44 protein-coding genes (1 of these 44 cut by a window edge) are annotated in these 57,671 nt (G+C 35.9%); 16 read left to right on the forward strand and 28 right to left on the reverse strand.

The genetic code is table 11. The features are described from left to right. The first annotated feature begins 72 nt into the window (after positions 1-72). Both AC07N0_RS02545 and AC07N0_RS02550 read left to right on the forward strand, forming a co-directional pair. Positions 73-972 carry a helix-turn-helix domain-containing protein gene (locus AC07N0_RS02545; protein WP_494587989.1) on the forward strand — a complete coding sequence of 300 codons (900 nt, stop codon included), beginning with the start codon at positions 73-75 and terminating at the stop codon, positions 970-972. Between the two features lie 128 nt (positions 973-1,100). Then, the gene (locus AC07N0_RS02550) at positions 1,101-2,120 is read left to right on the forward strand and encodes an aldo/keto reductase (RefSeq protein WP_492800673.1); all 1,020 of its coding nucleotides are present in this window, start codon (positions 1,101-1,103) and stop codon (positions 2,118-2,120) included. Between the two features lie 275 nt (positions 2,121-2,395). Here the strand turns inward: AC07N0_RS02550 and AC07N0_RS02555 are convergent, their stop codons facing one another. From AC07N0_RS02555 to AC07N0_RS02600, 10 genes are all read right to left on the reverse strand, one after another. Further along, entirely contained in the window at positions 2,396-4,786 is a 2,391-nt protein-coding gene (locus AC07N0_RS02555) for a glycoside hydrolase family 31 protein (protein WP_494587990.1), read from the reverse strand. Positions 4,787-4,826: 40 nt separating this feature from the next. Further along, a complete protein-coding gene (locus AC07N0_RS02560; RefSeq protein WP_494587991.1) occupies positions 4,827-6,218 on the reverse strand; it encodes a glycoside hydrolase family 5 protein in 1,392 nt (463 codons plus the stop codon). Between the two features lie 7 nt (positions 6,219-6,225). Then, positions 6,226-7,989: a glycoside hydrolase family 9 protein gene (locus tag AC07N0_RS02565; RefSeq protein ID WP_494587992.1), complete on the reverse strand. Its 1,764-nt coding sequence runs from the start codon at positions 7,987-7,989 to the stop codon at positions 6,226-6,228. A gap of 89 nt (positions 7,990-8,078) precedes the next feature. Beyond that, positions 8,079-9,278, reverse strand: coding sequence for a PQQ-dependent sugar dehydrogenase (locus tag AC07N0_RS02570; protein ID WP_494587993.1), 1,200 nt, complete (start codon positions 9,276-9,278; stop codon positions 8,079-8,081). 84 nt (positions 9,279-9,362) lie between these two features. After that, positions 9,363-12,164, reverse strand: a complete 2,802-nt coding sequence (locus AC07N0_RS02575; RefSeq protein ID WP_494587994.1) for a glycoside hydrolase family 2 protein — start codon at positions 12,162-12,164, stop codon at positions 9,363-9,365. Between the two features lie 106 nt (positions 12,165-12,270). Further along, complete coding sequence (locus tag AC07N0_RS02580) at positions 12,271-14,139, reverse strand: glycoside hydrolase family 44 protein (protein ID WP_494587995.1); 1,869 nt, start codon at positions 14,137-14,139, stop codon at positions 12,271-12,273. A 122-nt stretch (positions 14,140-14,261) separates the two neighbouring features. Continuing rightward, positions 14,262-16,043: a hypothetical protein gene (locus AC07N0_RS02585; RefSeq protein WP_494587996.1), complete on the reverse strand. Its 1,782-nt coding sequence runs from the start codon at positions 16,041-16,043 to the stop codon at positions 14,262-14,264. 175 nt (positions 16,044-16,218) lie between these two features. Then, positions 16,219-17,385, reverse strand: a complete 1,167-nt coding sequence (locus AC07N0_RS02590) for a hypothetical protein (RefSeq protein WP_494587997.1) — start codon at positions 17,383-17,385, stop codon at positions 16,219-16,221. Positions 17,386-17,452: 67 nt separating this feature from the next. Further along, complete coding sequence (locus AC07N0_RS02595) at positions 17,453-19,090, reverse strand: RagB/SusD family nutrient uptake outer membrane protein (protein ID WP_494587998.1); 1,638 nt, start codon at positions 19,088-19,090, stop codon at positions 17,453-17,455. A gap of 36 nt (positions 19,091-19,126) precedes the next feature. Next, a complete protein-coding gene (locus AC07N0_RS02600) occupies positions 19,127-22,312 on the reverse strand; it encodes a SusC/RagA family TonB-linked outer membrane protein (protein ID WP_494587999.1) in 3,186 nt (1,061 codons plus the stop codon). 690 nt (positions 22,313-23,002) lie between these two features. Here AC07N0_RS02600 and AC07N0_RS02605 point away from each other — a divergent pair. The 3 genes from AC07N0_RS02605 to AC07N0_RS02615 all read left to right on the forward strand — a co-directional run bounded on the left by AC07N0_RS02605 (position 23,003) and on the right by AC07N0_RS02615 (position 24,989). Continuing rightward, a complete protein-coding gene (locus AC07N0_RS02605; RefSeq protein ID WP_494588000.1) occupies positions 23,003-23,401 on the forward strand; it encodes a T9SS type A sorting domain-containing protein in 399 nt (132 codons plus the stop codon). Between the two features lie 211 nt (positions 23,402-23,612). Continuing rightward, positions 23,613-24,407, forward strand: coding sequence for a hypothetical protein (locus AC07N0_RS02610; RefSeq protein WP_494588001.1), 795 nt, complete (start codon positions 23,613-23,615; stop codon positions 24,405-24,407). A 168-nt stretch (positions 24,408-24,575) separates the two neighbouring features. Next, on the forward strand, positions 24,576-24,989 hold the full coding sequence (locus AC07N0_RS02615; protein WP_494588002.1) for a tetratricopeptide repeat protein: 414 nt from the start codon (positions 24,576-24,578) through the stop codon (positions 24,987-24,989). Between the two features lie 108 nt (positions 24,990-25,097). Here the strand turns inward: AC07N0_RS02615 and AC07N0_RS02620 are convergent, their stop codons facing one another. Then, positions 25,098-26,837: a sensor histidine kinase gene (locus AC07N0_RS02620; protein ID WP_494588003.1), complete on the reverse strand. Its 1,740-nt coding sequence runs from the start codon at positions 26,835-26,837 to the stop codon at positions 25,098-25,100. Between the two features lie 38 nt (positions 26,838-26,875). Here AC07N0_RS02620 and AC07N0_RS02625 point away from each other — a divergent pair, with 38 nt between their 5' ends. Beyond that, complete coding sequence (locus tag AC07N0_RS02625; RefSeq protein WP_492800687.1) at positions 26,876-27,517, forward strand: response regulator transcription factor; 642 nt, start codon at positions 26,876-26,878, stop codon at positions 27,515-27,517. Between the two features lie 154 nt (positions 27,518-27,671). Here AC07N0_RS02625 and AC07N0_RS02630 read toward each other — a convergent pair whose 3' ends face one another. Next, on the reverse strand, positions 27,672-28,607 hold the full coding sequence (locus AC07N0_RS02630) for a metallophosphoesterase family protein (protein WP_494588004.1): 936 nt from the start codon (positions 28,605-28,607) through the stop codon (positions 27,672-27,674). Between the two features lie 107 nt (positions 28,608-28,714). Continuing rightward, positions 28,715-29,650: an ATP-grasp domain-containing protein gene (locus AC07N0_RS02635; protein WP_494588005.1), complete on the reverse strand. Its 936-nt coding sequence runs from the start codon at positions 29,648-29,650 to the stop codon at positions 28,715-28,717. A 361-nt stretch (positions 29,651-30,011) separates the two neighbouring features. Between AC07N0_RS02635 and AC07N0_RS02640 the strand changes: the two genes are divergently transcribed. From AC07N0_RS02640 to AC07N0_RS02650, 3 genes are all read left to right on the forward strand, one after another. After that, positions 30,012-30,698: a response regulator transcription factor gene (locus AC07N0_RS02640; protein WP_309915847.1), complete on the forward strand. Its 687-nt coding sequence runs from the start codon at positions 30,012-30,014 to the stop codon at positions 30,696-30,698. 64 nt (positions 30,699-30,762) lie between these two features. Next, entirely contained in the window at positions 30,763-31,596 is an 834-nt protein-coding gene (locus tag AC07N0_RS02645; protein ID WP_492800690.1) for a UDP-2,3-diacylglucosamine diphosphatase, read from the forward strand. A 12-nt stretch (positions 31,597-31,608) separates the two neighbouring features. Further along, complete coding sequence (locus tag AC07N0_RS02650) at positions 31,609-32,772, forward strand: glycosyltransferase family protein (RefSeq protein ID WP_494588007.1); 1,164 nt, start codon at positions 31,609-31,611, stop codon at positions 32,770-32,772. A 137-nt stretch (positions 32,773-32,909) separates the two neighbouring features. Here AC07N0_RS02650 and AC07N0_RS02655 read toward each other — a convergent pair whose 3' ends face one another. The 5 genes from AC07N0_RS02655 to AC07N0_RS02675 form a co-directional block, all read right to left on the reverse strand. Then, on the reverse strand, positions 32,910-33,899 hold the full coding sequence (locus AC07N0_RS02655; RefSeq protein WP_494588008.1) for an alpha/beta hydrolase: 990 nt from the start codon (positions 33,897-33,899) through the stop codon (positions 32,910-32,912). A gap of 81 nt (positions 33,900-33,980) precedes the next feature. Continuing rightward, a complete protein-coding gene (locus tag AC07N0_RS02660; RefSeq protein ID WP_494588009.1) occupies positions 33,981-34,778 on the reverse strand; it encodes an alpha/beta hydrolase in 798 nt (265 codons plus the stop codon). Positions 34,779-34,807: 29 nt separating this feature from the next. Continuing rightward, on the reverse strand, positions 34,808-35,302 hold the full coding sequence (locus AC07N0_RS02665) for a DinB family protein (RefSeq protein WP_494588010.1): 495 nt from the start codon (positions 35,300-35,302) through the stop codon (positions 34,808-34,810). Positions 35,303-35,443: 141 nt separating this feature from the next. Beyond that, entirely contained in the window at positions 35,444-36,028 is a 585-nt protein-coding gene (locus AC07N0_RS02670; RefSeq protein ID WP_494588011.1) for a Crp/Fnr family transcriptional regulator, read from the reverse strand. A 175-nt stretch (positions 36,029-36,203) separates the two neighbouring features. Beyond that, on the reverse strand, positions 36,204-37,478 hold the full coding sequence (locus AC07N0_RS02675) for a ComEC/Rec2 family competence protein (RefSeq protein WP_494588012.1): 1,275 nt from the start codon (positions 37,476-37,478) through the stop codon (positions 36,204-36,206). A 278-nt stretch (positions 37,479-37,756) separates the two neighbouring features. Between AC07N0_RS02675 and AC07N0_RS02680 the strand changes: the two genes are divergently transcribed. Next, a complete protein-coding gene (locus tag AC07N0_RS02680; RefSeq protein WP_494588013.1) occupies positions 37,757-38,632 on the forward strand; it encodes a pirin family protein in 876 nt (291 codons plus the stop codon). Next, positions 38,629-38,934, forward strand: coding sequence for a hypothetical protein (locus AC07N0_RS02685; protein ID WP_494588014.1), 306 nt, complete (start codon positions 38,629-38,631; stop codon positions 38,932-38,934). Before AC07N0_RS02680 ends, AC07N0_RS02685 begins: the two co-directional genes overlap by 4 nt. A gap of 52 nt (positions 38,935-38,986) precedes the next feature. Here the strand turns inward: AC07N0_RS02685 and AC07N0_RS02690 are convergent, their stop codons facing one another. After that, positions 38,987-39,514, reverse strand: a complete 528-nt coding sequence (locus AC07N0_RS02690; RefSeq protein WP_492800699.1) for a C40 family peptidase — start codon at positions 39,512-39,514, stop codon at positions 38,987-38,989. A gap of 359 nt (positions 39,515-39,873) precedes the next feature. On the opposite strand from AC07N0_RS02690, the gene AC07N0_RS02695 reads away from it, so the two are divergent. Next, positions 39,874-40,236: a DUF4180 domain-containing protein gene (locus AC07N0_RS02695; RefSeq protein ID WP_494588015.1), complete on the forward strand. Its 363-nt coding sequence runs from the start codon at positions 39,874-39,876 to the stop codon at positions 40,234-40,236. A 707-nt stretch (positions 40,237-40,943) separates the two neighbouring features. On the opposite strand, the gene AC07N0_RS02700 is transcribed toward AC07N0_RS02695, so the two are convergent. Both AC07N0_RS02700 and AC07N0_RS02705 read right to left on the reverse strand, forming a co-directional pair. Beyond that, a complete protein-coding gene (locus AC07N0_RS02700) occupies positions 40,944-41,873 on the reverse strand; it encodes a sugar phosphate isomerase/epimerase family protein (protein WP_494588016.1) in 930 nt (309 codons plus the stop codon). A 140-nt stretch (positions 41,874-42,013) separates the two neighbouring features. Next, positions 42,014-42,808: a carboxylesterase family protein gene (locus tag AC07N0_RS02705; protein ID WP_494588017.1), complete on the reverse strand. Its 795-nt coding sequence runs from the start codon at positions 42,806-42,808 to the stop codon at positions 42,014-42,016. Between the two features lie 134 nt (positions 42,809-42,942). Between AC07N0_RS02705 and AC07N0_RS02710 the strand changes: the two genes are divergently transcribed. Continuing rightward, positions 42,943-43,665, forward strand: coding sequence for an NUDIX hydrolase (locus AC07N0_RS02710; protein ID WP_309915566.1), 723 nt, complete (start codon positions 42,943-42,945; stop codon positions 43,663-43,665). A 139-nt stretch (positions 43,666-43,804) separates the two neighbouring features. Here AC07N0_RS02710 and AC07N0_RS02715 read toward each other — a convergent pair whose 3' ends face one another. Beyond that, entirely contained in the window at positions 43,805-44,374 is a 570-nt protein-coding gene (locus tag AC07N0_RS02715; protein WP_494588018.1) for a YceI family protein, read from the reverse strand. Positions 44,375-44,426: 52 nt separating this feature from the next. After that, positions 44,427-46,958, reverse strand: a complete 2,532-nt coding sequence (locus AC07N0_RS02720; RefSeq protein ID WP_494588019.1) for a TonB-dependent receptor — start codon at positions 46,956-46,958, stop codon at positions 44,427-44,429. A gap of 310 nt (positions 46,959-47,268) precedes the next feature. Here AC07N0_RS02720 and AC07N0_RS02725 point away from each other — a divergent pair, with 310 nt between their 5' ends. Continuing rightward, the gene (locus AC07N0_RS02725; protein WP_494588020.1) at positions 47,269-48,300 is read left to right on the forward strand and encodes a sensor histidine kinase; all 1,032 of its coding nucleotides are present in this window, start codon (positions 47,269-47,271) and stop codon (positions 48,298-48,300) included. Between the two features lie 102 nt (positions 48,301-48,402). After that, complete coding sequence (locus AC07N0_RS02730; RefSeq protein WP_494588021.1) at positions 48,403-49,140, forward strand: LytR/AlgR family response regulator transcription factor; 738 nt, start codon at positions 48,403-48,405, stop codon at positions 49,138-49,140. 138 nt (positions 49,141-49,278) lie between these two features. On the opposite strand, the gene AC07N0_RS02735 is transcribed toward AC07N0_RS02730, so the two are convergent. Beyond that, positions 49,279-50,670, reverse strand: a complete 1,392-nt coding sequence (locus AC07N0_RS02735) for a GH1 family beta-glucosidase (protein WP_494588022.1) — start codon at positions 50,668-50,670, stop codon at positions 49,279-49,281. Positions 50,671-51,033: 363 nt separating this feature from the next. Here AC07N0_RS02735 and AC07N0_RS02740 point away from each other — a divergent pair, with 363 nt between their 5' ends. Then, positions 51,034-51,432: a T9SS type A sorting domain-containing protein gene (locus tag AC07N0_RS02740; protein WP_494588023.1), complete on the forward strand. Its 399-nt coding sequence runs from the start codon at positions 51,034-51,036 to the stop codon at positions 51,430-51,432. 296 nt (positions 51,433-51,728) lie between these two features. On the opposite strand, the gene AC07N0_RS02745 is transcribed toward AC07N0_RS02740, so the two are convergent. The 4 genes from AC07N0_RS02745 to AC07N0_RS02760 all read right to left on the reverse strand — a co-directional run. Then, positions 51,729-52,304, reverse strand: a complete 576-nt coding sequence (locus AC07N0_RS02745; RefSeq protein WP_494588024.1) for an HD domain-containing protein — start codon at positions 52,302-52,304, stop codon at positions 51,729-51,731. 15 nt (positions 52,305-52,319) lie between these two features. Beyond that, entirely contained in the window at positions 52,320-53,789 is a 1,470-nt protein-coding gene (locus tag AC07N0_RS02750; RefSeq protein ID WP_494588025.1) for a SusD/RagB family nutrient-binding outer membrane lipoprotein, read from the reverse strand. Between the two features lie 73 nt (positions 53,790-53,862). Then, positions 53,863-57,156 carry a SusC/RagA family TonB-linked outer membrane protein gene (locus tag AC07N0_RS02755; protein WP_494588026.1) on the reverse strand — a complete coding sequence of 1,098 codons (3,294 nt, stop codon included), beginning with the start codon at positions 57,154-57,156 and terminating at the stop codon, positions 53,863-53,865. 286 nt (positions 57,157-57,442) lie between these two features. Further along, a protein-coding gene (locus tag AC07N0_RS02760; protein WP_309915534.1) for a carboxymuconolactone decarboxylase family protein crosses the window boundary here: on the reverse strand, positions 57,443-57,671 show its end. The gene runs 314 nt beyond the window's last position; only the last 229 of its 543 coding nucleotides appear in the window; its start codon lies off the right edge, out of view — the gene reads right to left on this strand; its stop codon occupies positions 57,443-57,445.

Consider the following 57,671-nt stretch of genomic DNA (forward strand, 5'->3'; position numbering starts at 1 on the left):
AATTAAAAAATATGCGTTGTCTATCAAAACTAAATCATAATTTAGTATGTTTGATTTTTATAATTATGCAAGATGGAACAAATTCATACTTTAGAAGATTTATATAAAAATCGTTTAAACTTTGTACCCGAAAACCTTAAAAATGACATAGGACATTTTAATGTTTTTCGGGTTGAAGATTTTATCGGAAATTCACAAAAACCGATTCCGTACAGTCGAAAGGATTATTATAAAATTTCACTGGTGATTGGCAAAAACCATTATCATTATGCGGATAAAATCGTGGAAGTACAAGAAGCGGGCATTTCTTTTGCCAACCCGATGATTCCCTACAAATTAGAAAGAATCGGCGAAAAGCAGTCGGGATACTTTTGTGTATTTACTGAATCTTTTCTTCAACAAATTCCCAATATCAAAGAATATCCCATTTTCAAAGTTGGCTCTTTTCCTATTTATGAGTTGGAAACTGAAAATATCACAGCATTCCGCCATATTTTCGAGCAAATGCTTACTGAAATCAACCTAGAGTACGTCTATAAGTACGATTTACTCCGTACTTTGGTACAGCAACTCATTCACAAAGCCATGCGTTTGAAACCCAACGAAACAGTGATTTCATCGCAAAATCATTCGGCAAACAATCGTATCACCTCTCTTTTTATTGAATTACTCGAACGCCAATTCCCCATTGAATCGCCATTTCAAACGATGAAATTACGAAACCCGATAGATTTTGCTACGCATCTTTCGGTACATATCAACCACTTAAACAGAGCTTTAAAAATTGTTACAGGCAAAACTACTTCTCAATTAATTGCTGAACGGATTTTACAAGAATCAAAAACTTTATTGAAACATACCGATTGGAACATTGCTGAAATCGGTTTTTGCTTGGGTTTTGAAGACCCTTCGCATTTTACTTCATTTTTTCGGCGTGCTTCACAAATCACGCCCAAATTGTTTCGTAACTGACAGGCAGATATACAATTGTTTGATTTTTTATATTTCCTGTTTCTTATGGGCTATTTATAGATGAGTATTTGTAAGGAATTTTGCAACAGATAAATATATTAATTAACATTCAAAAATAATCAACTACTATGAAGTATAATTATGTAGGCGAAACGGGTTTATTAGTCTCGGAGCTATGTTTGGGAACAATGACTTTCGGCGGACAAAATGCTGGAATGTGGGAAAATATTGGCAAACTACAACAGCAAGAAGTAAATGAATTGATTAAAGTAGCGGTAGAGGCAGGCATCAATTTTATTGATACCGCCAATATTTATTCTTTTGGACAATCGGAACAATTATTGGGGCAAGCTTTAAAAGATTTGAATATTCAGCGTGACCGAGTGGTGATTGCCACAAAAGTATTAGCCAAAATGGACGAATACCCTAACAGCACTGGACTATCAAGATACCACATTTTCAATTCAGTTGAAGCAAGTTTGAAGCGTTTGCAAATGGATTATGTTGATATTTTGTATGTGCATGGCGTTGACCCCAAAACTTCTATCGAGCAAATTGTGCGTACCCTCAACGACATTGTAAACACAGGAAAAGTACGTTATATTGCCATTTGTAACTGGCCAGCTTGGATGGTCGCTGAGGCTCAAACCTTTGCTAAATACAATGGTTTTCATCAATTCATTGGCTTGCAATATTATTATTCTGCTGTAAGCCGTGATATTGAGCATGAACTTGTACCTATGGCGACTCATCACAAATTAGCAATATTTCCGTGGAGTCCATTAGCAGGTGGATTTTTGAGTGGTAAATATACTCGGGAACAAGCAGAAGCAGGTTCGAGAAGAGTAAATTTTGATTTCCCTCCTATCGACAAAGAAAAAGGTTATGATTTAGTAGAAGTGCTAAGTAGTATAGCCAACGCCCATCAAGCTACGGTAGCACAAGTAGCTTTGGCGTGGGTCAGGCAGCAAAGTGGCGTAACAAGTACCATTATCGGAGCAAAAACTGTTGCTCAGTTGAATGATAATCTTCGCTCCGTCGAGATTCAATTAACGCCTGAAGACTTAGCCAAAATCAATGAAGTAAGTCCATTACCATTACAATATCCGGGGTGGATGGTGAACAGACAAAGTACTTATAGAAGTTAAAGATAAGCTTTTTAGAAGGTCGAATCACCTAGTAAGCAACGGTTAGTGGTATATGAGGACTCAACTTGGAAAAAATTATAAAATGCGTTATATTTTTGCAATGTAACATTGCAGTATACAGTGGCGTAGTGTAGTAACAGTACGCCAAGCAAGTGGGAAAGTCTATTTTCAAGTTTTTAGGCAATAAAATAATTCGACTTACTGATATTAGTTAATGTATATAAATTCATTAACCAAAAGAGGTCGTAGCAAATGAATGCTACGACCTCTTTTGGTTATTTTATAAACTTTACTTTTCCTACAAAAGGGTCTGTATCCAATGCAAATGCTTTCCCTTTTTTGCTCATTGAAATATCATGTAAAACATTATCAGATGGTAAACATATTTTACCTTTTACCTTATTAGCACTTACTGAGAAAGGTACTAGTTCCAACTGCAACCAGTCTAAATCATTGGTTGATTGTGCCAATTTGATATGTGGCAATATTGCACCGTCACGTACCAACATTACTACCGACAATTCTCCACCGTCAATCTTATGCCACCCACCAGCATAAACTTTCTTGGTTTGATAATCTATCCAATTTCCTTTGGGTAAATATACTTCTCTGCTTCTGGCATCTTGTTCAAAGAGCGGAGCAACCAGAATATCTGAGCCAAACATATATTCATTTTCAATTTGCCAAGAACCAGCATCTTCTGGAAACTCTACAAACAAAGCACGCATCATTGGTAAACCGTTTTCAGAAGCGTGTTTAGACTGTGCATAAATATAGGGTAACAGTTTATATTTCATTTCGATTACCTTTCGGAAATCGTTCATAAAATCTACACCATAATCCCACGGTTCTTTTGGTGGCTGTCCATGACAACGAGTATGCGATGACAAAGCTCCAAATGGCAACCAACGTCGGTATAAATCTTGTTGGGTTCTTTGTGTAAACCCTCCAATATCATGACTCCAGAATGAAAATCCAGAAACGCCTAGCGATAAACCTCCACGCAATTCGGCTTCCATACCCATATTGGTAGATTCGGCATCGCCACCCCAATGCAGAGGGTAACGTTGCGAGCCGGCCCATGTGCTTCTAGCCCAAATGATATTTTCTCCGTTGATTTCCTTGGTTAGTTCAGACACAATTTTGTTATAACGTAAGGGATACAAATTATGCTCATAAAAGCCTGTACGACCATTGGCATAAATTCCCTTGTATGGTGCAGCCTCGCCAAAATCTACCTTGATGGCAGCTACACCCATTTTCAATAAATTACCAATTTTTTCACGATACCATTGGATGGTATTGACATTGGTAAAATCTAAGACAGCATCCTCGTAGGGAATATTACCTTTGTCATTTTTTATGAATAATCCTTTATCCACAATTTCTTGAAAAAGGTCATTTTTAGGTACGAAATAAGGCAATTGCCACAAACAAGTACGAAAACCTTGTTCCTTTAAATCCGAAATCATTTTGACAGGGTCTTTAAAACGATTCTTAGAGAATTGATAATCACAACGCCAATCGGTTTCAAACCATCCTGTATCGAAATGGAGTACATCCGTCGGGATTTTGTTAGCCCTTAGCTTAATCGCCACATTGCGTCCGTCTTCTTCTGAAAAATACGTAATACGACTCATCCACAACCCAAAAGACCAAAGCGGAGGCATAGAAGCCTTACCCGTTACATTCGTGTATTCATCCAGAATTTCTTTGGGTTCACCCAAGAAAACGAATAAATCTAACGATTCGTCCCCAATCATTAATGCATTAGCAGCACCGTAGGTAGCACCAAAATCGCAAGTAATGGGCGTAGAAGTGTGCATAAACATGCCGTAGCCTCTTGAACTCATAAAAAATGGAATAGGCTTATACATGCCAGCCGTTTCGATACCATTAGGGTCTGAGGTATACAAATTTACTTTTTGACCATACTTGTTCAATTTGGTAAATGATTCGCCACAACCAAAGATTTTCTCATCGGGCGATAGCGTAAATACGGGCGCAATACTGCGTGAATAGTCTGCCGCACGGCGTACAAAACAGAATGGCATCGAGGCAGTATAGGAAGTTTTATTATCTACAAATCCACGGGTTTTGGTTAATAATTTACCCGCCTTATCTCTGAATTCTATTCCCCAAGGACTTTCGGTAATCGTCACTGTTCCGAAGGCACTTTTGTATTGATGACCTTTTGCAATTTTGGTATATTGCCAAGAATTATCACGAGTAGGTTCTTTTACTAACATCAACGATGGTTCGTCTGCCCTTGTAATCGTACCAGTATTCGCACGGATTCTTACCGATTTTGGCGAAATAAATTCTATTGAAAAAGGTAGAACAGGGTTCTCTGCATACTCTGGTCCAGGGAATTCATTCCCCGGCACTTTATGCAAAGCCGACTGTGTATAATTAAACGCATGAGCAGGAAAATACTGATTTCTTTTCCATTTGATACTACCCGAGCCTGTAGTAGGATTAAAACTAGCTAAACTATCTGCTACAAAATAGGTATTGGTAAAATCTTTAAAATCTTTGCTAAGGTCAACAGGTTCGTTGAGCATTGTTTGAGTATTTTGAGCAAATGTGTATTGACCTAGGAAAAGTCCCAAACACAATGCAAACAAAACACCTCTTTTGGCATGCGAATAAATATTTATTTTCATATAGAATAAAATGATTAATGGTTAACAATGCATCAACTTGCTACGGCTTTTCTACTTTTTTATACCCTACGATTCTATTTTTAGCATCAAAAAACTTTAAAATATAAGTACCTGATTGCTGTTTATTTACAGTCAGTTTTTTCTTACTTAATTTTTTCTTTGCAATAGATTTTCCTTGAAGATTTATTAATTGAGCGGAATAAACGGCATTACCTGTACTTTTTATCGTAAAAACATCTTGACGAGCATTGGAAAGAATAGCTACATCTGTTAATTCGGGCGTTTTACTTAACCCTAAAGTTTTTAGGACATAATTTCCAATATCACTCTTTATACAAGGTGATAGTGCTGTAGTTCCTTTTTGAAACATATTGAATCCTCCATTCCATTCCCACCAAGCAGATGGAATATCTAAGGCAGTCAATGCATCGTAAACAGCATTGGCATGTCGGCAACGACTATCAGCATCTGCGAAATTACTATAAGAGCCAAACTCTCCTAAGAAGATAGGTACATTTTTCTGAATAGACCATTCTTTTGCCTTGGCAAGTGCATTATAAATTGCTTCGGGGGTTCCATATCTTGCATAGTGGGTAACGTTGTATTCCACCCAAGTTCCTTTTGCTGAAGGGGGTACTACTAAGTTTGCATTATCTGTACTCGGAAAAGGAATATTTCTTAAGTCTCTTACTTCTGGGCTTGTCCATGTAGCTCCTTGATGGGTAAAAATAAAAGGGTCGTAATAATGAAAACTATAAATAATATTGGGGTCTGAAAAAGGCTCGGATTTTAATAAACCTTCTCTACTATTCCAGTCATGAAAACCCACCACAAGTGTATGACGAGGAGCAATGGCTCTGACTGCACTGATTAATTGATTGGCCTCTGCTCTCCATTCGTCTGCGGTGATGTCATGAGGTTCATTTTGTAGTTCAAAAAATACTTTTTCAGGGTCTGTATTTTTGTACCTTTCTGCTACGCTTTTCCACAAAAATAATTTTCTATCGATGGTATTTGCTTCTGGTATCGAGCCGTTGTACTCAGGATGATGCAAATCAATCACTACTTTTAATCCATTGTTTATACACCATTTAATGAGAGAATCTGTAGCAGTTAATCCAATCGGATAATCCCATTGATAAGGTGCTTGTATAGAAGCAAAGGCACTAAAACAAACGGGCATTCTGATAGTTTTAAAGCCTTCTTTAGCAATATCCGTAATCATGCTTTTGCGTTTCATTACTTCTGACATCTTTATAAAATCACCATAATGGTTTGCCTTTGTCCCTAACCAATAGTTTTCTAAATAAGAAAGATTCATTCCTATGCCCAGTGTGGCGGCTCTTTTCGAAGCAATTGTTTGCGAGAAAAGGGTATTATTCAATATTAAGCTTATACTGAATAATACAAAATATACAATGCTTTTTTTCATGTTAATATCATTTTATAGACATGGTCATTTTTGATTGTAGAGCTTCAATGGCAGCAGATAAATAGGCCATCGGAGCATTCCAATTAATCGCAATTTCGTTAGTCGAATATGAACAATCTGCATCTAAATAAGATTCATCAGCTACTTTAGTGGTATATCCTACACATTTATCCTGTTGTCCAGGATTTGTCCCTCCTGACAAAAAACCGGGCAAAGGTTCAACGATGCCATCAGCCATCGCCAAACGGTGATGCGGATGCATAGGCGTTTTTGAGCCAAAGGCTGTCATAAAAGAATAACCCGTTGCATTTCTACCAAGCAGGTAATCTAAATTGCTTAAAGCTAAAGCTAAGTATTTTGTATTTTTTGTCAATTTAAATGCTTGAATCATGGCTATTCCTTGATTGGCAGCTCCACCAGAGCTTCCCCACATAAAATCTCTAGCGGTTCTTCCCATTACTGTTTGGAAAGAACGCTTCTCAACACCATTTGCCAACGTATCTATAAAGGCAATGAGTCTGTTTTTCAAAGCAGGGAAATCCTCTTTTGCTTTTCCCGTTAATTGATGCTGAAATCTTGCTAAGGTATAATATCCTAACAAACGTACTTGATTCCAAGCAGGTATATTCATTTTTGCGTTAAGCCCATTTTCAATAGTTTTGTAATAGCTATCATTTTGGGTAGTGATATATAATTCAGTGGCTGCCCAGAAAAATTCATCTGAGAAATCATTATCGCCATAAGCACCCGTCGTTATTTTGGGCAAAAACTGCTCATTTAATTTATTTTGGTCATATTTTACCGCTGGATTCTTGATTGCCCAATTCCAAGCACGATTAGAAGCTAACAAACAAGAATCAGCCAAAGTGGGAAACTGTTTTGGAAATTGTTTGAAAACCCTAGCGGCTTGTGCCATCACTGCTGCAAAATCAAGGGTGGCAGCAGTACTTTTTTGTACTGCATATCTCGTTTGGGTTGCCTCAATAGGCATAATAATTGGGTCAAAAACGGCATTGGTTAATTTATGATAAACACCACCATCGGTATCTTGCATGGTTAACATCCAACGTAAATTCCACAGTGCTTCGTCTAATATATCAGGAACTTCATTATTACTTTCTGGAATATTCAGGTTTTGTTGTTGAAAATACGCAGGGAAATCTTCGTATAAAGAAAAGAGTGTTCCCATCGTAATGCCTGAATTAACAATATACTTATTATAATCTCCTGCATCGTACCACCCTTTAGGTGATGAAATAACCGTGCCTGCTGGTCTTTCAGGACTAACAGCCGAGGCATGAATTAATATTTTGGTATCTGGATGTGCAAATGGTCTTGCCCATTTGTCAGCATATTTTGAAGGAAGTTCGGTAGAGGCTCTTTGATAATAAAAGGCTTTTAAGGATGCCTTAGCCATATTTTGATGAACATTAGCACGCACTTCAAATGGATAAGAAATCCCTAATGAGGGTACTTCTATTACATATTTACCTACGTTTTCTACGCTTGAAAAGTCTGCTATTTGAGTGGTTTTGTCAGAAAATTCGGATTGGCGTGAGGCACTTAATTTACCTACCAACACCGTTTTGGTTAAATCGGTTGTTTTAACTAAAAAAGTAGCTGCTTTAGCATTAACAATAACGGCTATTTTAGGCGCATTTGGATAAAAACCAATTTGATTAAGGCGAATATTTTCTGATACTTTTTGACCAAAAATTGGATGAAAAATAACAGAAAACACACAGAACATTATATATTTAAGGATATTCATTGGATAATTTTTGTTTATAAATTTAAATTTTAAGGATAATTATTTTAGTTGTAAGTGATGATTACTCACCACTTACAACTCTCAATTCATCATTTCTTAGTCACTAACTGATACAATGCACCTTTATCACTTCCTAAAAGTACCGTTAATAAATACACTTCACCTGCTTGGTCTTCGCCAAAGCTGTAAATATGCCAGTTGCCTGCCTCTTGCGAGATAGAAAGTTTTTCTCTGTTCCACTGCTCTTTTTTACTATCAGTCAACGCCCATACAGGACCAGTCCAATCCGCAAAAATATATTTCCCATAAAGTGCAGGAATTTGTTTACCTCTATACACAAAACCTCCTGTAATACTCAACCCGTCTGAGTGAGGGTATTCAGCAATAGGATTAATCCAGTTTTTAGGGTCTGGGTCGTTCGGGAATTTTTCATGTAACCCTTCTCTAATTCTCCAGCCGTAATTACCTCCTTTTGTTACAAGGTCTACTTCCTCATAATTATCCTGACCAACGTCTCCTACAAATAAATCTCCAGTTTTTTTATCAAAACTTATACGCCAAGGATTTCTGAAACCATAAGCGAAAATCTCTGGACGTATCTCTGGTTTTCCAACAAACGGATTGTCATTAGGAATACTGTATGGCAATTGCTTTACATCAACCCTAAGGATTTTTCCTAAAAAGTTACTAAGGTTTTGAGCATTACCAAAATCGCCGTGTTTGTCATTTTGTCCACCTCCATCGCCTACTGCAATGTATAAGAATCCATCTGAACCAAATTTTAAATCACCTCCATTATGGTTAGATTGTGGCTCGTTAAATTCCAAGACTGTTTTAGCAGTACTTTCATCCACAGTATTCTTATTTTTGCTTGAAACGGTATATTCTCTGATTAAGCTTTTATGGTCAACGCCTTTCGTACCACTTGCTACAGGTATACTACAGTATACGTACAGCTTGCCATTTTTAGCAAAATCTGGATGAAAAGCTAAGCCTAACAATCCACGTTCTTCATAGCCTTTTTTCTTAACTACTTCGTCAGTAATATCTAAAAATAAGGTTGGTAATACTTTCCCTTTTTGTATAATCTTGATTTTTCCTTCTTGCTCACCTACAAATAATCTGCCTGATTTATCATTAGGTTCAGCAAAAACCGTTGGGTGTGACAATTGGTCTGAAATCAGTTTTTTATCAACTTTAATAGCCGAAATCGTTTCCTGACTATAACTTGTACAGCTACATACCAAGCTGAAGAAAAATATATTGCTAAGTTTTTTTATCGTTGTCATGTTTTCTAATTGTGTTTGAGTGAATTGTGAATGATTGAATTATATTTTTTAAAAAAATAAATTCGTTTATTTACAAGTCACTAACTAGTTTTCAACAGCTTTATTTTTAAAATCAAATAATATTTTGCCTTTAATAGGTGTATAATTCAGCATCATATTTTTCTGACTTTGAGGGCCATATAAATTAGCTGGATTAAACTTTGCCCCTATCGGACTAATACCATTTAAGAAACCAATATTTCCTGTGGGAAAAGGAGGACTAGTATTATCATTGGTCGCACCTTTAGGTTTTTGAGGTTGAAACATCTGTAAAAACATATTTTCGTCTTCCGCATATACCGTAAAAGCACTTTCTTTGGTTTCAATCACTACCCATTTCAAGTCTGAATGATAGCCTTTGAACTCAGGGTATTGAAAGTCCTCTCCTGTAATAGCATCATTATAATCCTTATGCCATACCCCATATTTCAACCCTTTCATGCGGTTTTTCCACACTCTGAAAGGCCCACGTCCCAACCATTTCATGCCAGTAATGTTACTTTCTGGATAATTGAAGGTAATTCCCATAAAGTCTGCATCACCTTTTTGTGAATATTGATATGAAAGTTCTACAGGGTTATTGCTCGAAAATTTCCACCACACATTGAAATATCCGCCATCACCACTATAATTAACCGCTACTTCATAGCCATTAGTCGTAGCATAATGTTTGAACGATTTTAAGGTCACATTTACCCCTGCCAAACTAGGTCCATTTGACAATGAAATGTCTGATTTTGAATTGTTTACTTTAGATAAATAACCTGTAGTCTTATCAAAAACATAGGTGGTATTATCAGCCTTAATCGTCAAGAAATTAGCATCTTCGCTTGCATCAATTTTTGAAACAGTGTTTTTTGAGGCAACTATCTTGGTAATGTCTTCTTGTTCTTCAGGAATTACCCACGACCATGTGAAAATCTCCTTACCATTCGGGTCGGTTGCTTTTAAATAAAGTGCTTCACTATCTGTCCAATTGCTAGGTAAATTCAATTTCAAATACCCTGTTTCGCCAGCAGGAATGGAAGTAAACGCAGGCTTTCCTGTTTGATTTACGATGACTTCTAAAGACTTATCGCTTGGTTTTGGGAAAGAAACCAATTGCCATTCAAAAGTACATTGATTCAAATCGGTGAAGGAATAATGGTTTTCTACGGGCAACTTTCCATCAAAAGTGCGGGGTAAGTATTTTTTGGTAATTCTTACGGGCGACCATATTTCTTTGATGGCATAAAAGCTAGCTTCTTTTTCACGATGTGGTCCCAAGATTCCATCTGGTGCATTGTTTCCAAAGCCATCAAGAATGCCATTTTTATCTGTTCTTACAACGGCTTCATCTACAAACGACCATAAAAATCCACCTGAACAATGCGGATGTTTCAACATCAAATCCCAAAAATCCTCTAAGCCTGCTCCATGTCCACCATCATATAAGCCGTGCATAAATTCAGTGGGCATCATGATGTCTTTATCGTACAAAACAGCATTTGCCAAGTAGTTATAAGTAATATAATGTTTAGAATCGAATCCATTGAAACGCTCCCAAGGGTGAAACACTGGGCGTTTTTGTGGGTCGTACAGAGCAAAATCATTATCTAACCCTCTGTTCCAACCTCCCTCGTTACCATTATCCCAAAATAAAATAGATGGATGGTTTACATCACGAATCACTACTTCTTTCACCAGTTTTCTGCCGGGAATAGTGTCGTATTTGTTTTGCCAGCCCGTTAGCTCATCCATTACATACAGCCCTAGTGAATCACAAACATCTAAGAAATGAACATCGGGAGGATAATGCGACATTCTAACGGCATTCATGTTCATTTCTTGCATCAACTTTACATCATTGATACTTACTGATTTGCTAGTAGTCCTGCCTGTTTCAGGATTAAAAGAGTGCCTATTAGACCCACGAAGCATTACCTTTACGCCATTCACATAAATACCATCTCGCTTTCTGACTTCGATACTTCTAAAACCAAATCGCTGAGTGCGTGTATGAATGATACCTTTTTCATCTTTCAATGAAACCTTTGCCTGATACAAATTAGGATTTTCAGCATTCCATAATTTTACCTGTTGAAAAGCTTGTTTTAATACTGTTTTCTCGTCAGCAGGATTAATTTTAGCGTTAAACAACGCTCCTACGTTTTGCCCTGACAAAGTTTGTACTTGTACATCAACACTTTGATTAGCAGTAGTTTTGGAAGTAAAAACATCTACAGAAAAATTGCCATCTGCTTTTGCATCAATCGCCAAACGCTCAATAAAACTTTGTGGTACTACTTCCAAATAAACAGGACGATAGATGCCACCAAAAGCCCAAAAATCACCATGACGTTCAGCAACATCAATCGACCTATTGGCTGAGGCTTTGTTGACTTTTACTTCCAGTAAATTTTTACCTGTTTTTAATAAAGCAGTAATCTCGTACTGAAATTGATAAAAGCCTCCTTGATGCACATCACCTGCCAATTTTCCATTGATTTTCACTTCGGTGTCAGTCATTGAGCCTTCAAAAATGATGTAGACCCTCTGACTCTTCCACGTCTTGGGAACGTCAAAAGTGTGTTTGTAAAGCCCCTGCTCGTCTGCCTTCGTTTCTTCTTTCCGATTTTCGGTACCGTAACTGTACTTGCCAAAACCTTGTAGTTCCCAATTAGAAGGCACGGCAATTTTAGTCCACTTTCCACTGTTCATTCCTTTATTACAAAAGAAATCCCACTGTACGGTATGGTCTTTATCAGTTCCAGAAAGATATACTTTTTGGCTTTCTTGAGCGAATGCATTCAGTGATAGCAAAAAAATGCTTACCCAGAAGGCATAAAATAGTTTGTTTTTTTTCATACTAATTCATTGAAGGTTTAATTTTTCCATTCCAGTGAAATATTCAGTAAAATATTTCCGCATGAAATTCCGAAAAACAAAGCACTTCCCTGTATGTATTTACTTGTTAATAAGTTAAAATCTTCTTTATTACTACCGTTTTATCGTTTGATAATTTGAGTAGATAAGTCCCAGGTTTTAATTTTTGATTCACTTTAATAATCGTATCGCCGTCAGTAATCACCTGCGTATGAATTTGTCTTCCTGCTTCGTCTATGAGTTCCAACTGCTTGAATTTTTCAGTACCAGCATCTACTGTAAATTCATTCGTGCATGGATTAGGGAAAACTTTAACAGTATTTTCAGGCTCTGTTAAAGTCCCTAAAACAGCGGAGTATTGTCCTAATTTGCCAACCAATTGTATCGAAGTAATTGACATAGCAGGGAGTGTAAGCGAAATTGCATTGTTGTTTATTGCCACATCACTTTTATTTAAAGCATTCTGAGAGTGAGATACAAACGTTTCTGTAGTGGGTAATGATTTTAATGCAAGTGATGAGGCACTTTTACCTGTTAAAACGAAGTTATCAAAACTTAAAGAAGTAGTTTTGGCACTTGTCGAAGAGCGATTTATCAACACAACTGTCATCGAGTCTTGCGTAGCATTGATACTTGGATAAGCCGAGACAAGGGTTTCATCTGATGAGCTACTTTTGATTGAAAAGCTTTTATTATACCTGCTAAATAAATGCAGTGTTTCCCACATCCCCGTACTCCATGACCACGGCGTAAAAATCTCTACTTCATTTTTCATGAACTCACCTAATGTAGAACCATACCAAACAGCCATCGCACTAGGGTCGGTGATATTTACGCCCGATTCAGTCAAGCCCAATTTTACTCCGTGGTTTGTCCCTAAGTATTTATCAAGCCAGTCGTTTACTCGTCCAAAAATATATTCTTTATTCAATGAATTATCATAGCCTCCATTGACTGTTTTTACGCCATTTGCTTCTGGGTACACATAATTTCTATCAAAAAAGACACGATGATATTGTACTACTTCATCAACTTTGTTACTACTTGGATAAAAATGTATGTCTAAAACATCTATTAACTTAATGCCTGAACTTTTTTGTTCATCAGCCACTCTTTTAATGAAATATTCTAACCACGGATAGGTTTTACCATCCGCAGTAATGGCTTTTGGCCAATTATACCATTGCCATTCATTGGCTATTACGGGCCCAACTAATTTAATAGTAGGAAATTTGGCTCTGGCTTTTTTTGCCACCTCGAAATACTTCTGCATAAATTCCTCCGCTGAAATCTGAACAGGCATTACATCATCGTGTGTACCATTCCATATTTCTACTTCATTATCCATGTTCCAATATTGCAATTGGTTTTTATCCAAGGCTAAATCTTTAAACCAATGGTCAAGAATAGCAACGGTTGAATCTGCTGGCCAATTTTCAAGGTATTGATTAATGTCTCCTTCTATCTTAGCTTTAGACCCCGTAGGATTTGGTGTACCATTTCCAGCCAAATTTTGATTGACACCTTCCCACCATTGAGAATTATTATAGCTCCAATCTGCGAAATTAGCCTGATTGGTTTTGGCTACTTTGCCCAATAATTGAAATGCCCACATTCCTTGGGCAGTAGGCATATTACTTTTTAGTGACTTTGCCGCTACATCCCAATCGTTGGCATACACATTGTTATACCAGTCTGGATGAGAGGAAAGCTTTTTTCGCCAATTATATTTTGTGCAGTTATTTCCACCGCTCTCTCTAAAAAAAGTTACGCCTGCATCTTTTAGCATCGTCCAGTTAATATTCAATACTTTTCCTGGGTCTGTCGAAAGCGAATTGTTCCTTCCGTATAGGTATGGAGAGATGGCTTTTTTTTCAGCAGTAGCATCAATTTTAATTGATACCTGTGCTTTAGCTGACAAGCCTATGCAAATGAATATGGCTAAAATATATTTCATGATATTTTTAAGTAATTGAGCGATTTAATGAATGAGTGATTAATAAATCACTCTTTTGCATTATGTCGCTTAATGTTGACTCATTACTTTAGCATGAGCAGTTATAATCCTTTATCAAAAAGTTACTTTTTATCAACGACCATACAAATAGAACCGAAAGCGGGGACGATAACTTTGATGCCACTGCCAACGAGTGCCGAACGAGCTTTCAAAGTGGTATATTCTGAAGGACCACCTGCTGCTCCTTTAGGGCTAGTGCCATTCACTGATACTTTTCTTGAAAATTCCCCGTTGTCATTACTGCCTTCTAAGCTGTACCAGTAATAGCGATTACCGACTAGAAAATTTTTCGTTTTTAACTCCACTGTGAGTGGGACGCTCGTTGTATTGAGTAGCGTTACGTTTACTTGACCAGCACTATACGTAGAAGCATAAGCTTTGATGGATGTTCCGCCATTGCCAGTAACAGTTGATGAGACTAACCTGTCGCCAATAAGTTTTTGGAAGTAATACATATAATAAAATGAAGGGCGAGGATTCCATCGTGGGTCATCGCTACTGCCACCATCACTAAAAAGCCCGTGGTCATTTCCATTTTCCCAGCCATTTAATAAATCCCAACGTGCCGACAGTCCATATTTATTTTTAATGGCTTCTCCCTGAACGATAATCGCAAAAAGCCCACTTACATTGGACACTTGTTGTTTCAAATCAGCAGCCCACATATTCCATTCTGTAAAAGCAATAGGTTTCATTTCTCCACCATTACTCATAATTTCATTGCTTACAAAACTCATCATCTTTGCAGGCACCGAAAGGGCTGAACTAAGCACGGTAGCAGCATTCGACTTTTGTTGATAAGGCGTAATGTAATTATGCACTACATAAAAATCAGCCTTATTATTGAGTTCAGGAATCAAAGTAGCGTTCCAAGTTTTAGTAGTATTATTCTGCCAAGATTCTGTGACAGACTCCTGGATTACTGCCCCAATCTTGATTTTTGAGCCTACTTCAGTCGCAGCTTTTCGCATAGAATCGGCATAAACTTTAAAATGTTGGGCATATAGTTTTCCTGTCAAAAACTCTGGCTGACCATCTTTGTTTTTAGTAACGTCTATTCTATAACCAGCTTCCCAATCGGCATAGTTTTCATTTCCTATTTCCCAGTATTGTGTTCTTCCTTTATCATACCGTACCCATTCAGCCGCTAGATGAGCGGCAGTAGCAACAGGATTAGCACTTGTGCCATAGCGAGCAAAGCCATAATTAATCGTAATAATGCCTTTATTATTACTTTGCTTCAACATATCGTAGTAGTTATTCAAAGATGCTCTCCAGTTATCGGTCGTTTGTCCATAGCCAAACCATGCATCCTCTGATGCTCCGTCTTTGTTTATATATTTATCTGGAAGCCCCCATTCTTTCATGTATTGAGCAGAGGGTATTTGTCGGTTTTTGTTATTAGGGTCTTGTGTAGGACTAGCGTTCCAAAAATAGCCATCACTACCACTACCAGCAGGCCAACGAATGATGTTTGGTTTGAGGTTAGTAATATCAGTCATAAAACTAGGCTGATCAATAAAGGTTCCCATCCAAGTATTGGCATTATGACCGAATATCTGTTGGGGTATCTTGGCTATAATATCCGAAGCATCTACCGTAACTGTCGTTAAAGCTTCAGTGGGTGCTGTAAAATCTGTGTAAGCAGGAACTACATAATTTTTAGGTTGCCAATCATCCAAGAAAAAACCAACGGTACTCGCAATTTTAGGTTCAACTGGCGGAGTAACTGTAATAGTAGTGGTATCTTTTGGTGTTGTAATGATATTTTCTTCACTTTTTGAGCAAGAAAAACCCAAAAAGAGTGACACTCCAAAACATAGTATTGGGTTGAAACATTTCATAATTATGAGTAGCAAAGATTTTAAATTGGATAGTATAAAGTAAGGATGTTTGAAAAAAAATCCTTCTAAATTTTTGTAGAAGGATTTTTTCAATACGCCTTATTATGCTTACTGGTTAGCTTATAGAGACCAGTCGAGCATTGAAAAAGGCAATTTTATATAGTGTGTTTAATGGTTATTTAACGAGCATAAAATCATCAAAATACAGCAAATCAGATTTATCTGGTCCTTTTGGTCTAAAACCAAGTCTAGGAATAGGATTTCCAACATACATAAAGTCTAAATCTGCAATCGCTAGTCTATAGTAATTCCAAACACCAGCCCTTACATCAATTCTGTTTTTATCAGGGAACTCTGCAAAGCCCGATTTAGCAACATCAGAAGTAATCCAAAGAGGCATATCATAAGCACCACCTTTGATAGCGAAAGTAACATACTTGTATGCTGGGTCGTAATAAAATCTTGGCCACCAACTTGATAAACCAAACCATGACCAACCACCTGCACTTAATGCTATTGAAAACGACTGCGTTCCTGCATAAGCTTGGTCTGAATTAACCTTAACAGCATTTCCCCATGAATCACCACCCCAAGTACCTGTACCTTCAGAGCTCGTAAATGAACCAAAACCTTCTGTGAAAAACTGAATCGCAACATCTGCATTGACAAATTCATCTGCTAGTTTAGTTGTTCCGCTTGAGTTAGTAATATTAAACGTTATACGACTAAACGTTGTACTTGGTATTCTCACTACTAGCTTATCAACAGTTTTTGAAATAACGGTACAAACCACACTGTCTTTAATTGGGTCAGTCGGCTTATCTCTTACAGCATAAGCCACTATACGAGTAATGTCTGGGAAGTTTTTACCTTTGAATGTGATATCACCTCTACCTGTACCAAAATTTATCTTATCATACCCTGTAATATTAGGTTTTGCAATTACTTTAAAAGGAAATATTACCTCTCCATGCGATGTTACTAATCTTATGGTATTAGTAGCAGTAGCGTCTGTAGGCGCATCACCTGGAAGTCTAATAATTAAGTTGGTATTTGTATTATAGTTGGTATTGAATGACGTTTCATATTCATTGAAATATGCTTTAATTACTCCACCCAAATTTTCACCATTAATTACTAATAAAACATTTGGTTCAGCCCCTACTACTGTGCTGTCTTTGTGTTTGGCAATGGTATCTAACAGATAAACTTTTTTGATGACTGGCTGACCTGTTGAGATAGGTTCGGCCAAATCAGACTCCTTACAAGAAGAAAATATAGCAAGTGCGACAATTATCAAAAGCCCCAGCTTACCAAATATATGATTGAGTGTTTTTTTCATTTTTTTGGAAAATTTATCAAAGGAGAGTTTTTCTCTCCTTCAAAATGTTACAACATAACTATTGAAACTAAAACTTATATGGTACTGGTGGTTTTCTCAAGTTTGGAGCCATTGCCATTTCAGTATCTGGATATGGCAAAAACATCGTAGCATCGTTTACTGTATAAACAGCAGGCGTTAAAATCGTAGTCGTGAATTCACGAATTTTACCATACGCATAAGTTCCCGGTTTAATTTCAATCTTGTAATTACCCTTTTGTTGCGAGTTGATAATTGATTTTGCTTTCGCTGGATTGTAATAATAAAGACGCACGATATCATACCAAGCATCGCCTTCTACAGCAAACTCATAACGTCTTTCATGCAAAATCTTATCGATATTGATAGATGTTACCGAAGGTAAACCCGCACGATTACGAACAGCATTGAAGTATTTAAGCGCCTCAGGGTCTGTAGTTGTAGCATTATTTCCTAAAATAGCTTCAGCATAAATAAGGTAAACATCTGCCAAACGTTGCATATAAGTATTGTTTCCAGTAGCTTGTACTTGTCCTTTTCCATCATTATCATCTGGCGTTCCTACAATGTATTTTTTCACGTGAGCAATGTTGCTATAAGTACTTGCATCAGGGATAGGTTCTGTCCAGCCTCCGCCTTTTTTATTTAGCTCAGGATAATGGTCTCCAGGGAACATATACGTCGCTTTTCTACGGATAGAGTCTATAGGATCAAGATTTAAAATATAATCTGCCGCTGCTCCGTGACCACCACCCCAGCCATCTGAACCGCCAGTGATTGTACTATTTTCTGCAAATTGAGATTGGAAACCGTTACCTACTCCCCAAGGGTCACGCAATGGTACCCATTGCAAGCCAAATAGTTGTTCAGCATTGTTATTATTTTTTGTAAAAAACAAATCTGCATAATTGTCTAGCAACTTATATGGACTGTTCAAAATAACATCTTTAGCATAGTATTTAGCACTATCTAAATACATCTGACTACGCTGTCCGTTTGTTGAATTTAAGCCTGAGCGAGTTAAATAGAACCTTGCTAACATACCTTCAGCAGAATATTTTGTCAAACGACCACTTGTAGTAGTAACAGGCAAATGAGTAATAGCATATTGCATATCACGAATGGCAAATTCCCAAACGCTTTCTACCGTATTTCTTGATAGCGTAGTATCTCCTCCTTGTTTGATATTATCAGTAATGATAGGTACTGGCCCCCAGTTTTGTACTAAAAAAGAATAAGCTAAACCGCGCATATAACGAGCTTCGCCTATTGCTCTGTTGCGAGCAGCAATCGAAACAGCAGGTTTGGCATAAGTATTTACATTACTTATCAATACATTAGACTGTGCAATGATATTATAGAAGGAAGACCAAGAGTCTTTTAAAGCTCCATTGGTATTCGATACTGCAAACGAAGAGAACTGAAGCCAGTCTGCTACATAAGGCGTAAAGAAATTTCCTCCACGACCATCACCAAACGCTACTAGTGATTGCCCATTGGCACCTGCCCACACTTGATTATACAAAGCCCCTGTTGACGTCAACAATTCAGCATCTGTATTAAAAAAGGTACCAGCCGTAAGGTTACTTAATGGGGGTCTTTCTAAGAAATCTTCTTTACAACTACTTGCTAAACCACAAATAGTTACGAATAAGAATATGTATTTTAAAAAATTATATTTTTTCATTTTCTTGATGTTTAAACATGATAAAATGTACGATAATTACAAGTCTGCCGACAAACTAAAAGTGTACATTCTCGAAGATGGGTAGCGACCATTATCAAAACCTGGTACGTTCGCAGCATTACCTACTTCTGGGTCATAACCAGTATATTTAGTAATCGTAAATGCATTTTGAACTCCCGCTGTAAATCTTAATCCGCTAATTGGTAAATATTTTTTAAGAACAGCTTTTGGCAAAGTGTAAGTCAACGTGATGTTTTTAGCACGTAAATACGAACCATCTTCAATAAACTTATCTGTAGCTCGTCCATTACCGTTTGGTGTATTACCCACTCTTGGTACTTGTGTTCCTGGGTTCAATAATACGGCTGTTTCATCATAGCTACTTGGTCTAGCAAAATTGATTACCTCTTTGTAAGCACCACGAATAAGGTTTGTAAAACCAGAGTTATTTAATTTCAATTGGTTAAACACTTGGTTTCCATAAGTACCTTGCATGAAGATAGACAAGTCGAAGTTTTTGTAAGAAAAACTGTTATTGATACCAAAAGTGAATTTAGGCCAAGGATTTCCTACCACTGTTCTATCAAGGTCATCAATTACTTTATCTCCATTAACATCAACAAATTTCACATCACCAACCCAAACACCATTTTGACTGATAGGCACGTTTGCAGGAATAGCACTATTGATTAACTCTTGGTAGGTTTGGAAAATACCTGCGTATTTATAAGAATAAAACTGCCAAAGTGGTTGACCAATATCTGAACGAGAGATTACATCAGTAAACCAAGGCTTACGGCTAGCAAAAGCTCTGTCTGTATTTAGTTTCAATAATTTATTTCTATCAAACGAGATATTAAATCCGCTTTTCCATGTTAAAGAACCAGCTGTTTTTCCCTCAATAGGAACAGTATTAATTGATATACCTAAACCACGGTTTTCAAGGTTACCTAAGTTAACAACAGGTGAACCAATAGCACCAGTACCCGTAGTTCCTGCATAGGCTGGCAACGGAAGCTCAGTGATTAGGTTACTTGTTTGTCTTAAATAAGCATCAAAAACCACTTGGATTCTGTTTTTAAGAGCATGTAAATCAAACCCGATGTTATAAGATTTTGTACTTTCCCATTTTAAATCTGGGTTAGCAAAGTTTGCTGCTAAGAATCCTTGTCCAGTTTGCGTAGGAATAGCATTCAAAGAGGCATAAATAGGTTTTCCATAGTATTGATTACCAGTAGTCCCCATTTCTAATCTTAGTTTCAAATCATCAATAGAACTTATATCTTTCATGAAATTCTCTTTAGAGATTCTCCATGCTGCTGATACTGAAGGGAAGAAACCCCATCTATTATTAGGTCCAAAGTTTGAAGAAGCATCAGCTCTGTAAGTTGCTTGAACGATGTATTTATCATCAAAAATATAGCCTACACGGGTAAAATAAGATTCTTGTGAACTTGCATCTCTACCGCTACCACTAATAGAAGTTTTCAAATCACCAGCCGATAATTCTGGAATATTATTACTTGTAAATCCAGTAACTTGTCCTGATAAGGTTTCATAAAAACTATATTGTGATTCATGGCCCACCGTAACGTTTACATCATGCTTTTGGAATCTCTTTGAATAATTTAAGCGTTGGTTAGTACTCCAGTAATAGCTATTACTAGCATATCTTTTTGAAGATGTAACAGCATTCGTAGCACCTTGCGTAATATTGTTTGCACCAAATTGATAAGATGGGTTAAAAATTGCTCTGGTGTCATTGCCATAAGTACCATTAAATTCTGCATGGAAAACGAAATCTTTCAAGAACGTCAAGTCTGCATATACCGCACCGAATGTACTTATACGTTTGTACACATTACTATTTGTATAAGCTAATGCCACAGGGTTCGTTACAAAAACGTACGATGGTGTAGTTGGAGTAACGTTTTGTGGGCCACCCCAAGAGCCATCACCATTTTTAAGAGGCGTAGCAGGCGATTGCTGAATAGCTGTACTAATGATTTGGTCGTCTCCAATTGAAAGGTTTTCATTTGTACCTGAAAGCGATAAATTAGTACCAATCTTTAAATAACTACGTAATTTATTTTCAAGGTTCAATCTCAAAGATTTTCTATCAAAACCTGAGTTAGGCGCTAGTCCATCTTGATTCAACAATTCGAAAGATAGATAATAAGTTGTTCTATCATTTCCACCACTTAAAGAAAGCTGTTGTTTCTTCATCGCAGCAGTCTTAAACAAAGCAGTTTGCCAGTTTGTACCTTCTCCTAAGATAGAAGGGTCTGAAAATTCAGCTTGACGACCATATCCAGAAACATCAGCCCATGCATTGCTATAGATTGCATATTCTTTCAGGTTCATTACAGGTAACTGATTTGGCAAAGTCTGGAAATTATACATACTTGTAAAATTAATCCTTGTATCACCAGCCTTTCCTTTTTTAGTGGTTACTACAATTACCCCATTGGATGCTTTAGAACCGTAGATAGATTGTGCCGAAGGTCCTGTAAGAACGTTCATCGACTCAATATCATCTGGGTTCAAACTTGCAAGAATGTTTGACTGTCCGTCTGATTCAGTATTGTTTGGAGGCACAATTTGTACCCCATCAATTACATACATTGGTTGCGTATTACCATTGATTGAAGAAACACCACGAATATATACTGATGATGCTCCACCTGGTTTACCAGAGTTACTTGCTACGTATACGTTAGCAGCACGTCCTTGAAGGGCTTGGTCAAGCGAAGTGTTTACAGTTCTCTTGATTTCCGACTCGCCAATGTTGGTTTGCGAACCTGATAGATAACGTGTTTTTTGTGAACCATATCCTACTACAACGACTTCGTCTAAAGAAGAAATATTTTCTACTAAGGTGATATTTATTTTTAGTCTGCCATTTACTTTAATCTCTTGAGATGAATACCCGACAGAACTAACCACTAAAGTAGCAGTACTACCTGCTTCAATGGCGAACTCTCCTAGCGAATTTGCAGTACTGCCCGATGTTGTACCTTTTACTAATATACTTGCACCAGGTACGGGCTGGTTGTCTTGACTAGAAACAATTTTACCAGTAATTTTTTGTGTCGGACCAGTTGCTTTTTGTGCTGATACTTCACCAAGGTGAAATACGAACATCAAAACAATTAATGACAATTTTAGAAATAATTTTTTGTCCACTTTTGGAGGATCACTGCTTTGGAAAGTTGTTTTCATTGTAAATGAATTTTTTGGGTAAAATGTATTTAAAATATGAGAGGAAACTACATAATTAAAAAAGTTAAACTTTATACCAGTATAGTATAATAAATAATAGTACAAAATTGGGTTTAATTTGTACTATATAAATCAGGGCTTTCCCCTGATTTAAAAATCAAGGGTTTACCCTTGGTTTTTGGGCGAAATGATGGAATTTGACTAATAGAAGATGTATTTGAACTATATGAATATTATATCGGGGGGAGCATAATAGTATTATAGAATACTTCATTCCATCATACAAAGAAGAAGCTGTGATTTCTCAGGGGTAAATATTACTTTGAAGTAGGCAAAAATGATTGTTGGAGATAAATAATAAGGTAATGTCAACGAGTGGGTAGTGTAGTTATATTTTTTAGACTTTAAGATTTAAGACTTTAGACACAAGAACTGTCAACCTATGAATATTGTAGTTATATACTATCGCTAGTAATAAAATGGAAAATATAAATGCTTTTTTATAACCAGCCTACTAAAATCACCGTTTATCAATTCCGCTAACCGACCATTCCTTTTTGTGTTGAAACTATCACTCCATCTGCTAATTTTGAATCAACAATCTAACAACAAAACATCATAATCAACTAACAAACAGATGTTTAACCTCTAGATAATCATAATTTTAACCGTATCTAAACAAATCAGAAAATGAAAACTTTTGCACAAATTATCGCTATCGCCACTTTAACTACTTCTTCTATTTTTGCTAACCCTATTGCAGGTGAAACAACTGTAAATGCTAATAAAACTAACAACTTCGCTATCGGTATGTACCAAAGTGTGGGGACTTTAGATATGCACCTAACCTTAGACAAAATAGTAGGTAAAGCTGTTACAGTTACTATCAAAGACAAAGATGGTAAAGTAATACACAATGAAAGAATCGCAAAAAGTGCACGTACATATCATGGTAAATTTGATTTACAAGCATTAAGCGACGGTACTTATTCAGTAGAAATTACGGATGGGACTGAAAAAATCACTCGTACAATCAATATTAACTCTGCTAAACCACAAGAAGCAACACGTACTATTGTAGTTGAATAAGCTACCACCCATAATAAATCTTATACAAAGGGCGACTGTCAATTTTTGATAGTTGCCTTTTTTTTTAGACTAAGAGAATCATAGCGTATTGAAGGGATTATTGTATTTTAAATTCAGGTTAATATTATCAGAAAGGATGTCAAGTTTGGGTTTTATGAGTAGTTTTGTATAATACCTTATTATCAAAACACATTTCAAACTTTCTATCTCTATGAAAAATATCAATTTTTGTATTCTCCTATTGTTGCTTTCTTTGTTAAAATTCTCTACAGTAACTGCCCAAGTACAATTTGAAACCTTTTCGTCTTTTGACAAAGCTTTAGTAAAGGCTAAAAAAGGCAACAAACTCATCTTTGTGCAAATTGCTTCTCCGAGTTGTGTCCAGTGTAATGATGTAGGTCAAAAAGGGCTTTTAAGTCCTGCTTTAAAAGAAAAATTTGACATTAATTTCATTTCTCTTTCTATCAAATTTGACGATGAGATATACAAGCAAATCATTGCTAAAACTAATTTGGGTAGCTTCTCGATGGGCTCATTGTTTTTAGATAATGATGGCTATGTTTTACAAAGACTAGGCTCTACATCATCTAGTCCAATTATGTATTTAGAAATTGCTGATAAAGCTATTGCACTATCAAAAAACAATAAACTTAAAGAACTAGATATGCAATACGCCAAAGGCGAAAGAAATAAAGATTTACTAAAAACACTTCTTCAAGAAAAAAGTGCTGTCAATTTTGAAACCTATCATTTGGTGGATGAGTACATCAATTTGAATAATATCAATGAGCTTTCTACAATTGATAATGCCCGACTAATGATTGAACAGGGTTTACCACTCAATGGAAAAGCAAGGAAAATCTTGTATGCACTTTTTACAACTAAAACGATTGATAGCCTTTTCTTTACCTATTCTTTGGAACAAAGGATTAAAATTAATAGTAGAGTAATAAGTTCTACTAGAAATATTGCAAAGAGAGATAAGGATAGAAATTTAGCGATGTAGCTAAGCAGCTTTATTACATCAACCTACTCAAAAGAGTATGAAAAAGGTCGGTTTTATGGACAATCGTATTTAAACAACTTTTATAAGGATATTAAAGACACAACTAATTTTTTACAAAATGCACAAAGTTTTTGTGACTATACTTTAATGTCTTTGTCTGTGGATACGTTGAAAAAAAGAGAAGAAAAAGAACGTAATACTATGTTTACACAAAGGAGACAATCACAAGGGGTTAATGGGGTAACGTCTTTTTCTTATACTCCACATTACTTAAAATATGCGGAAGAGTTAAATAATATTTCATTTGATTTTTTTAAATACACCAATGATTTAGAAAAGTTAGTAAAAGCTTTAAAATGGTCGAAAAGAGCAATTGATATTTATGAAGCACTTAGTCCAGATGAAAGCTTAAAACAAAACTCAAGCATGATGGATACCTATGCTTGTTTATTATATAGATTAGGGAAAAAGGATGAAGCGATAGAATGGGAGACAAAAGCAATAGATAATTTTAAAAAGCAAGGTTTTACTACCAGTAATTTAGAAAGTACCTTGAATAAAATTAAGACAGGTGTTTTGTAAAGGGCGATTATTATATGCTAACGCTTTCGTTTCTATTAGCGAGTGACTTAAGTCACTCGCTAATAGAAACGAAAGTATATTTTATAAAATGTTCATTATAAACTACCCTCAAACAAAAGGAATAGCAATAGTTACCGACGTGCCATCTGATGGTTCTGAATGAAGATTAATGATGCCATGTAAATAATTCACCCTTGAACGAATATTGTTCCAACCATTATTTTCGGGCTGAACATTGGCATCATCAAATCCTTTTCCATCATCTTCTACAGTAATAGTCAGCGTCCTTTCTTCCTGATATACAATCTGAATCAATATTTCTGTCGCCTCCGCATGTTTTAGGGCATTAGTCATCAATTCCTGAATAATCCTGAAAATCATTAAGCTACTTTCAGGGGAAATTTCAAATTCTTTGCCAAAATGTTGAAAGATAATATTAGGCGAAATACTATTTTGCTTCAATATCAAATCATCTATCGAACGAATTAAGCCAAATTTTGTAAGGGCATTGGGTTGTAAATTACTCGAAATTGTACGTACTTCATCACAGGCAACATCTACCATTTCAGCAATCTGCTCTTTAGAAGTGGCAATATTTTCCGTTTGAAATTTTATTCTGGAAAGCAAAGTTCCTAAACCGTCATGGAGTTCCTGTGATATTCTTACTCGTTCTATTTCTTGTCCGCTAATTAATGCCCTTAAGGTTTCTATCTGTATGTTTTTCTTTACCTTTTCGGCATCTAATCTATTAAAACGTTGACGACTAAGATAAGCATACGCCAATACCCCAATAAAAAATATAGCCAGAATAATTAACACGATGTACATTTGTTGCCTTATTAAGAGTTTATCCAATTCTATGTCTGCAAGTTTTTTTTCTAAGGCAATTTTAGCAACAACCATCCGCTGTTTTTCTAATAAATTATTTTCACTAAAATCCCGAACATCACTTTCCATTTTTGAAAAATATAACTCCTCCGTGGTCTGCCGAGCTTTATTCATAAACTCATAGGCTTTCAGGTAGTTCTTTTTTTTCAAATAATAGTTTTGTATTTCATAGTAAATCTCCTTTTGTAGCTGTATCAAAATAGTATTGCTCTCCACAATTTTCTGACTTTCCAATAATGCGTCTAGTCTTTCTTCCTGTCTTCCTAGCGCATCCAAACATTTAGATTTCACATACAGTGAAAGTGCCTCCAGCCAGTCGATTTGTAGTTTTTTTCCTACTCCATAACTTATTTCAGCATGTTTTAGCGATTCGTCATATTTTTTAATACGGTAATAATAATCAGAATAGGAAGAATGTAGCCTTCCTTCGTATGCCTCATCTTTTACCTCTCTATTAAGCATTTCAACCCTATCGAGTATTGCTTTTACATTTTTAAAATTATTACCATGAATATCAATATTGGCTAAATTAACTAAATGCCCGATTTCGCTGTTGGGCTGTTTCTTTCTTCTGAAATAATCAACAGCACCTTTAATGTATTCTTTTGCATATTCTTTGATAAAAGGCCTATCCATAAAATAAGACCCCAATGCTCCCCTGATATTATAAAAACTAGCAGAATCTTTCATTATCAGAAAACACTCCATACTTTTACGGAGGTTCGTGAGTGGAGAATAATTGAGCCCATACTGTTTCTCCTCACTTTTGGCATAACTCCAATAAGTGTAAGCTAGCCCAAGTGTATCTTTCCTATTTTGATATTTCACTAGCATTTCATCTAGCTGAGTTTTCGTATAATTTTTACTTAAACTAGGGTACTCATCTTGGGCGATTGCTAAAGAAACCTTGAAAAGCAAAAAAAATATTGTTATTTTAGGGTATAAAAAATATTTCTTCATATCAGTTAAATATACATTTGCTAAATATTAATCACGTAATGGTACGCATTTTATTAGTTGATGATCATAAAATTTTCACTGAAGGTGTTGCTTCACTGTTATCGACAGAGGCAGACTTTCAGGTGGTAGGAGAATGTAAAACAGCGAAACAAGTTAAGACTTTTTTACAATCAAATAGCATTGATGTGGTTTTGCTAGACATCAACCTTGGGGAAGATAGTGGGCTGGATGTTTGCAAATTTATTTCGGACAATCATCCGAAGGTGAAAGTATTAGCGATGTCGATGTATAATGATGAGAGTTTTATCACTAAAATGATTAAAAACGGTTCGTCGGGATATATTTTGAAAAATACTGGTGGTGAAGAGCTTCAAAAAGCTATCAGAACGGTGTATGAAGGCAATACCTATCAAAGTGAGGAGGTAATGAATATCATTATGAGGGGGTTAACTCGTCAGAAACAACAAGAGAAAAGTCTTTATCAAATTCGTTTTACCCGTAGAGAAAGAGAAATACTCGATCTTATCGGGAAAGGTCTGACGACTAAGGAGATTGCTACTACACTCTTTATCAGTGATAAAACTGTAGAGACTCACCGAAGTAATTTATTAGCAAAATTCGAAGTAAAAAATGTAGCGGGCTTGATTAAGCTTGCTATTGAATATGGGTATTTGAAGTGAGAAGTTGTGAGTTAGTGAATTTATCATTTAGTGAATGAGTGATTTGTGATTTAGTGAATATTATTAATTTTATATAAGTACAAATTCATAATTCACTAACTCACAATTCACAACTAATATAATCACTAAATTACAATTCACTCAATCACACCTATTAATAACTCACATATTGATTAGTAAACGAGCCATCGTCGTATAAATCAATTACAGCATAGCCAGCTTCTGTATGCTGATACTTTCCAAACCACCAACGCCCCGATACAGCTCCATTACAACAGTAAGAAACACCGTTATAATCAACACGGTCGCTTAAATGTATATGACCCGACACGGCGAGCTTTACATTTTTATGGTGATGAAAAAGTTCTGCAATTTGTTTAGAATCTGTGTGCATCCAACTCCCTGGCACTTCCCATCGTCCATCTTTTTCTTTCATGTTATTACCATCAAAAAAAACACAGGCTGCCAAAATCGGAATATGCGATATTACCATCGTTGGTTTATTGTCAGGTAAAGCTTTCAGGTCCTTTTTTAGCCAATCGAATTGTTCTTCATCCAAATTAGCCGTATACCACGAGCCATCCTTCTTTTTCTGAACGCTATCTAGCATCACAAAATGCCAATCGTTATTGTCAAAGCTATAATATGGTTTTGCTAACCCCATTTCGTCCATTGCCCATTTTTTCCCATCATCAAAACTACTTAGGCTATCGCCCTCGCAACAAATATCATGGTTGCCTACACTATGGAAAACAGGTAAGGAGTTTTCAGCTTTTAGTACATCATTAAATAAATCCCACTGCTTTTTTACATTCCCTTTTCTGTGTTTATGGGCATCCATCACACAGTCGCCAGAATTGATAATCAAATCAGGTTTTACTTCATTTTGAATATGATGTAAACATCTTGCAAAACCTTTAGAAGAATTCACTAAAGGAATTGCTTCTTCGATATGTACATCAGTAATATGAGCCACCCTCAATACTCTTTTAGGAACAGCTAGTTTGTCTTCTTGTGCTTTTACTAAATTCGGAATGGATAAACCGCCAGCAACAAGCCCCATCTGGCGAAGTAAATCACGTCTTTGCATCTAATTACAGTTTGGTTGCGCAAAGATGGGCTTTTAAGATAACCTCTTAGTTTTCTGACAATTAAGCCTTTGTAAACTTTATCTATTGTTTGTAAAGGAATTGTAAACTAAGCCATTTCTAATTCAATAGGTTGGTTATAGGCTATTTGAGTCACTAGTAAAATTCTACGGAAGAGTTCTTTCAAGTCAATCCCTTCGTTTTGGGCGATACTTGGCAAGAAACTACGAGCATCCAGATTAGGCATTGTATTGATGTCTAACACATAAATCTCACCATTATGAATACGGATATCTGTTCTAGACATCCCTCTTATTTTCATGGTTTTGTGTAATGTCAATACTTTATGCATGATTTCGCTTTTGATACTTTCTTCAATATCAGGATTCAGGATTTTTTCGGTTACTCCATACGATTGTCCCGCTATATATACTTCACGGTCGTCATCAGGACGAATTTCTAAAGGCGTCAATGCCATATAGTCTGTTCCATTTTCGTTCGGAATTACGCCTACCGTAAATTCACGACCAGTAATATAAGGCTGTATGATATAGTTTTCTTTTTCGAGTAATTCCTGATAGGGTATTTCAGAGGCATCGAATACTAGCATATTCAGGTGTAAACTTCCCATTCGGTGTTTTACGATATAACGTTCGTATTCTAAAGTAGCTACGTCGCTCAACTGGATGATAGGGGGCGTTTTTACATCGATTTCTTCACAGATTTGTGGAAGATTCATCTTATCCTTAGCAAGTATCTGTATATCATAAGTACTGGCTGTATGTTTGATGGCATGGCTATCTAACCAACGGGCTATATCTGCTTGACCAGCTTCACGGAAACCATAGCATACATTAAAAACCATGTCGAATTGCTTTAGAAAATCTGCAAATTCTGTCGTAAAGCCCACAAAATGTGTTACATAAGGGTAATAGTTTTCGGGCGTAGCTTTTAGGAAAGTAGCGATGGTACTTCCGAAAATATTTTCTTTCCACGGCGTAAAGGTGGAGTCAGAATAAAGAAAAATGAGTTTTTGGGCTGACATGATTTCATGATTAATATTAGAAATCGAAAATAATACGCTCAGGAATATTCTATGATTATCAGATAATTATGGATATGTTAATTTTCCGTCATTCTTTAATCCTTTACGAAACCATAAAGTGCTGTTAATGATACGGTTACATTGAAAATGTATTTTTGCCTAGAACTTAAAACAAATCATCTCATGCAAAAAGCAAGACGTTATCTGACCGTTTTTCAACGCAATTTTACTTGGTTTATGACATCAATGTTTGTTTCATAATAAACATAAAGAAAGCATAATTCAACCTTAACACTGAGATAATCTTGGAACAGTAAGTTTGACTAAATTTTTGAATCAAACAGTTTTTAAGATTATAAATATGATTGACCTATCGCTGAAAATTTTGTTGGTTGACGACGACCCAGATATTCTAGAATTACTTGAATACAACCTACAGAAAGAAGGTTTTCAAACACGTACCGCCGAAAATGGTCTTCAAGGTATTCAAGTGGCACAAGAGTTTTTACCAGATATGATTTTGATGGACATTATGATGCCCATCATGGATGGCATAGAAGCTGGGCGTATTATTAAGCAATCTAAAGAGTTGAAAAACTCTTACCTTATTTTCTTGACCGCCAGAACAGAAGAATATTCAGAAGTAGCGGCCTTTGATATTGGCGCCAATGATTATATCATCAAACCTGTCAAACCAAGGGCTTTGATTAGCAGGATAAAAGCTGTTTTCCAAAGAAATATTGCTGATACGGTAGATGAAGAAAAGGTGGTTTTAGAAGATTTGATAATCAATCGCCAGAATTATTCTATTGCCGTAAAAGAATCTTCATGGACTTTGCCCAAGAAAGAATTCGACTTGCTGATGTTTTTTGTTAGTAACCCTAACAAGGTATATACGCGCGACGAAATTCTTTCAAGTGTTTGGGGGAAAGGCATTCACGTAACTGAACGTACGGTAGACGTACATATACGTAAGATTAGAGAAAAGATTGGGGAAGATTATATCCGCACTATCAAAGGAGTTGGTTATTTGTTCTCAAGAAACTAAATCCTTAACAATCCTTTAATATTCTAGCAATCATTGGGTTAAAGTAAAATTACAATTTTGGTTTATGAAAACGCCAAAACAATATAAAACCGTCATCATATCTGATGTTCACCTAGGCTCAGAAGGTTCAAAAGCTAAAGAAGTAACTGCTTTCTTGAAGAGTATCTCGTGCGAAACCTTAATTATGAATGGCGATATTATTGATGGCTGGCAACTCAAAAAGGGTGGTTCATGGAAGAAAAAACACACTGCTTTTTTTAGGGCTGTATTAAAAATGATTGAGAACCATAATACTAAAGTAATCTACTTGAGAGGCAATCACGATGATTTTCTAGACCAAATTATTCCTTTTCAGTTAGGTAAATACTTTACTGTTCAGCGCGACTATATTCTACAGTCGGGCTCAAAGAGTTACCTTATTACACACGGTGATATTTTTGATTCTGTGACCTCTCAAATGAAATGGCTTGCCTATTTAGGAGATATTGGGTATACCTTTTTATTATCTATCAATAAGCTGTATAATCAATACCGTAAGTGGCGAGGGTTTGAATATTATTCTTTTTCACAGAGAATTAAGCAACGAGTGAAAGAAGCCGTGAATTATGTATCGGATTTTGAAGAGAAATTGACGGAGTTAGCCCGAGCAAACCATTGCGAAGGCATTATTTGCGGACATATCCATAAACCAGATATACGTCTTATTCAGGAAATTACCTATATGAATTCTGGCGACTGGGTAGAATCGTTAACAGCGTTAGTAGAAGACTATCAAGGGAATTGGGACTTGCTCTATTTACTCCAAAATAGTCTGGATTTAGAAGAAGAATTATCAGATGAATTAATAGATTCTGAGGCCATGAAAACTGCCAAAGGAATTTTTATGAGTATCTCTTAAAATATACCCAATATGAGTAAGTATCTATTCGTCGTACAAGGAGAAGGTCGTGGACATTTAACACAGGCTATTTCCCTTTTTGAAATCTTAACGGCTGCTGGGCACGAGGTAGTTTCTGTAATGGTGGGTATGGAGGATAAACATCATATCCCTGCTTTTTTTAAAGAAAAAATTAATGCTCCTATCAATACTTTCCCTGCTCCTAGTTTAGTTTACGGACAAACCAAGGCTGTAAAAGTATGGGATACGATTAAAACGCATGTTTTAAGACTAAAAAAATATCGTAGAAGTGTTCAGTTTTTGGCAGAACAGGTTGAAGCATCTCGCCCTGATGTTATCGTGAATTTTTATGATATTATCTGTGGTTTGTATGCACAATTCCACCGTCCAAATATTCCTGTAGTTTGTGTGGGACATCAATATTTGTTGTTGCACAATCAGTTCGTTTCATTGCCCGACAAAAAGATAGACCGTTTTTTATTAAACCTCAATACCCGTCTTACCTCTCTTAATTCAACTAAAAAATTAGCTTTGTCTTTCGTAGAAATGCCCGAAGACAAAGCTAAGCATATTGTAGTAACGCCACCACTTTTACGAAAAGAAGTGAAGGCGTTAACGCCAACAGTAAAACCTTATTTCTTAGCCTATATTACTCACCATAAATTGGGGGAAGACATTATTAATTGGCATTCCGAACATAGAGACATCGAAATTCATTGTTTCTGGAATAATCCTGATTTTGGGAATGAATGGCATTGCCAAGAAAACCTTACTTTTCATCAAGTAAATGCCGAGAAGTTCTTAACCATGATGCAAAACTGTTCAGGTTTGGTTTGTACGGCTGGTTTTGAATCTGTTTGCGAAGCCATGTATTTAGGCAAACCTATCATGATGGTACCAGTGCCAAATCATATAGAACAGCAAATTAATGCCCTAGATGGCGAACGTGCAGGAGCAGGCATTGCAGATACTACCTTCAATTTCTCTCGTTTTATTGAATATGTGCCAACTCACCAGAGTATTAGCCACACCTTTCAGGCTTGGCAAACACAAACTGCACAGGTATTCTTGAAAAACTTAGAAGAAGTATCGCAGAAAAAAGTAGAAATATATACTTTCAGAAGAAGCTCTCAAATAGGGAGATACTTCCGTAGGTCTTTGGGTTCTACTTTATAGCACATAAAAAATCTCATTAGTAACGGTCATCAACCTAGCTATACGTTCTGTTCTTCTTTAGACAATAAAATTTTTTATCCCTAGCGAGGTACTTAAGTATCTCGCTAGGGATAAAAAATTTTAACTTATCGGCTTTATTATTTCAAAGCATATTTAATTTCATTCGCTGCTTGGCGTAACGCTACTTGTACAGCAGGAACATCGCTTAAAGGATTCAATAAACCATAATCGTGAATCATTCCTTGCATTCTTACAAGAGTAACATCTACGCCTGCTTCATCCATTTTTCTGGCATAATCTTCCCCTTCATCACGCAATACATCGTTTTCGGCTGTTTGTACATAAGCAGGTGCTACGCCTTTTAAATCTCCTAAAGTTGCTTTTAGGGGGGAAGCATATATATTGTCTCTTTCTTCTGTAGAGATATAATTATCCCAAAACCATATCATCATGTTTTTTGTCAGGAATCTGTCTTCGCCATATTGATTATAAGATTCTGTTTCAAAATTGGCATCTGTCACTGGCCATAACAACACTTGTAGCTTTAACTCAAGTTCTTTTTTATTTTTTGCCATAAGTGCTACTACAGCAGCCAAGTTCCCTCCTGCACTATTCCCCACTACGGCTAGTTTTGAACCGTCAATATTAATTTCATCGCCATGTTCTGCTACCCATTTAGTGGCAGCATAAGCTTCATTAATTGCTACAGGAAATTTCACTTCTGGAGAACGACTGTATTCCACAAAAACTGCTGCAACACCTGAATAAATAACTAAATCTCTTACAAAACGCTGATGCGTAGCAAAATCACCCAATACCCAGCCTCCGCCATGAAAGAACATAAAGGCAGGTAATGTTTCCTCTACGCCTGTTGGTCGAACAATATAAAGTTTTATAGAAAGCCCATCTTGTTCTATTGTTTTCTCTGATACATCGATACCTGATATGTCTACCTCTACTGATTTTTGTGCACCTTCTAATACCTTACGGGCTTCTTCAGGTGATAATTCTTCCATGGGTGTTCCACCACTACTATTCAGGGTGTTTAAAAAATCTTTCGTTTGAGATTGAATTGCTGGATCCTCTGCGGGGTCTATGCTATTATTAAGTGTTGCATTAGTTTTCATGATTTCAATGTTTATATGTGTTGAGAATGATCAAGAGCCCTACGATTGACTCATTGAACATTCCGCGTAAAAAAATTATACCTAGCTGTTTTTTTGCAACCAATCATAGATATACGTTGCATTTTCTTTCCAAGTAGGTAGACCCACCACAAAGTGATTACGTCCTTCAAATTCTTTATAGTCGGTTACAGAGCCATTATCTTTTGCATATCTCTTATAATTACGCATATTGAGGTGGGCAGGAATAATATTATCCTTGCTTCCAGCTACAATCAATAGCGGAGGATGCGGTTTATCAAAGTCTACTTTGGCGGCACTCGTTAATCCTCCACGCGCTACTGTTTTTGATTCAGGGATGGTATTTTCATCATAGGCTTTTTGCTGTTCTTCCAAAGGCATATCGTTTACAAAAGCATACTGCCAATCTTTAAATGACATTAGATAGGTTTTCTTCAAAGAAGTAAATAATCCTAATGATTTCCAGCCAGCTTTCAAAAATGAAAACTCATAAGGGAAAACACCTAGCGGAGGTACAGGATGAAGCACGGCTCCTGCAACAACTAATCCACGATTAACTAATATTTGTGTGATAAGTCCTCCTAATGAATGTCCAATAGCAATAGGTTTTTCAGGAAGACTCTTGGCAATGTTAGCGTAGTGGTCTACTAGTTCATCGAGTGTCAATGCTGCAAGGTCGGTATCATTGGGTTGTCTATCTCTTAATTCTTTGGCCGTACCATTTTTATAAGGCCAAGCTGGGGCAAGGGTGTTATAGCCTTTGCTTTCAAAATATTCTTGCCATTCTTTCCAGCCTAAATTGGTTACGAATGCACCAGTAACGAATAAAATTGTTTGGGGATTTGATGTTTGCGTTTTCATGGTTGTTTTGATTTAAAAATGAATATTAGTTAGTTTTTCAAATAAATAAGTTGTCCTAAATGATAGCTTAAATGGTTGGTTCTGTTGATTAGAATATTGAGTTTGTTGCGTTGTGGTTCTTTGTTAAAATCTTCGTCTGTCATTGCTAGGTGTCTGGTAAACCATTCATTCACGGGCATGTCCTTAAAATGTTGACTCAGCACTTCATTTACTTTTTGAAGATTCTCTTTCAATGTAGCGATAGATGGAAAAGTCAAACCAGCTTTATCGGCATTATCAATAAATATATGTTGGAGATGTGGATACAATTTATCCTGTAATCCTAGCAATGGTAGAATGCCATCGCTCACTGCTATTAAATGACCAAGGATATAAGTACCCGTATTTCTTCCCGAGGCTGTTTCTGATAGAAGCTCTTCGTCAGAAAGTCCGTTCAAGAGCGCCACTAATCTTCTATTTTGTAAGTCCCAGTTGGCAATTACCATACTGACAAATAGTGTTTGTTGTGTTGAGTCATTTTCCATCTTTATTGCTTTAATCTTCTGTAAATGTGTCGTTTAATTACATTACAAAGTTGCAACATTTGATAAGGCAAAGCCAATGACATAAAATAAGAAATGGTCTTGACAAATGTCAAGACCATTGGGTGTAATTACGATAAATGTCTATTTAGAAAGGGCATTCTTACGGATTCTGCTAAGGGTTTCGGCAGAGATGCCCAGATACGATGCAATCATATTTTGGGGGAAACGTTGAAAGAAAACTGGATGAGTTTTTAATAAGTCGAGAAAACGTTCTTCAGCAGTATAGCTAATCACTGAATGAATCCTTTTCTGAGAAGCAATTTGCCCTCGTTTGTCTAGTTCTTGTGTCATTTTTTTATACATGGGCGACACCTCCATGAGGTATAAAAAATCTTCTCTTTTTATCTGTAACAGTTCTACCTCCTCAAAGGCCTCTATATTATAGAGCGAGGGCGTTTCCATTTCAAAGCTTTCTCTATCCATCATCCACCAATTCTCGATTCCAAAGCGAATAATACGCTGGTTACCTTTATCATCTGTGGAATACTGACACATAGCTCCTTTAATAATAAAGGATAAATGTTTACATACGTCTCCTTCTTGCAGTAAGTATTGTTTCTTTCTGTATTTCCTTGAGGTGAAAACTGCTTTAATCATTGCATATTCATCATCAGAAAGGTCGGTAGCAATTAGTTTATTAATATATTGACGGAGTATATCGTACATGATGTGTTAAAAGTATAATGGCTTGTTGAGGTATAATAAAACGAGTAGTTAATTTACTCCTTTTTCTGTACACTTCAAACTTATGTTATATTTCTAAAAACAATATGTATGATATACTCAATTGACTCTGAGTATATTACAAAAAACCTTTACTTGTACCCATCTCTCACATACATTATTGGCATTGAAATGGACCGAAAGTTTTTTTGATGTTGAGTTTATTATCTATTGTTTCTGCAATTAAAACATAGAACGTTTCTCCTCCAGGCAAAACCCTTATAATGGTATGTCCAAACATACTTTTAAAACCATCGGTAAACCAAAAACCTATTGCTGCTTTTGTGGCTTCTTGGATATTAGTCGCAAAAAGATTCTTTTTTCCTTTATAAATATGGTCTGAGATAAGCCTATGGACAACTTCTTCTCCGGGGTGATTGCTACTCCAAGTTTGTTCTACGACTACTTGGGGTTGTAGATTCCTAAGAAAATTTTCGTTGGTAGCATCTCTGCACCCATGGTGATCCAACGTGGTTACTTCTACTTTACCAACAGCTTTGGAGATAGGCGTTTCTACATCAAACCATGTTGGTAAACCATATCCTTGCAAACCTGTATTATCTCCTCCCGTAAAATAATCAAACTTACCATAAGATAGCTTGATGGCAAGGCTTAAAGGGTTTTCGTTAAATCTTTTTTTGGCATCTAAAACACTATCTGCTGTAAAGAACTCAAAAGTTTCGTTCCCATTACCTGTCCAAATAGTGCCATTGGCTTTTATTCCCCGAACCTTAAAACTTGGATACTTTGATGGATTGTTTTTTAACACTATTTGGTCAATTGCTCCTACTTTCAATTGTTCGCCGATGAGTCCATTATTTTGTTTTTGGTATTCTATGAATTTTTGTAGATTCAAGAAAATACTTGGTTCATTTTTGTAAGCTACTTTTAAATCTGTCGGGAAATTATTGTAGGGATAATTCCTATCAATCAACTTTTTGATAGGTACTAAATCACCCACTTCGGTAATACCCGATAGTTTATAAGCACCATTAGTAGCCGTTTTAGTGCCAGCGTTGATAATGCCCATGTGGTCGTCATGATAATGAGTAATCAGGGCATAATCAATAACAGGTCTCTTGGGCAATATTTGTTGAATATAATCTGCAATCCATTGTCCCGCAGTTTTAGTATTATTAGGATAAGGAAGTGTATACGTAAAGGGCCAACTATTTCTACGAAAAGCAACATCTCCAATATCTCCAGCATCAACCATCATTGTGGTTCCATCAGGCAAAGCAAAGAATGTCGAAACGCCACTTCCAGTAACAATATGATGAATATCTAAATAGCCTTGATGCCATTGAATATTGGTAGTATCTGGATTTATTTGTGCTTGAAGCGTAGTAACGGACGCACAAAATATCAAAAACAAGAATATGTAACTTTTCATCAATATTGTATTAGGTTGTTGGGTTGAATGATGTGTATAAAGCAATCTAACTATAAAGAAGAGAGTAGCTAATTTACGCTTCAATTTGAGAAAGACTTTAACATAATAGTAAATTATATCTTTTTCTTTTATTTCTCTAAATGATGAAATTATGATAGCATTAATTTTGTAGAAAAAGAAACGCTTATAAATAAACAATCATTAAATATCTTGTCCTAGTTCAATGTTTCGGAAATATTGGCACAGTAATTTTGACTCAAGAAAAAACAAACACGACGATGGACAGAAAGACATTCATACAAAAAGGCATTACAGGTACTGGTATTTTTGCAGCAACTGCTGCTTTGGGCAATGTAATCAAAAACGATATAGATGAGTTACAAGAATTGGATATTATCGGGTTTAATCATATTCCTAATACTCCTTCAAAAATACTAGAAAACTCTGTTTTACATAAAGCTGATTCTCGTGGACATGCTAATCATGGCTGGTTAGATAGCAATCATACCTTTAGTTTTGCTAATTATTATAACCCAGAACGTATGCACTTTGGCGTGTTGAGGGTTTTGAACGACGACCGTGTGGATGCGGGTAAAGGCTTTGGCAGACATCCGCATGATAATATGGAAATTATCTCTATTCCGCTTGAAGGGAACTTAGAGCATAAAGATAGCATGGGAAATGTGGCGATAATTAAGCAAGGAGATATTCAAGTAATGAGTGCAGGAACAGGCATTTATCACTCTGAATACAATCAAAGTCAAGATAGTTTGGTGAAATTCTTGCAGATATGGGTTTTCCCTAATAAAAAGAACGTTACGCCACGTTATGACCAAATTACGTTAGATACCAAAGACAGGCATAATAATTTACAACAAATATTATCACCCAATCCGGAAGATGCAGGCGTTTGGATTCATCAAGATGCATGGTTTCATTTAGGGACATTTGATAAAGATTTTGAAAAAACGTATCAAATCAAGAAAAAAGGAAACGGGGTATATGCGTTTGTATTGAAAGGAAGTTTTGATATTGAAGGGTTTGAGGTAGCGAACAGAGATGGCTTTGGTGTTTGGAATGTAGATAGTTTGCAAATAAAAGCGATTAGTCAAGACGCAGAAATATTATTAATGGAAGTACCGATGTCGATATGAAAAAATTTGAAATTTTAGTACTCGGAAGAAATGTTGAAATCCACGAAGTAGTACTGCGATTAATCAACAAAAATGAAGCGTGGTTGGCTACAGGAGCATTAACAGACGCAGAAGTATTTGCAATATGCGAGGCAAAAAACTTTGATATGGTATTATTAGGAAGTGGAATAGAAGAAGAATCGGAAGAAAAACTAAGAGAATATTTCCTAAATATTAATCCACATCTACCCGTTGTACAACATTACGGTGGCGGAAGTGGCTTATTACACTGCGAAATTCAGCAGGTTTTTGAAAAGATTTAGTTAAGAAATGAGCGCAGAATTAGAACAAAGTCTATTCACGAATCGCCAATTACTAGTTCTTAACATTTTTAATTTCTGGAGTATGCAAAACACGCTTGATGCCCATAAATCTTTTTTGGTAATAAGCGGCATCTAAATAATCATAGCGAACACCACCGTTCCAAGCTGAGTGAATAAACTTAATATATTTGTCGGTTACTTCGGTAACAATTCCGACGTGACCGACTCTTTTCCCCTTCGCATTATGTCCTTTGAAGAAAATCAAATCACTGGGCTGAGCATCCAATCTTGATACTGAATATCCCAATAGACTTTGAGCAGCGCTACCATGCGGTAAAATCATCCCAAAATTCTGGAAACAATAGCGGACAAATCCTGAGCAATCAAAACCTTTTTTAGAAGTTCCACCCGAGCGGTATCTTAAGTGAAGATGGTCGTTAGCGAAATCGAGGAGATTATTTACAGTACCTAGCGTGGTATGTGAAGCTTTATTTTGAGTGGAATCTTTTGGTAAAAATTGCCCAAAGATAGTATATTGTAACCCTATACAAAGTATCGTAAATAAGACTTTTTTCAGCATAATCGTGTGGTTATATCTTAAAATCGCGTGGTTATATTTAATAATACTGTAACTAAATTAACAATAAAATTTTAAAAACAAAAATTATCTTCTTTATTAAATCCTATTTCTATAACGTCATTAAGTGTTTTTACGTATAAATTTCTTTAAAATTTACTGTTTTCTTACTTCTAAAGAGCAATTATTAACATATTAATGATAACATTTATTAAAAATAGATAGCCTGTTTTTAGTAGACCATTTATGGATGTATTGTTGGAAAACTCTTTGCTATAGATTAATTTTCGGTATTTTTTTTTGTTTTAAGCTTCCTGCAAAAAACAAATGCAAAGCCGTATTAAGCTATTTAAATAACAAAAATGGAAATAAAAACACATGAAGTAAATACCATCAAGATAGCGGAGGCAACGGCAGATTATATTTTTATTAATCATGCACAAGATGGATTAGACTTATTAGGAAATCTATATTATCAGGGCTTTGACAACATCATCATTCATCAAAAAAACATCACTCCAGATTTTTTTGATTTAAAAAATGGCATTGCTGGTGAAATACTTCAAAAGTTTTCAACTTATCGTGTTTTTTTGGCTATCGTTGGAGATTTCAGCCACTACACCAGTAAAAGTATCAAAGACTTTATTTTTGAAAGTAATAAAACAGGACGTATTAACTTTGTTAATGATGTTGCTGAGGCTTTGAGTTGTCTTGGGAAGGGATGATATAGCAACAATTCTAAGAGAACATACTATCACCCAAGATTAGAAATTCCGACAAAATCATTAAATATGAAAAGTCCATTCATTATAAAATTATTCATAATTATAGGTCTAGTTTTTAGTAGTAATCAAATATTTTGCATTCAGCAAAATGAAAAGTCAGATAGGTAAAATTTAATAGGCTTCTGGTTTCAGCCTGATTCAGCCTTTTTAAATATTAAATTTTACCCAAATGGAAGATTTGAGTTTAATGATTATAATCTAAAATTAGATAAAGAGGAATTGTTAAAAGGGAAGTTCTCTTGTGTTGGTATATGACGATAGACCAAAGCAATCTTTTAATTTTATTAAAGGTATTGGAGCCGATAAGAATTTCTATATAAAGAAAAAGGGGTATTATTTCGTAAAGCAAGTTTTGTGATGTAGACTGCCCTCGCTTGAAGTGGCGTTTTTCACTATGTCAATGTGTCTGACATTCTTAGAACGCGACGCCTATTCCGCAATGGCTAGTGGTATATGAGTACACAACTTGGAAATAATTATAAAATGCGTTGCATTTGTGCAATGTAACATTGCAGTATACTCTGACGTAGTGTAAGAACACTACGCTAAGCGATGGGTATATAAGCACCAGACTTGGATTACCCCAAACATAAAAAAACCACGTCAGCTTATCCTAACGTGGTTTATAACTTCCCTGAAAATTTATACTAACTAATTATTTTCTTTAAATTACCAAAGCTTGTACCAAGGTTATTGATAGGTGATGGAGCACCGTCTTGTTCTACAAAAAGGTGTTTTACACCCGCTTTGTCTGCTGCGGCAAAAATGGCTTTGAAATCCACAATCCCTGTGCCTACTTCAACAGGCAATAATGTTTCTTTGTTTAAATCTTTTACGTGAAATAATGGAAAACGACCTGGATGTTTTGCAAATAGTGCTGGAATGTTTACCCTAGCTTTGGTTGCCCAAGCCAAATCCAATTCAAATTTCAATAAATCCGCACTGATTTGTGACGTGAATATATCAAATGGTAATTGTCCATCTACTTTTTCAAATTCAGCAGTATGATTATGATATACAAAAGTCAATCCTGCTTTTTTACAAGCCTCTCCTGCCTTTTGAAGTATCTCTAACGACGATTTTATGTCTTCTGAAGTCTTCACAGGAATACTAGCACATACTAAATACTTTGCTCCGCCTTCTGCTACTTCATCTACTACCTGCTGTGTATCGTTCATCAACGATTTCATCGGAGGCATCTTATTTAGCATTTCAGCATTAGGGTTTACAGCAGCTCCCGGCTTAGGTGCTGGCATTCTGAAAGGCGCACCCATAATATGGTGTGCTTGCCATGTCATTCCTAAATCGCTCACTACTTTCGCAAATTCTTTGGGTTTCATTCCATAATATCCACCCTTCATGCTAAAGGCTGATTCTATTTCTTTGTAGCCAATATCTGCAATCTGCTTTAATGTACCTGTTACATCCTTATCAATTATCGACATCGTGGTAAACAACTGCACACCAAAATTCTTAGGCGTAATTTTATGTCCGAACGCATCGGCCAAATTTGGCAAAAGCATTCCTCCAAGGGCTAAAGCTCCTGTATTTTTCAGAAAGTCTCTTCTATTTTGCATAGTCGTTGTTGTAGGTAATGTAACAGATTTTTAAATGCGTTTATTTATTTATTTATTTATAAAAATGATATTGGATAATAAAGAGTATTTACAGAAGCAAAATTGACATCGCCTGCCATAAGGCAGGCCTTAGTCGGAATTTATAGTTGTACTTTTTTTCTTTTATGAGCAAACAACCAAGGTAATAAGTCGGGTTCTTGAAATACATTATCCCAACTATTATGCTTTACGTTTGGGTACTCAGTATATTTTACATCAACCTTAAGTTGTTTTAATTTTTCAACCATTTTACGAGAGTTATTCACATCTACTACTTGGTCAGCATCGCCATGAAAAACCGAGAAAGAAGTTCTTTTTACTGATTTGTCATATTTTTCTACATCGCCTCCTCCGCATATTGGAATGGCTGCTGCAAAAACTTTTGGATAACGATATACTGTCTCTAAAGTCCCCATGCCACCCATCGAGAGACCAATGATGTATAACCGAGATTTATCTACACTTTCGTCCTGACAAACCTGTTTTACAATATCCATGAAGCAAAGCATTGGAGTAGTGGGCTGGTTATGATAATCAAAGCCAAGCGTAATGGGCGAAGTACTTCTGTCTACTTTTACTGAAGCCCAATAACTATCAGTAGGACATTGAGGAGCAATAACAATACATGGAAATTTTTCCCTATTTTCATCTTTTAAAAACAATGTAGCTCCGTGTGTCAGTTGTTTTTCATTATCATTGCCACGCTCGCCAGCACCATGAAGAAAGAGTATCAATGGGTACTTTTTACTTTTATCGTAGTCTTTAGGATATAATATGCGATAGGGCAATTTAAAGCCATCTGAACGGACATATTCTCTCTTCTCATACTTGTCGAGGTCCTGAGCAAAAACACCCGTATAACAAAGTAGTAGGAAAAAGCCTAAAAACTTTTTCATATTTATTTTTTAAGATTAAATAGTATTAAATTTATTGTATCATTGCGGTACAATAATACTTGAACCTTTTTATGTTACCAAATTTTTCTTTACATTTATCTAAAATTCGCTTAAACATCTCAAATATTTGAATTATGAGTACTAAAACTCGTGGATACGACTACCTCCCAGGCATTTCTATTGATTGTGTAATCTTCGGATTTCATGACAATCAATTAAAAATATTATTATTAAATTTCAAGAATACAGATTGGCTAGCAGTACCAGGTGGATTTATCAAAGAAAGCGAGAATTTAGAAGAAGCAGCGCAAAGAATTTTAGAAGAACGAACGGGCCTAACCAATATTTATCTGGAGCAATTTTATGTTTTTGGGGATAGAGATAGGCGTGATAATGAAATGTTAAAGTCCTTAATGAAAGCTGTTGATGGAGTAGAGCTTAGCCCAGACCATTATTTAATGACTCGCTTTTTATCAATTGGTTATTATGCTCTGATAGATTTCACAAAGGCAAACCCAACACCTGATTATACTTCTGATTCATGCCAATGGTATGACATAGATACGATTCCTACTTTGATTTACGACCATTCGGCGATGGTAAAAAAAGCATTAGAAACCCTTCGTTTCTTTTTGGATGAAAAACTAATTGGTTTTAATTTATTACCAGAAGTGTTTACAATGAACGACTTGCAAAATATGTACGAAACAATTTTAGATAAAAAACTCCTTCGTACCAACTTTCAACGCAAAATGTTGAGTTTGGGAATTTTAGAGCGATTGGATAAAAAAATGACAGGTGCTGCTAATAAAGCCCCTTATTTGTATCGATTTGTAGGAAAAGAAAGTAATGTTTGATTCAAAAACCTTTATAAAGAGAACAGGCTTGCCGTAAAACAGCAAGCCTTTCTTTTTTTCAATCAAAAACACAATTTTACATGTGTTTCAAACTGATTATGTCGATGAAGAAATAATCATTGATTAAATCTTGATATTCTTATTCTTTACCGAATTCACCTACGGCTCTGATTTCAATGTCTTCACTTACTACTGCCCCTGGCATTCCACCCACACCAAAGTCAGTACGTTTGATAGTTCCTGTTAATTTAAACCCAGCAATTGGCTTTTGAGTTCTCATGTTTTTTCCAACACCATTCAATGTTAAATCAAACGTTACTGGTTTTGTAACACCTTTCAATGTAAGGTCACCAACCAATTTATATTTTTTAACATCTACTTTAGTGATAGAAGTACTTTTGAAGCTAATTTTTGGAAATTTCTCAGCATCAAACATATCTGCTTTCTTCAAATGCCCATCTCTCATTTCATTATCAGTATCAACGCTACTTACATCTGCTGAAAATTCAAACACTGCATCTGTAAAATCTTCTTTTGATGAAGTGATGGTTGCATCAAAAGTTTTGAAGTTACCGTCAACTTCTGAAAGCATTAAGTGGGTAACAGTAAAGCCTACTTTAGAGTGAGCTTTGTCTACATTCCACTTTTGTGCAAATGATGATGATACTGAAACAACTAGTGTTGTAATTAAGATTGCGATTTTTTTCATTGTATTAGATTAATTAGATAAGATTAAATGTTTGATTTTACAAATTTCATACTTAATTATTAGATTCACCACCTTTTACATCATCATTTTTCACAGATTTTGATTTTTTCTGTTCAACGAATTTCATATTTCCAATCTTATAAGAGAATGTCAATTTTATGTTTTGGTTATAAATATTATTAACACTTTTCTGATTAAACTGAGCAGTATTCAAGGTTGAGGTCATCGTCATACCACCAAAGAAATTTTCTGCAGCTAACCCAATACTTCCTCTTTTATTGTTAATGTCTTTTTTAACACCTAACGAATACATTCCCATTCCATTTTGTGAACCTTGTAATTGTACTTGGTTTCCACGGTAACCCCCGAATGCTTGAACGCCCCATCCATTATTTAATTGTAATTGCGATGTAATTCTTCCGCCAATTGTTAAGCCTGTATTGCTAATGGTTGAAAAACCACCTGTTGCGTTTGCTACCTGACCATCTAAATAATTATAATAAATATCAATTCCTCCGTTCAATGACCATTTCGGTGTAATAAAGGTATTTCCGAAAAGGTTTGCTCCAAGCGTTTGTTGTCTACCGATGTTTTGAAACGTTGTCACGATTGCTCCTGCAAGAGTATCAGACGGTGCGCTGATTCTAACAATTGAATTATTTGTTTGACGACCAAATAACGATAGGTTCAAATATGTTCTGTTGATATTTTTACTCAAGCTCAATTCAACGTTGTTGGTAATTTCTGGTTTTAAGCTCGGGTTACCAATCGTAATGTTCTGTGCATTAGAAGCATTGAAGTTAGGGTTCAACTGCTGTAAGCCTGGGCGTTGGATACGATTGTTATACGCTAATTTCAAGGTTGCAGTTCCTAAACTCTTAGAGATATTGATACTTGGTACCAAATTTCCATAAGAAGGAATATTGATTGAGTTTACATTCGTTACTGCATCAATCGTTGTGTATTCATAACGTGTTCCTACTTTAAACGTGTACTTATTTTTAGTAGAATAAGTATATGAAACATATCCCGACGAAATAGTTTGTTTATAGTTCAACAAACCTGATGGGTTTCTAGCATCTGTACTGAAACCTCCTGTGCTACCTGCATATAGATACTGATAGTCGCTATCAACTTGACGAGTAATGCTTTTTAAACCAACCTCAAACATCTGGTTTTGCTTGATTGGCGTTTGATAATCCGTCTGAACAGTAATCTCACGGTTAGTATTTCCGTTGATGTTTTTCTGGCGACTTAATAATTCACTTGCACCATTCAAGATGTTAGCATCAAAATTATTCGTTAAATTATTCTGACTGAACTGAGTTGAAATAGACCATTCTTGTTGAGGTTTGAATGTTTTGATATAATCAACATTTATGTCAACTGAATTGGATAAGTCTTTACTATCAACATCTCTGTAAGAAGTAGAAGTCAAGTTGTTGTTTGAAAATAATTTTGTAACGTACTCTTGGTTACGATCTAAATTTCTAGTACCAAAAGCTATTGAAGAGCTTATTGATTGTGTTTTTGAAATTTCATAATCAAACCCTAAGTTATATCTTCCAAACAAGCCATTATCTTTCGCATCAGAACTTTGTTGTGTTAGCTGAGTCACACCGTCTTTCACTGTTGATTGCTCTAACGTTGTTCCTGCTTTATTGTAGAACAATCTACCAAAGCCTCCTAAAGTAATTCCTAATTTACCATGACGATAGCTACCATTTAATCCTAAGTTAGAAGCACGAAGTCCTACACCTGAATCAAGATTAAGGGTTAATCCTTCAATAGATGATTTTTTTGTGATGATATTAATGATACCAGCAGAACCTTCAGCATCATATTTTGCAGATGGCGAAGTAATCACTTCTACTGTTTTGATTAAATCAGCAGGAATCATCTTCAAGGCATCAGCAATGCTACTTGCCACAATAGTTGACGGTTTGTTGTTTATCAATACTTTAATATTAGTCGTTCCTCTTAAAGAGACATTACCATCTAAATCTACCGAAAGCATCGGCACTTTTTTCAAAATATCTGAAGCATCTCCTCCTTTAGCCAGCATATCTTTTTCAGCATTATATACTAGGCGGTCTACTTTTTCTTCAATCAATGATTTTTCAGCTGTTACTGTTACGCCATCAAGCATTTGAGAAATAGGCGCCAATTTAAGAATGCCCAAATCAATGTCTTTACCTTTTTCAACTTTAATATCATTAATGGTTTTGCTTTCAAAACCGATAAACGAAATCTGTAATTTATAATCGCCCACGGCTACTTTAGTCAATGAAAACTTACCTTTATCATCGGCCATTGTTCCATCAACAGGTTTGTTGGTAGTTTTGCTGATTAAAGAGATATTGGCAAACTCTACTGCACTAGTCGCTGTCGAATCGATGATAAATCCTGAAATCTTTGAATTACCTTTTGGGGTATTTATTTCAAAGCTTGGTGTATTTTGCTGACTCGAACGGTTTCTGCCGTTGCCATCTCCTCCTCCTCCGTTTGGTGGTCCTCCAAATTGGGCTAATGCGATTCCACTCGTTGTGAAAATGATTAGGATAAGGCTTAATAATTTTTTCATTGCTGTAAAATATTTTGATTGTTATGAAAAAGCTTTCTTAGTTCTTTTTAAAATTGATGCACAAAACAATAACAATAAAATGAGATTGAAATCAGCAATAGACAATCAGGGTGAGAAAATCGACAATTGGGGCTTAGGCACTATAACGAGGAATTGTCGGGATTTTAGGGCAAATTATCGGATAAAACAGCGTAGTTGTCCAATAGTTTGGTCAATTGAAGTACTTCTAAACAATGTAAAGTATTTATCTAAGTTTTTTTACAGAAATTTGATTTGTACTTTACCAAATTAGTTATTTTTCATTCAAAATATGCAAGCTTATATTCAACGAAACAGAATCTTACTCATTCATCTATCTTTCTGGTGGGTGTATTTTTCTTTTTTTTACTATCAGGTAAGCTTTGGAAAACCTGGGGAAGAAACAGACCTTACTGAGGCCTTAGTTACTACTATACTCCACATAGGTTTTATGGCTACTTTAGCTTATATTAACTACTTTATCTTTTTGCCACGCCTTATACATAAAAAGAATCTTCTTGCCTACCTGCTAGAATTCCTTCCAGTGTTTGCCATTTTTATCACAATCTATGTATATATAAAAAGATTTCAAATGGCTAATAACGAGCATATTGGATATTTTTACAGTATAAAGTTTATCGTTCAACACTCTGTAGGGACAATATTCATTGTAATTTTTGTGGGAATGTTAAAGTTTGCAGAAGATTGGCTGGAACTGGAAGCAAAAAGGAAAGAAGTAGAAAACGAAAAACTGATGGCTGAGCTTACTTTTTTGAAAGCTCAAATCAATCCACACTTTTTGTTTAATACCCTGAATAATCTCTATTTTTTGGCTTTTACCAATTCGCCCAATACTACGGAGGTAATCGCTAAGCTATCGCAGATGATGCGCTACATGATTTATGATTCAAATCATGCGAAGGTATTATTAAGCAAAGAAATAGAATATATCGAAAACTATATTAGTCTTGAAAAGCTACGTTTGAACAATCAAATTCCAATAACTTTCGAGATTGAAGGAAATATCAGTCAAACCCAGATTGTACCCTTGATTTTGATTACTTTCTTAGAGAATGCTTTCAAACATGGCGTGAGCAATAATTCTACGGATGCTTATATCATCGTAAAGTTATCCGTAACAAAGCAAGAATTGATTTATATCGTAGAAAACAGTAAATTAAAGTCCTCAAATCATGAAAAGTCTGGTATTGGGCTAAGAAATGTAAAGAGAAGACTAGATTTAAGCTACACCAACAAATATCAGTTGGTCGTAGAAGATACTGACAGTGATTATAAGGTAAATTTGACGCTACAAATTGATTGAGTGAGTTGTGATTGAGTGAATTAGTGATTATTAATACTTGCTTAATAATAGATTTTTATAATCACCAATCACTAAATTACTCAATCACTAAATAATAAAATCATGTCTCATACTTGTATAATTGTAGAAGATGAACCTTTGGCGCGTAGTTTAATGGAAACTTACGTGAGAAAGGTGCCGTATTTACAATTAGTTCAATCTTTTTCAGATCCATTAAAAGCATTGGATTTCCTCAGAGAGAATACCGTTGATATTTTGTTCTCGGATATTCAGATGCCTGAAATTACGGGGATTACACTATTGAAAATCTTACAGAAAAAGCCTTTGATTATTCTCACAACGGCTTATTCTGAATACGCTATTGAAGGCTATGAATTAGATGTATTAGATTACCTGCTTAAGCCTATCACTTTTGAGCGATTTCTAAAGTCGGTAGAGAAAGCTTCATTGCGGTTGAATACAGCCGTGCAAGCACCAGTAGTGAAAGAAAAAGTGGTGAAAGAAGTAATCATCAATCAGCAAGAAGCCACACAGGCGTTCATTTTTGTGAAAGATGGGACTAAACTTGTAAAAATTCGCTTGGCAGAAATTATGTATATAGAAGGGTTGAAAGACTACGTAACGATTTATACTACCCAACAAAAAGTAGTTGCCTTACAGACCTTAAAAGCTTTAGAAGCACAATTGCCCGAAACACAATTCGTCAGAATCCACAATTCTTATATCGTAGCACTAGAATGGATAGAATCTATCCATCGAGAAAAAGTACAAATTGGAAAAGTATTTTTGCCAATTAGCGATACTTATAGGAAGTCGTTTAAGGAGTTTATTGAAAGGTAATTTAGCTGTGAGCTTTGAGCTATCAGCTGTGAGTTTTTTTGTTTGTTGACGTATAGTGATTCCTACAAATTAAGTTCACCCCCCATCCCTAGCGAGGGACTTAAGTCCCTCGCTAGGGATAATTCTCATTGCTCATAGCTACCCTAAAAACTCCCTAAACCACTTCCCAGATTTCTTCACAGTTCTTTGTTGTGTTTTGAAATCTATGTGGACTAAACCGAATCTGGGTTTGTATCCCTCTGTCCATTCAAAATTATCGGTGAGTGTCCAAGCTAAATAACCATTTATCTTTACGCCATCTTGTTTAGCTTTCAGGATATGCTGTAAATAGCTTTGGTAGAATGTTACTCGGTCATTATCATCAATATTTCCGTCGGATAATTCATCTTTAAATGCTGCTCCGTTTTCTGTCACAATTATTTGCCTAATGTTCTTGTATTCAGCAAATTGCTTCAAAATATTATACATCCCGTCAGGCGAAATCTCCCATCCCATATCTGTTACACTTTCTATCTTGCGGGCTTTAGGTTTTACTTCAAGTGCCTTTAAATAGGGTATCCAAAAAGCACCTTTTACGACCAATTTAAAATAGTTTTGCACGCCAATGAAGTCAAAATCGAATTGTAATTTCTCCATATCGCCTGCATGAACATACTTTTTAACCATGTTTTGAAGAAAAGGCAACTCATGTACAGGATAACCCAAGCCCAAAGTAGGTTCAAGAAATAACCTATTCAACAAAGCATCTATACGTTTGGTAGCTTTTATATCGCTCTCAGCATTGGTATAAGGCTCAATGAACGAACATGAGAAAGTAGTACCTATTACTGCATCAGGTACATTCTTACGGATAATTCTTCCACCTTCAGCTTGACACATGGCTGCATGGTGTACTGCTGGCAAGAAGTTTCGCATACCCAATCGCCCCGGAGCATGGTAGCCAGTCATGTAACCCAAGCCCGTAAAACCTGCGGGTTCATTCAGTACCATCCAATATTTTACCTTTGAAGCAAATTCGCGTGTGACTACCTCACAATAATCCGAAAACCAGTCGATAATATCTCTGTTTGTCCATCCCCCCTTATCTTCTAACGATTGAGGTAAATCCCAGTGATACAAAGTAACATAAGGCTCTAGTCCATTTTCAAGGCAACAGTCTATTACCTGATGGTAGAACTCTAAGCCAGCCTGATTCACTTTGCCAATACCATGAGGCAAAATGCGTGTCCAAGCCATTGAAAAACGGAATGTATTGAAATTGAGCGATTTTGCTAATAAAATATCTTCTTCAAAACGATGATAGAAATCGCAAGCGACTTTTGCGTTCTGATGGTCTTTGATTTTATTCTTTTTATGGGAAAACTTATCCCAGATAGATTCCCCCTTACCATCCTTGTCCCAAGCACCTTCGTTTTGAAAAGAAGCCATCGCTACGCCCCAAGCAAAATCTTTCCCAAAAGCATCTTTTGAAAAAGTATTTTCCTGAACTATCGCAATGGACGACGGACTAATATCTTGATTATCTTGCATTTACACTTAAAATTTTGGGATGCAAAAGTAAGTATAAAATTCGTTAAAGTTATGTTAAATTTTTAGGCTAAGGCTTCATCTAACATATTTTCTATTATTCTATCTCTTAAAATTGTTTTGGAACCTTTATTAACAAACGGAATAGTCAAAACCATTCTTTCTTTGTTTATATTTTATCCTCATCCCACCAAAATCACCGTTTATCAATTCCGCCAACCGACCATTCCTTTTTGTGTTGAAACTATCACACCATCTGCTAATTTTGAATCAACAATCTAACAACAAAACAATTTAATTAACTAATTAACAGGTATTTAACCTCTATACAATCAGAATTTTAACCGTATCTAAACAAATCAGAAAATGAAAACTTTTGCACAAATTATCGCTATCGCCACTTTAACTACTTCTTCTATATTTGCTAATCCTACTATTGGTGAAACAAATGTAAATGCGAACAAAACAACTAATTTCGCTATCGGCATGTACCAAAGCGTAGGTACTTTAGATATGCACTTAACACTTGACAAAACAGTAGGCAAAGCCGTTACTGTAACCATTAAAGACAAGGATGGTAAAGTTGTTCACAATGAAAGAATATCCAAAAACGCTCGTACATATCATGGTAAATTCGACCTTCAAGCTTTAAACGACGGTACGTATTCAGTAGAAATTACAGATGGTACTGAAAAGATTACTCGTACTATCAATATTAACTCTGCTCAGCCACAAGAGGTTACAAGAACAATCGTAGTTGAATAATATCAAAACCACCTATAACATCATTTAATTATAGCACAAACATGAGTCATCCCGAATTTTAAAATCATAAAAAAGCGGTCGAAAAATTAATTTCGACCGCTTTTTTATGATTGATGGGCAACGAATTCCTACTGTTTGAGCGGAGCGAGTTTAGGAATTCTTGATTTTCTTTTGTTACTTTTCTTTTATCAAGAAAAGAAAAGTAAGGACAAGACAATAATACTTATAAAGCCTCCAAAATTCACTATTTTATCAGAAAATTCGGGGTCACTCATGTTTATTGTATTAATGGAAATCTAATTCAATCGATAACCAATATGTTTCCAAGCCATTTGCTTATATTTTTCTAACGATGGCTTTTCAAAATCTACTTCTTTAGCTTTATCATCCCAATCTCTCATTCTGATGTACAAATCAAAAAGAGGCATTCTTTCAAATACTATTGCTTCCTCTTCTGTCATTACACCTCCTTGATACTCCAATGTTTTCTTGCTGGCTTCTGATAATTTGCTGTAATAGTCAGGATATTTGAAGGTCAAATATCTTTTTGCTTCCACATGATTTCTCACGAGTAATGCTATTCTATTAGAAAAACCATTTTTGTACAAGAAATTAGCACCCGCTATTTCATGCCTGATATTTCCTAAACCATTCATTTCATTTCTATTGGGTAAAAAATGCCCAATATCATGAAAGAAAGCCGCCAAGATTACTTCTTCGTCATAGCCTTCCTCTTCTGCTAACATGGCAGCTTGAAAGCTATGTTCAAGGATAGTCAATGGCTCGCCAACGTATTCGTCTGCTCCATTGATTTCGTAAAGTCCAAAGATAGAATCAAGTCTTTGACGGAGGATAGATTCAGAGATTGTCATTTGCTAATCAGTATTTTATTTAATAATCCACATAGCAGCATTGATATTATCGCTTCCTGCATACTGGCGAGTAACAGCCTCATTTAAATTATCTGCATTTGTAGAACCTTCTGATTGTGGGTATCTGTAACGTAATGGAATTTTTGTACCATTACCAGTACCAACACCAATTAAGAAAGCTGGCACGCCAGTTCTACGCCAGTTGTAATAAGCTTCGTAACCTGAATTTTGGAAGAAAGCTATATACTTCTGTGATAAGATTTGCGTTAAACCTGTAGCGTTGTTTCCTGCATATTTTACGGATGTTTGTGCTAAATAAGCCGTAGCATCTGAAATACCATAGAACGACATTGAAGCTTTTACGCCACGCTCGTACCAATCTTGTGCATTTCCGCTTACCCATCCTAGGTTAATTGCCTCAGCAATGTTAAAACACATTTCAGGATAGCTTATCAAAAACGTGTTTTCACCTATATAAGAGCTATAATAACGCTTATGGCTTTGGAAAGAATATTCGCCACGACCTGCTTTTGACGACATATCAGCCAAATCTTCGCCTGAGCTTGCCCCTACGTATGCTTCAAAATCAGTTGCCTTTAAGCCTTTTGCAATTTGTGCGTCCGCTGGTTCTGCTACCTCAAATAAACGAGGGTCATGATTATTTTTCAATAAGTCGATATAGGTTTTAGCCATATTCTCACGCGTTGCATTATTCCCTAAGTTATCAGGGTTACGTGGATATTTGTTATTTACACCCCATACATATTGTAAAGATTCTGACAAATCAGTCATCAATGGGTATTTTGTAGGATTACCAATAACAGTAGCAAAATCTTGTTTTACTTTCAAATCAGCATCGTCTGCTTTTTTGCTTAGGTGAATCAATACTCTTAATCTAAAAGTATTAACGGCTTTTTGCCATTTTCTTAAGTCGCCAGCATAATAAATATCGCCATCTAAAGATTTATCACCTGCTACTATCAAAGCTGCTAAGTCTGAATTAGACTCTTCCAACCATTTTAATACTTGAACAAATACATCTTTCTGAGTATCGTATTTTGGTTTATCTACTTCGCTACCTTTCAAGGCATCTTTTACAGGTAAATCACCTACTCTTAATGTCATATTTACATAAGAATATGCTCTTAAAAATTTACCTAAAGCCGAATATGGGTTTAATGCTTTTGCACCACTTTTAAGAGCTTCTTCTTCTAATTTCACTACGTTTTTCAGCGTAGTAAACTGTAAAGATGCATATTGCCAGTTATACTCGTTAGTATCGTAATAAGCATAATTTGAACAGTAAAATTGGTTATTACGCATCGTACCGTTCCAAGCACCTTCGTTCATTCCGTTCAATACACTTCTTAAAATAATAGAAGAAGGGACAGAGGTTGGTAAGTTGGGGTTTTTCTCCAACAATTGGTAATCACTACAGCTTGCTAAAAGCGTGATGATTAGAAATGAGAAAATATATTTTTTCATGAGAATTTTCGATTGTATTATCCTCTTGCTTTTTAGGATAAGTATCAGCAAGAGGATTGTTCAAGAGGATTATTTAAAACACAATATTGATATTGATACCATAACGCTTCATCGTTGGTGTTTGTAAACCTGACGTTGCATTCAATCCAGTGAACTGGTCTAAGTCAACACCATCATGCTTACTATCAATGAAGTAGAATAAATTACGACCTACTAACGATACTGATGCTTGTTTGAAGAATGTTTTCTTCAACATCGATTGTGGCAAAGAATATCCTAATGTTACTTCACGTAATTTTGAGAAAGTCTTGCTCATTAAGTTACCTTCTGCGGTTCCGTTATATCTACTGATATAATCTTGTGCATAAGTCTTGATAGTATTAGGAGCAAATTTCAACTGAGAGTAGTTTGTAATTAATCCAGTTTGTGCATCATACGTTGGCGTACCTTCAGTAATCATCACACCTTCACCGATGTAAGTTTTAATACCTTGTGCATCAAAGTCACGAGCGATACCATAAGCTCCTTCTGTAGTTTCGATATGACGACCACCACGGAATGTTTGCTTACGGATATAGTCTTCGATGATTCCACCTACACGACCATCAAATTGGAAAGATAATGACCAGTTTTTGTAGTTCACTTTGTTGTTGATACCCCAAACGTAGTCTGGATTGGCATAACCTACTAAAGCAGCAGCATTATTAACAATCGGACGACCACCCGCATCATTGATAAGTTGTCCGTCAGCTGTTCTTTGGAAAGTCGCAACATATACTTTATCAATTCTATCACCAACATTGATAAATTGTGTCCCAGCATTTCCGCTAACAAAATAGTTAGAAGCTAGTTTATCAATTTTAATATTATTCTCGTTATATACACTTTGCAACGTTTCTTTGAAAGTTGACCAGTTCAACATCACATCCCATGAGAAATTATTTCTTCTCAAAGGCGTTCCTTTTAAAGTAACTTCCCACCCTGTTTTCTTAGTTTGGATACCATTTACGATAGCTGAAGTATAACCTGTAGTTTGTGATAAATCACGGTTAAAGATTCTTGGTCCATCGTTTGAAGTAAAGTAAGTAACATCAGCAGAGAAACGGTTTTTCAATAAGCTTACTTCAACCCCAGCTTCAATTTGCTCTGAAGTATTTGGCTTTAAAGATGGGTTGTTCAACTTATCTGAATAGGTTGCTCCTGGTAGGTTATTATATGCAGGAGAAATGCCATAACCAACTGAGTTGGCATAGTTAGGCCCATCATAAGATGATTGGTATTCAGTACCATATCCTATTGGATAACTAGCACTTGGGTTGGTACCAATCGTAGAGCGTGTTAAACCGTCTTTTACGTTAGCATAAGATACACGTGCCTTTACGAAAGAGATTACCTCTGGCAATTTTACATAGTCAGAAACTACAGTACTTAAACCAAATGATGGATAGAAGAATGAGTTATTTCCTTTTGGTAAAGTAGAGAGACGATCCAGACGACCTGTTGTTGATAAAGTTACTAAACCTTTATAAGAGAAGTCAGCTGAGTAGTAAGCACTTTGTACTTCCATATCAGATAAATAACTGAATGCTTTTACTGGTCTCAAAGAGTTAGAGAACGTATAAACACCTGGTGTGTTCAAATAATCAGTAGTTACATAACTTGAATTATATTTAAAACTACGGATGTTACCACCAGCCCATACTTTTACATCAAAATCGTTAGCGATTTTTTGATCATATTTAATCAAGAGATCCGTATTGTTTTCAAACAAAGAACGTTTGTCTTCTCTGTAATCTCCTTTTGCTTCTTCACGACCATAAGACGTAGCTGAATATGGGAATTTTTCTGAACGAAAGATATCATACGTAGTGATAGAAGTACGTCCTGTGATACTTAAGTTATTATTGATTTTGTAGTCTAAAGAAGCGTATCCGTAAACATCATTCTTGTAATGACTTCTCAACCATTCGTAAGCCACGAAGTAAGGGTTGTTATAACGCTGATATTCAGCATAGATTTGCTGGCTACCCTCTTTACCTGCTTGCCAGTAATTACGCATATCATCAACGCTCCAGTCTGCACCACCCCAAATAACCATGTTATAAATCAATGAGTTAGGTCCATAGTTTACATCTGGAATATTAGGCGTTGACTGACGGTTGTAATTAAGGTTAGCATCAAACGTTAATTTATCTGAGAATCTGTACTTCGTAGAAATATTGAAGTTAACAGTATTCAACTGTGTATTAGGCACAATACCTTTTTGATAATTATGTGATAATGAAAAACGAATATCCATTTTGTCATTACTACTACCTATCGAAATATTATTGTTAGTCAAAACGCCGTCACGTAAAAAACGTGTAAGGTTATTTGCTCCACGTGCTGTATAAGCAGTAGGAATACGTTTTCCTGTAGCTGGGTCGATAGGTGAATCGTATTGAGCGATTTTTTTCTGACCAGTTGGGTCAAATTTAGGTCCCCAAATATCATAGTCACCATCGTTTGATCCTCCCCCTCTACCATCTACGAATGAATATTGCCCGTGGTCACCGGCACCATATAGGTCTTGCACTCTTGGTATAGTATTGAAACCACTCTCTATCATGGTCGAAGAATTAAACTCGACCGAGAAACCACGTTTATCTTTAGTACCTTTTTTGGTTGTAATCAAAATAGCACCATTTTTTCCTCTGAATCCGTAAAGAGCCGCAGCGTTGGCTCCTTTTAATACTGAATACGTTTCGATATCATCTGCCGAGATGTTCCAAGTATCTGAATTGATAGGTACACCATCTACTACATATAAAATATCGGTGTTACCTCTTAACACTAGATTCGGGCGACCTAATAATTCAGCCGATGGACCAACTGTCAGACCAGCTACTTTTCCTGTTAATGAGTTAATAGAGTTCGGTTCGCGCGCTTTAATTAAGTCTGAACCTTTTACAGTTTGAATAGCATTGGTTAAACTTCTTTTTTCTTTAGAAATCCCTAGTGCCGTTACTACTACCTCTTCAATTTGTTTAGTATCTGCTAAAAGGTTTACATTGATTACCGATTTTGCACCAACTGCTACTTCTTGGTTTGAATAACCAACAAATGTAAATTGCAAAGTAGTTGAAGTAGCCGCAGAAATTTTATAAGTACCATCAGCATTAGTTGTTGTTCCTTTTCCAGAACCTTTAATTCTTATCGATACTCCTGCAATAGGAGTGCTGTCTGTGGCGTCAGTTACTTTACCCGTAACGATGCGTTCTTGGGCATTGGTAACGAACGACAAGAAAAGAAACATTACCGCTAAGAACATCATGTTCTTCGACAATGCAATATTTCTTTTAAATCCAATTCGTAAAGTGTTTTTCATGTGAATGTGAGTAAGGTTTTTAATTCCTCGCAAAAGTAAAACCTTGCTTTAACCACAACTTTAGGGTAGCATTATCAATCCATGAAGAATAAAGAGCAATCAACACTCATTATCGTGAGTATTGTTAGGAGAATATTAGGAGAAGGTAAAAAACGGGCAAATTGACCCGTGCGCATCTTTTCGTACCTTATGGAATGAAAGAGTTTGTTGAAATGAAGGATAAAATTTTCGCCTTTCATGGGTTTTACCATTAAAAGGCGAAAATTTTATCCTTTTATAAGATAGACTAATGCTGACGTTCGTAACCCATTAAAGCTACTTCCTGCCCCATTTCAAGGTATTCTTCTTTTTGTTGCGGAGCCCACGTGCCTAAGCCATCTACGTAACGATTATACATACAAAATGCTGCTGCTATTAATACAGTATCATGGATTTCACGGTCGGTTGCATTATGTTCGCGTGCCTTAGCGATGTCCTCGGGCAATACGTTCTTTCCTCCTATCTGTACTTTGGTA

This window comes from Arcicella sp. GW821-FHT09D11 (genome assembly GCF_059416265.1).

Bases quoted from the DNA above. Each gene is read 5' to 3' on its own strand.
- AC07N0_RS02545 (WP_494587989.1), top strand. From the start codon at position 73: ATGGAACAAATTCATACTTTAGAAGATTTATATAAAAATCGTTTAAAC.
- AC07N0_RS02550 (WP_492800673.1), top strand. From the start codon at position 1,101: ATGAAGTATAATTATGTAGGCGAAACGGGTTTATTAGTCTCGGAGCTA.
- AC07N0_RS02555 (WP_494587990.1), bottom strand. From the start codon at position 4,786: ATGAAAATAAATATTTATTCGCATGCCAAAAGAGGTGTTTTGTTTGCA.
- AC07N0_RS02560 (WP_494587991.1), bottom strand. From the start codon at position 6,218: ATGAAAAAAAGCATTGTATATTTTGTATTATTCAGTATAAGCTTAATA.
- AC07N0_RS02565 (WP_494587992.1), bottom strand. From the start codon at position 7,989: ATGAATATCCTTAAATATATAATGTTCTGTGTGTTTTCTGTTATTTTT.
- AC07N0_RS02570 (WP_494587993.1), bottom strand. From the start codon at position 9,278: ATGACAACGATAAAAAAACTTAGCAATATATTTTTCTTCAGCTTGGTA.
- AC07N0_RS02575 (WP_494587994.1), bottom strand. From the start codon at position 12,164: ATGAAAAAAAACAAACTATTTTATGCCTTCTGGGTAAGCATTTTTTTG.
- AC07N0_RS02580 (WP_494587995.1), bottom strand. From the start codon at position 14,139: ATGAAATATATTTTAGCCATATTCATTTGCATAGGCTTGTCAGCTAAA.
- AC07N0_RS02585 (WP_494587996.1), bottom strand. From the start codon at position 16,043: ATGAAATGTTTCAACCCAATACTATGTTTTGGAGTGTCACTCTTTTTG.
- AC07N0_RS02590 (WP_494587997.1), bottom strand. From the start codon at position 17,385: ATGAAAAAAACACTCAATCATATATTTGGTAAGCTGGGGCTTTTGATA.
- AC07N0_RS02595 (WP_494587998.1), bottom strand. From the start codon at position 19,090: ATGAAAAAATATAATTTTTTAAAATACATATTCTTATTCGTAACTATT.
- AC07N0_RS02600 (WP_494587999.1), bottom strand. From the start codon at position 22,312: ATGAAAACAACTTTCCAAAGCAGTGATCCTCCAAAAGTGGACAAAAAA.
- AC07N0_RS02605 (WP_494588000.1), top strand. From the start codon at position 23,003: ATGAAAACTTTTGCACAAATTATCGCTATCGCCACTTTAACTACTTCT.
- AC07N0_RS02610 (WP_494588001.1), top strand. From the start codon at position 23,613: ATGAAAAATATCAATTTTTGTATTCTCCTATTGTTGCTTTCTTTGTTA.
- AC07N0_RS02620 (WP_494588003.1), bottom strand. From the start codon at position 26,837: ATGAAGAAATATTTTTTATACCCTAAAATAACAATATTTTTTTTGCTT.
- AC07N0_RS02625 (WP_492800687.1), top strand. From the start codon at position 26,876: ATGGTACGCATTTTATTAGTTGATGATCATAAAATTTTCACTGAAGGT.
- AC07N0_RS02630 (WP_494588004.1), bottom strand. From the start codon at position 28,607: ATGCAAAGACGTGATTTACTTCGCCAGATGGGGCTTGTTGCTGGCGGT.
- AC07N0_RS02635 (WP_494588005.1), bottom strand. From the start codon at position 29,650: ATGTCAGCCCAAAAACTCATTTTTCTTTATTCTGACTCCACCTTTACG.
- AC07N0_RS02640 (WP_309915847.1), top strand. From the start codon at position 30,012: ATGATTGACCTATCGCTGAAAATTTTGTTGGTTGACGACGACCCAGAT.
- AC07N0_RS02645 (WP_492800690.1), top strand. From the start codon at position 30,763: ATGAAAACGCCAAAACAATATAAAACCGTCATCATATCTGATGTTCAC.
- AC07N0_RS02650 (WP_494588007.1), top strand. From the start codon at position 31,609: ATGAGTAAGTATCTATTCGTCGTACAAGGAGAAGGTCGTGGACATTTA.
- AC07N0_RS02655 (WP_494588008.1), bottom strand. From the start codon at position 33,899: ATGAAAACTAATGCAACACTTAATAATAGCATAGACCCCGCAGAGGAT.
- AC07N0_RS02660 (WP_494588009.1), bottom strand. From the start codon at position 34,778: ATGAAAACGCAAACATCAAATCCCCAAACAATTTTATTCGTTACTGGT.
- AC07N0_RS02665 (WP_494588010.1), bottom strand. From the start codon at position 35,302: ATGGAAAATGACTCAACACAACAAACACTATTTGTCAGTATGGTAATT.
- AC07N0_RS02670 (WP_494588011.1), bottom strand. From the start codon at position 36,028: ATGTACGATATACTCCGTCAATATATTAATAAACTAATTGCTACCGAC.
- AC07N0_RS02675 (WP_494588012.1), bottom strand. From the start codon at position 37,478: ATGAAAAGTTACATATTCTTGTTTTTGATATTTTGTGCGTCCGTTACT.
- AC07N0_RS02680 (WP_494588013.1), top strand. From the start codon at position 37,757: ATGGACAGAAAGACATTCATACAAAAAGGCATTACAGGTACTGGTATT.
- AC07N0_RS02685 (WP_494588014.1), top strand. From the start codon at position 38,629: ATGAAAAAATTTGAAATTTTAGTACTCGGAAGAAATGTTGAAATCCAC.
- AC07N0_RS02690 (WP_492800699.1), bottom strand. From the start codon at position 39,514: ATGCTGAAAAAAGTCTTATTTACGATACTTTGTATAGGGTTACAATAT.
- AC07N0_RS02695 (WP_494588015.1), top strand. From the start codon at position 39,874: ATGGAAATAAAAACACATGAAGTAAATACCATCAAGATAGCGGAGGCA.
- AC07N0_RS02700 (WP_494588016.1), bottom strand. From the start codon at position 41,873: ATGCAAAATAGAAGAGACTTTCTGAAAAATACAGGAGCTTTAGCCCTT.
- AC07N0_RS02705 (WP_494588017.1), bottom strand. From the start codon at position 42,808: ATGAAAAAGTTTTTAGGCTTTTTCCTACTACTTTGTTATACGGGTGTT.
- AC07N0_RS02710 (WP_309915566.1), top strand. From the start codon at position 42,943: ATGAGTACTAAAACTCGTGGATACGACTACCTCCCAGGCATTTCTATT.
- AC07N0_RS02715 (WP_494588018.1), bottom strand. From the start codon at position 44,374: ATGAAAAAAATCGCAATCTTAATTACAACACTAGTTGTTTCAGTATCA.
- AC07N0_RS02720 (WP_494588019.1), bottom strand. From the start codon at position 46,958: ATGAAAAAATTATTAAGCCTTATCCTAATCATTTTCACAACGAGTGGA.
- AC07N0_RS02725 (WP_494588020.1), top strand. From the start codon at position 47,269: ATGCAAGCTTATATTCAACGAAACAGAATCTTACTCATTCATCTATCT.
- AC07N0_RS02730 (WP_494588021.1), top strand. From the start codon at position 48,403: ATGTCTCATACTTGTATAATTGTAGAAGATGAACCTTTGGCGCGTAGT.
- AC07N0_RS02735 (WP_494588022.1), bottom strand. From the start codon at position 50,670: ATGCAAGATAATCAAGATATTAGTCCGTCGTCCATTGCGATAGTTCAG.
- AC07N0_RS02740 (WP_494588023.1), top strand. From the start codon at position 51,034: ATGAAAACTTTTGCACAAATTATCGCTATCGCCACTTTAACTACTTCT.
- AC07N0_RS02745 (WP_494588024.1), bottom strand. From the start codon at position 52,304: ATGACAATCTCTGAATCTATCCTCCGTCAAAGACTTGATTCTATCTTT.
- AC07N0_RS02750 (WP_494588025.1), bottom strand. From the start codon at position 53,789: ATGAAAAAATATATTTTCTCATTTCTAATCATCACGCTTTTAGCAAGC.
- AC07N0_RS02755 (WP_494588026.1), bottom strand. From the start codon at position 57,156: ATGAAAAACACTTTACGAATTGGATTTAAAAGAAATATTGCATTGTCG.